This window comes from Nitrospirota bacterium (genome assembly GCA_016235245.1).
In the GTDB taxonomy this organism is placed as follows: domain Bacteria; phylum Nitrospirota; class Thermodesulfovibrionia; order Thermodesulfovibrionales; family UBA6898; genus UBA6898.
In genome coordinates this window covers 1-42,884 of sequence record JACRLO010000039.1, presented here as the reverse complement: position 1 = coordinate 42,884, position 42,884 = coordinate 1, and the positions used below count along the sequence as shown (strand labels likewise).

General features: G+C 47.1%; 48 protein-coding genes, 2 tRNA genes and 1 pseudogene. 26 read left to right on the top strand and 25 right to left on the bottom strand.

All coding sequences use genetic code 11. From position 1 onward, the window contains the following. Nucleotides 1-291: 291 nt before the first annotated feature. Both HZB31_15635 and murJ read right to left on the bottom strand, forming a co-directional pair. A complete protein-coding gene (locus HZB31_15635; protein MBI5849352.1) occupies nucleotides 292-915 on the bottom strand; it encodes an MBL fold metallo-hydrolase in 624 nt (207 codons plus the stop codon). Between the two features lie 2 nt (nucleotides 916-917). Beyond that, nucleotides 918-2,486 (bottom strand): murein biosynthesis integral membrane protein MurJ, encoded by a 1,569-nt coding sequence (murJ, locus tag HZB31_15630; protein ID MBI5849351.1) that lies wholly within the window; start codon nucleotides 2,484-2,486, stop codon nucleotides 918-920. A gap of 70 nt (nucleotides 2,487-2,556) precedes the next feature. On the opposite strand from murJ, the gene trpC reads away from it, so the two are divergent. The 3 genes from trpC (at nucleotide 2,557) to HZB31_15615 (ending at nucleotide 5,457) form a co-directional block, all read left to right on the top strand. Beyond that, the gene (gene trpC / locus HZB31_15625) at nucleotides 2,557-3,339 is read left to right on the top strand and encodes an indole-3-glycerol phosphate synthase TrpC (GenBank protein MBI5849350.1); all 783 of its coding nucleotides are present in this window, start codon (nucleotides 2,557-2,559) and stop codon (nucleotides 3,337-3,339) included. Between the two features lie 69 nt (nucleotides 3,340-3,408). Continuing rightward, nucleotides 3,409-4,761 carry a TrpB-like pyridoxal phosphate-dependent enzyme gene (locus HZB31_15620; GenBank protein MBI5849349.1) on the top strand — a complete coding sequence of 451 codons (1,353 nt, stop codon included), beginning with the start codon at nucleotides 3,409-3,411 and terminating at the stop codon, nucleotides 4,759-4,761. An 87-nt stretch (nucleotides 4,762-4,848) separates the two neighbouring features. Then, complete coding sequence (locus HZB31_15615) at nucleotides 4,849-5,457, top strand: phosphoribosylanthranilate isomerase (protein ID MBI5849348.1); 609 nt, start codon at nucleotides 4,849-4,851, stop codon at nucleotides 5,455-5,457. An 8-nt stretch (nucleotides 5,458-5,465) separates the two neighbouring features. Here the strand turns inward: HZB31_15615 and queF are convergent, their stop codons facing one another. Beyond that, nucleotides 5,466-5,843 (bottom strand): NADPH-dependent 7-cyano-7-deazaguanine reductase QueF, encoded by a 378-nt coding sequence (gene queF, locus HZB31_15610; GenBank protein MBI5849347.1) that lies wholly within the window; start codon nucleotides 5,841-5,843, stop codon nucleotides 5,466-5,468. Nucleotides 5,844-6,023: 180 nt separating this feature from the next. Between queF and rho the strand changes: the two genes are divergently transcribed. After that, nucleotides 6,024-7,274, top strand: coding sequence for a transcription termination factor Rho (gene rho / locus HZB31_15605; GenBank protein ID MBI5849346.1), 1,251 nt, complete (start codon nucleotides 6,024-6,026; stop codon nucleotides 7,272-7,274). A 153-nt stretch (nucleotides 7,275-7,427) separates the two neighbouring features. Here the strand turns inward: rho and HZB31_15600 are convergent, their stop codons facing one another. Together HZB31_15600 and HZB31_15595 are read right to left on the bottom strand one after the other, a co-directional pair. Beyond that, nucleotides 7,428-7,622 carry a ferredoxin family protein gene (locus HZB31_15600; GenBank protein MBI5849345.1) on the bottom strand — a complete coding sequence of 65 codons (195 nt, stop codon included), beginning with the start codon at nucleotides 7,620-7,622 and terminating at the stop codon, nucleotides 7,428-7,430. Nucleotides 7,623-7,837: 215 nt separating this feature from the next. Next, the gene (locus HZB31_15595; protein ID MBI5849344.1) at nucleotides 7,838-8,308 is read right to left on the bottom strand and encodes an OsmC family protein; all 471 of its coding nucleotides are present in this window, start codon (nucleotides 8,306-8,308) and stop codon (nucleotides 7,838-7,840) included. Nucleotides 8,309-8,491: 183 nt separating this feature from the next. Here HZB31_15595 and HZB31_15590 point away from each other — a divergent pair, with 183 nt between their 5' ends. From HZB31_15590 to HZB31_15560, 7 genes are read left to right on the top strand one after another with little or no spacing between them, the layout of a single operon-like run. Further along, nucleotides 8,492-9,754, top strand: a complete 1,263-nt coding sequence (locus HZB31_15590) for a magnesium transporter (GenBank protein ID MBI5849343.1) — start codon at nucleotides 8,492-8,494, stop codon at nucleotides 9,752-9,754. A 35-nt stretch (nucleotides 9,755-9,789) separates the two neighbouring features. After that, nucleotides 9,790-10,986, top strand: coding sequence for an Nramp family divalent metal transporter (locus HZB31_15585; protein ID MBI5849342.1), 1,197 nt, complete (start codon nucleotides 9,790-9,792; stop codon nucleotides 10,984-10,986). A 54-nt stretch (nucleotides 10,987-11,040) separates the two neighbouring features. Beyond that, the gene (gene mtnA / locus HZB31_15580; GenBank protein MBI5849341.1) at nucleotides 11,041-12,105 is read left to right on the top strand and encodes an S-methyl-5-thioribose-1-phosphate isomerase; all 1,065 of its coding nucleotides are present in this window, start codon (nucleotides 11,041-11,043) and stop codon (nucleotides 12,103-12,105) included. Nucleotides 12,106-12,123: 18 nt separating this feature from the next. Next, nucleotides 12,124-13,125, top strand: a complete 1,002-nt coding sequence (locus HZB31_15575) for a polyprenyl synthetase family protein (protein MBI5849340.1) — start codon at nucleotides 12,124-12,126, stop codon at nucleotides 13,123-13,125. After that, nucleotides 13,125-13,631, top strand: a complete 507-nt coding sequence (gene amrA, locus HZB31_15570) for an AmmeMemoRadiSam system protein A (protein MBI5849339.1) — start codon at nucleotides 13,125-13,127, stop codon at nucleotides 13,629-13,631. The genes HZB31_15575 and amrA overlap by 1 nt, the downstream gene beginning before the upstream one ends. A 6-nt stretch (nucleotides 13,632-13,637) precedes the next feature. Beyond that, on the top strand, nucleotides 13,638-13,895 hold the full coding sequence (locus HZB31_15565; GenBank protein ID MBI5849338.1) for a hypothetical protein: 258 nt from the start codon (nucleotides 13,638-13,640) through the stop codon (nucleotides 13,893-13,895). Continuing rightward, on the top strand, nucleotides 13,873-15,342 hold the full coding sequence (locus HZB31_15560; GenBank protein ID MBI5849337.1) for a tetratricopeptide repeat protein: 1,470 nt from the start codon (nucleotides 13,873-13,875) through the stop codon (nucleotides 15,340-15,342). Before HZB31_15565 ends, HZB31_15560 begins: the two co-directional genes overlap by 23 nt. Nucleotides 15,343-15,374: 32 nt before the next feature. Here HZB31_15560 and HZB31_15555 read toward each other — a convergent pair whose 3' ends face one another. The 7 genes from HZB31_15555 to tolQ all read right to left on the bottom strand — a co-directional run bounded on the left by HZB31_15555 (nucleotide 15,375) and on the right by tolQ (nucleotide 20,618). After that, nucleotides 15,375-16,070, bottom strand: coding sequence for a hypothetical protein (locus HZB31_15555; protein MBI5849336.1), 696 nt, complete (start codon nucleotides 16,068-16,070; stop codon nucleotides 15,375-15,377). 36 nt (nucleotides 16,071-16,106) lie between these two features. Continuing rightward, nucleotides 16,107-16,997 (bottom strand): tol-pal system protein YbgF, encoded by an 891-nt coding sequence (gene ybgF, locus HZB31_15550; GenBank protein MBI5849335.1) that lies wholly within the window; start codon nucleotides 16,995-16,997, stop codon nucleotides 16,107-16,109. Between the two features lie 2 nt (nucleotides 16,998-16,999). Beyond that, nucleotides 17,000-17,452, bottom strand: a complete 453-nt coding sequence (gene pal / locus HZB31_15545; GenBank protein MBI5849334.1) for a peptidoglycan-associated lipoprotein Pal — start codon at nucleotides 17,450-17,452, stop codon at nucleotides 17,000-17,002. Between the two features lie 148 nt (nucleotides 17,453-17,600). Continuing rightward, complete coding sequence (gene tolB, locus HZB31_15540; GenBank protein MBI5849333.1) at nucleotides 17,601-18,911, bottom strand: Tol-Pal system beta propeller repeat protein TolB; 1,311 nt, start codon at nucleotides 18,909-18,911, stop codon at nucleotides 17,601-17,603. Beyond that, nucleotides 18,908-19,594, bottom strand: a complete 687-nt coding sequence (locus HZB31_15535; protein ID MBI5849332.1) for a cell envelope integrity protein TolA — start codon at nucleotides 19,592-19,594, stop codon at nucleotides 18,908-18,910. Before HZB31_15535 ends, tolB begins: the two co-directional genes overlap by 4 nt. Next, nucleotides 19,591-19,992, bottom strand: coding sequence for an ExbD/TolR family protein (locus HZB31_15530; GenBank protein MBI5849331.1), 402 nt, complete (start codon nucleotides 19,990-19,992; stop codon nucleotides 19,591-19,593). The genes HZB31_15535 and HZB31_15530 overlap by 4 nt, the downstream gene beginning before the upstream one ends. Beyond that, nucleotides 19,989-20,618, bottom strand: coding sequence for a protein TolQ (gene tolQ, locus HZB31_15525; protein MBI5849330.1), 630 nt, complete (start codon nucleotides 20,616-20,618; stop codon nucleotides 19,989-19,991). Before tolQ ends, HZB31_15530 begins: the two co-directional genes overlap by 4 nt. Before the next feature lie 207 nt (nucleotides 20,619-20,825). On the opposite strand from tolQ, the gene HZB31_15520 reads away from it, so the two are divergent. The 4 genes from HZB31_15520 (at nucleotide 20,826) to HZB31_15505 (ending at nucleotide 22,453) form a co-directional block, all read left to right on the top strand. Then, nucleotides 20,826-21,083 (top strand): GIY-YIG nuclease family protein, encoded by a 258-nt coding sequence (locus tag HZB31_15520; protein MBI5849329.1) that lies wholly within the window; start codon nucleotides 20,826-20,828, stop codon nucleotides 21,081-21,083. After that, nucleotides 21,062-21,151, top strand: a tRNA-Ser gene (locus HZB31_15515). The genes HZB31_15520 and HZB31_15515 overlap by 22 nt, the downstream gene beginning before the upstream one ends. 313 nt (nucleotides 21,152-21,464) lie before the next feature. After that, nucleotides 21,465-21,803, top strand: coding sequence for a pyrimidine dimer DNA glycosylase (locus HZB31_15510; protein ID MBI5849328.1), 339 nt, complete (start codon nucleotides 21,465-21,467; stop codon nucleotides 21,801-21,803). Nucleotides 21,804-21,907: 104 nt separating this feature from the next. After that, nucleotides 21,908-22,453: a GNAT family N-acetyltransferase gene (locus HZB31_15505; GenBank protein ID MBI5849327.1), complete on the top strand. Its 546-nt coding sequence runs from the start codon at nucleotides 21,908-21,910 to the stop codon at nucleotides 22,451-22,453. Nucleotides 22,454-22,466: 13 nt separating this feature from the next. Here the strand turns inward: HZB31_15505 and rsmA are convergent, their stop codons facing one another. From rsmA to HZB31_15490, 3 genes are all read right to left on the bottom strand, one after another. Next, entirely contained in the window at nucleotides 22,467-23,237 is a 771-nt protein-coding gene (gene rsmA, locus HZB31_15500) for a ribosomal RNA small subunit methyltransferase A (GenBank protein MBI5849326.1), read from the bottom strand. Further along, a complete protein-coding gene (gene pdxA / locus HZB31_15495) occupies nucleotides 23,237-24,214 on the bottom strand; it encodes a 4-hydroxythreonine-4-phosphate dehydrogenase PdxA (GenBank protein ID MBI5849325.1) in 978 nt (325 codons plus the stop codon). Before pdxA ends, rsmA begins: the two co-directional genes overlap by 1 nt. Before the next feature lie 162 nt (nucleotides 24,215-24,376). Further along, nucleotides 24,377-24,793: a YjbQ family protein gene (locus HZB31_15490; GenBank protein ID MBI5849324.1), complete on the bottom strand. Its 417-nt coding sequence runs from the start codon at nucleotides 24,791-24,793 to the stop codon at nucleotides 24,377-24,379. Nucleotides 24,794-25,003: 210 nt separating this feature from the next. Here HZB31_15490 and HZB31_15485 point away from each other — a divergent pair, with 210 nt between their 5' ends. The 4 genes from HZB31_15485 (at nucleotide 25,004) to glgP (ending at nucleotide 31,651) form a co-directional block, all read left to right on the top strand. After that, the gene (locus HZB31_15485; protein ID MBI5849323.1) at nucleotides 25,004-25,954 is read left to right on the top strand and encodes a response regulator; all 951 of its coding nucleotides are present in this window, start codon (nucleotides 25,004-25,006) and stop codon (nucleotides 25,952-25,954) included. Then, nucleotides 25,947-29,330, top strand: a complete 3,384-nt coding sequence (locus HZB31_15480) for a diguanylate cyclase (GenBank protein ID MBI5849322.1) — start codon at nucleotides 25,947-25,949, stop codon at nucleotides 29,328-29,330. Before HZB31_15485 ends, HZB31_15480 begins: the two co-directional genes overlap by 8 nt. After that, complete coding sequence (locus HZB31_15475) at nucleotides 29,305-29,802, top strand: methylated-DNA--[protein]-cysteine S-methyltransferase (GenBank protein MBI5849321.1); 498 nt, start codon at nucleotides 29,305-29,307, stop codon at nucleotides 29,800-29,802. Before HZB31_15480 ends, HZB31_15475 begins: the two co-directional genes overlap by 26 nt. 124 nt (nucleotides 29,803-29,926) lie before the next feature. Continuing rightward, nucleotides 29,927-31,651 (top strand): alpha-glucan family phosphorylase, encoded by a 1,725-nt coding sequence (gene glgP, locus HZB31_15470; GenBank protein ID MBI5849320.1) that lies wholly within the window; start codon nucleotides 29,927-29,929, stop codon nucleotides 31,649-31,651. 9 nt (nucleotides 31,652-31,660) lie between these two features. Here the strand turns inward: glgP and HZB31_15465 are convergent, their stop codons facing one another. The 3 genes from HZB31_15465 to HZB31_15455 all read right to left on the bottom strand — a co-directional run bounded on the left by HZB31_15465 (nucleotide 31,661) and on the right by HZB31_15455 (nucleotide 32,618). Continuing rightward, nucleotides 31,661-31,981 (bottom strand): hypothetical protein, encoded by a 321-nt coding sequence (locus HZB31_15465; protein MBI5849319.1) that lies wholly within the window; start codon nucleotides 31,979-31,981, stop codon nucleotides 31,661-31,663. A 36-nt stretch (nucleotides 31,982-32,017) separates the two neighbouring features. Then, entirely contained in the window at nucleotides 32,018-32,224 is a 207-nt protein-coding gene (locus HZB31_15460; GenBank protein ID MBI5849318.1) for a hypothetical protein, read from the bottom strand. 118 nt (nucleotides 32,225-32,342) lie between these two features. Then, nucleotides 32,343-32,618: an HU family DNA-binding protein gene (locus HZB31_15455; GenBank protein MBI5849317.1), complete on the bottom strand. Its 276-nt coding sequence runs from the start codon at nucleotides 32,616-32,618 to the stop codon at nucleotides 32,343-32,345. Nucleotides 32,619-33,408: 790 nt separating this feature from the next. Here HZB31_15455 and HZB31_15450 point away from each other — a divergent pair. Then, nucleotides 33,409-33,993: a hypothetical protein gene (locus tag HZB31_15450; GenBank protein ID MBI5849316.1), complete on the top strand. Its 585-nt coding sequence runs from the start codon at nucleotides 33,409-33,411 to the stop codon at nucleotides 33,991-33,993. Between the two features lie 278 nt (nucleotides 33,994-34,271). Here HZB31_15450 and HZB31_15445 read toward each other — a convergent pair whose 3' ends face one another. Genes HZB31_15445 through HZB31_15435 form a run of 3 tightly spaced genes read right to left on the bottom strand, consistent with a single transcriptional unit; the run spans nucleotide 34,272 to nucleotide 35,441 of the window. Further along, nucleotides 34,272-34,685 (bottom strand): hypothetical protein, encoded by a 414-nt coding sequence (locus tag HZB31_15445; protein ID MBI5849315.1) that lies wholly within the window; start codon nucleotides 34,683-34,685, stop codon nucleotides 34,272-34,274. Further along, on the bottom strand, nucleotides 34,685-35,182 hold the full coding sequence (locus HZB31_15440; protein ID MBI5849314.1) for a type II toxin-antitoxin system HicB family antitoxin: 498 nt from the start codon (nucleotides 35,180-35,182) through the stop codon (nucleotides 34,685-34,687). Before HZB31_15440 ends, HZB31_15445 begins: the two co-directional genes overlap by 1 nt. 1 nt (nucleotide 35,183) lies before the next feature. Further along, on the bottom strand, nucleotides 35,184-35,441 hold the full coding sequence (locus HZB31_15435; GenBank protein MBI5849313.1) for a type II toxin-antitoxin system HicA family toxin: 258 nt from the start codon (nucleotides 35,439-35,441) through the stop codon (nucleotides 35,184-35,186). 184 nt (nucleotides 35,442-35,625) lie between these two features. Here HZB31_15435 and HZB31_15430 point away from each other — a divergent pair, with 184 nt between their 5' ends. The 3 genes and pseudogenes from HZB31_15430 to HZB31_15420 all read left to right on the top strand — a co-directional run bounded on the left by HZB31_15430 (nucleotide 35,626) and on the right by HZB31_15420 (nucleotide 37,079). After that, a complete protein-coding gene (locus HZB31_15430) occupies nucleotides 35,626-35,922 on the top strand; it encodes a hypothetical protein (GenBank protein ID MBI5849312.1) in 297 nt (98 codons plus the stop codon). Nucleotides 35,923-35,926: 4 nt separating this feature from the next. Next, nucleotides 35,927-36,094, top strand: a complete 168-nt coding sequence (locus HZB31_15425) for a helix-turn-helix domain-containing protein (protein ID MBI5849311.1) — start codon at nucleotides 35,927-35,929, stop codon at nucleotides 36,092-36,094. A 1-nt stretch (nucleotide 36,095) separates the two neighbouring features. Further along, nucleotides 36,096-37,079, top strand: a pseudogene (locus tag HZB31_15420) (site-specific integrase). 110 nt (nucleotides 37,080-37,189) lie between these two features. Here HZB31_15420 and HZB31_15415 read toward each other — a convergent pair. Then, a tRNA-Arg gene (locus HZB31_15415) sits at nucleotides 37,190-37,266 on the bottom strand. Between the two features lie 165 nt (nucleotides 37,267-37,431). On the opposite strand from HZB31_15415, the gene HZB31_15410 reads away from it, so the two are divergent. Next, nucleotides 37,432-38,160: a hypothetical protein gene (locus HZB31_15410; protein ID MBI5849310.1), complete on the top strand. Its 729-nt coding sequence runs from the start codon at nucleotides 37,432-37,434 to the stop codon at nucleotides 38,158-38,160. A gap of 163 nt (nucleotides 38,161-38,323) precedes the next feature. On the opposite strand, the gene HZB31_15405 is transcribed toward HZB31_15410, so the two are convergent. Further along, entirely contained in the window at nucleotides 38,324-38,473 is a 150-nt protein-coding gene (locus HZB31_15405) for a NifU family protein (GenBank protein ID MBI5849309.1), read from the bottom strand. A 52-nt stretch (nucleotides 38,474-38,525) separates the two neighbouring features. Here HZB31_15405 and HZB31_15400 point away from each other — a divergent pair, with 52 nt between their 5' ends. Continuing rightward, a complete protein-coding gene (locus HZB31_15400) occupies nucleotides 38,526-39,029 on the top strand; it encodes a nitroreductase (GenBank protein MBI5849308.1) in 504 nt (167 codons plus the stop codon). Here HZB31_15400 and HZB31_15395 read toward each other — a convergent pair. After that, a complete protein-coding gene (locus HZB31_15395; GenBank protein MBI5849307.1) occupies nucleotides 39,026-39,961 on the bottom strand; it encodes a TIGR01212 family radical SAM protein in 936 nt (311 codons plus the stop codon). The genes HZB31_15400 and HZB31_15395 overlap by 4 nt on opposite strands. 106 nt (nucleotides 39,962-40,067) lie before the next feature. Further along, on the bottom strand, nucleotides 40,068-41,474 hold the full coding sequence (locus HZB31_15390) for an NAD-dependent malic enzyme (GenBank protein MBI5849306.1): 1,407 nt from the start codon (nucleotides 41,472-41,474) through the stop codon (nucleotides 40,068-40,070). A 293-nt stretch (nucleotides 41,475-41,767) separates the two neighbouring features. Between HZB31_15390 and HZB31_15385 the strand changes: the two genes are divergently transcribed. Beyond that, nucleotides 41,768-42,884 (top strand): ABC transporter substrate-binding protein (locus HZB31_15385; GenBank protein MBI5849305.1); only part of this gene is annotated, 1,117 nt, incomplete at its 3' end.

Here is a 42,884-nt window from a genome sequence, read left to right as displayed (position 1 = left end):
GGATCAAACTCTCATTTGATACTGGTTTCTCTTAAACTCAAACTTAACGTGACCTGCTCTATAGTTTTCAAAGAACACGAAGCCCGGAATACCTGTTTACTGATTTAAAAGGTACTCTGGACAACTGCAGAAGCCATATTAATTCAATATGGCTTAACTGACGAACCCTGATTATAAATATATTGAATTAACTTTGCAAGCAAAATATTACAGTTTTTAAAAAAAAGAGGAAATGCCTTGAAAAATCAAGAAAAACTATAGGGCACCGATACGGTTTATTGCTTCATTTGACTATAGTTCATGAACAAAGAAGTTCTGCTGCCATTCATCCTCAACTGTAGTCCAGTTCCCATGACCCGGCAATAATTTTGTTTCCGGCGGCAGAGAAAGGACCTTTTTGAAAGACTCCTTCAACGCCTCAATACTGCCACCGTAGAAATCGGTTCTGCCTATAGACCCCGCAAACACAGTATCTCCCGTAAAAACTATCCCGTCGGCAACAAGACATATCCCTCCGGGGCTATGGCCAGGGGTGTGCATAACTTTCAACGTGACTCCCCCCGCAACGATCTCCTCTCCATCCCGGACAAACAGGTCAGGATGGGGCGGCTGAACAACATGAAATCCCCAGATCGCGCCTTGGGACTCAACTCTCAAATAGACCTCGAGGTCGTCTACATGGAGCATTACTTTTGCCCCGGTTTTTTCCCTCAGGGCGGCAATGGCACCCGTGTGATCAAAATGGGCATGCGTGCAGATAATGCGTGAGACAGTCAGGTTTTTGCTCCTGATAAATCTCAGTATTTTGTCAGGCTCATCGCCAGCATCGATGACAAGGGCGTCAAGGCTATTTTCATCATAAGCAACATAGCAATTCACCTGAAGCGGTCCCACAACAATCGTCTCTATATTCATAATCACCCCTTACCCATTTTTTTCATGATTATTTCTCGGACATACCGCAGTTCTTCATTTCTTAAGAGACTATTCACCGCAGCATAAATAAAAATGCATACGACCATTGCCCCTGAAAGATAGACAGCCTTGACTGCAGACAACCCGCTTTTTGTCCAGAGTTCTCCCCGCACCAATAACCACCCGACCAATCCCATGATAGCAGAGGAGAAAACGATCTGGGCGAATGATTTAACGATCTTTCTCGCGTCAATATGATGGAGTTTATGTTTCAGGAAATAAAATAGAATGAGGAAGTTGATCCCCGAAGCAAGCGAATTCGCAAGTGCCAGCCCGGAATGCTTGAGCGGACCCATGAGCACAATGCTGAGCAGGAGATTTGACGCAACGCCAAATGCCGCGATCTTTACCGGGGTTTTCGTATCCTGCATGGAATAGAAGGTTGCGGTTATGACCCTGACACCTACAATGGACCAAATACCGATTGAATAGAAAAGTAGGGCTTCTGCGGTCCCCCGGGTTGCAGCATAATCGAATTGCCCCCTCTGGAAGAGAAGATTTACGATCGGCTCCCTCAGCGCTATAAGCCCTGCCATGGAGGGTACTGCAATAAAAAAAAGCAGCCGAATCGCAAAAGAAAAGTCCTCGCGAAGCCGATCAAAATCGCCCTTCACCGCATGTTCTGATAATGCAGGAAGCACTGCCATGCCCATGGCCACACCGAAGATACCAACAGGAAACTGTATAAGCCTCATGGAATAATAGAGATAGGTAATACTTCCCTCCGGCAGGTAAGATGCAAGGATATTGCTCACGATTATGTTTATCTGGTTTACGGCAAGCGCCATTGTTGCCGGGAGAATAAGAATGGCCATTTTTTTTAGCCCAGGATGGCGAAACCCCGGATCAAGGCCGAGCGAATAGCCGTTTCTGAAAAAAGCGGGCAGTTGAAATGCAAACTGCACAAATCCCCCCAGTGCAATCCCGACCGCAACAACAAGAATCGGCTGCTTTGCTATGGGGGCAAAGGCGATTACAACAACAATTGTCGTGACATTCAGCATTGCAGGTGCCAATGCAGGAACAAAAAAGACCTTCTTTGTATTGAGCGCTCCCATGACCAGAGATGCAAGGCTGATAAACAACAGAAAGGGAAACATGATCCTTGTAAGAAGCACAGTCATTGAAAATTTTTCCGGTGAACTGAGAAATCCCGGAGCAATTGCCGCGACAATCGCAGGGGAAAAAACAACACCTGCAATACAGACAAGGCCGACCACAATAATAATAAAGGTGAACGTTATACGGACAAGGCGGGATGCTTCTTCGTCTCCCTGCTTCTGTCGGTATTCGGTAAGAACAGGTATAAAGGCAGAAGACATTGATCCTTCCGCAAAAAGCTCCCTCAATAGATTTGGTATTCTGAAGGCCGCGAAGAAGGTGTCTGAAAGGCCGGTAGCGCCGAAAAAAACAGCAAGGATCATATCCTTTACAAAGCCAAGGACCCGGCTGATAAATGTCGCGACAGACATGATACCTGCTGCCTTTGCTATTTTACCTCTGCCGTCCATATCAGGGCTCATTATAGCAAATGAGCCCTGATATATTGCTAAAACAAGCAAAATCCCTTTAAAATTTCGGATGTCAATATTAAACACAATCATAGCCAGAAAAAAAGAACGTCTTTCTCACGCAAAAGCGGCTGCCTCAATGGCTCATCTCAAGACTTCCCTTAAAGATATCCCTCTGCCTTTTGACTTCGAACGGGCAATAAAAAGAACAGCCGGGCAAATACATCTTATTGCCGAAGTCAAGAAAGCGTCTCCATCGAAGGGACTTATCAGACAGGACTTTAATCATAAGACGATTGCGGCTGTGTATAAAGAGAAGAAAGTGAATGCAATATCCGTCCTCACCGAAGAGGATTTTTTTCAGGGTCGACTTGAATTTCTTGATGAGGTAAAAAACATTTCCCTGCTTCCTGTTCTTAGAAAAGATTTTATTTTCGACGAATACCAGATTTATGAGGCGAGGGCAAACCAGGCGGATGCGATCCTTCTCATCGCAGCGATCCTTGGTGAAAAACAGGCAGAAGAATATCTTCATGTCTCCAGAGAACTGGGAATGGCTGTTCTCTTTGAAGTCCATGATCATCAGGAGCTTGAAATGGCGTTGAGGATTAATGTCCCCATTATCGGCATTAACAACCGGAATCTTAAGACTCTCCAGATAGACATGAATACAACCCTTGAGCTGAAGAAAGAGATCCCAGCAGACAAAATTATCGTAAGTGAAAGCGGCATAAAGACGCGGGATGATGTCCTGAAGCTTGAACAGGCAGGCATCGATGCGATGCTGATAGGCACATCTTTTATGGAATCTGCAGACATTGGCAGAAAGATTGGGGAATTGAGGGGCACGTAAGAACAGGAGCCCTTGTGGTAAAATAGGTCCTACCAAGTCTTCAGGCAGCTAAATAAACGGAGGTAACACATGCAGGAAACAAAAGTAGTGCTCCCGGACAGAGAGATCCCCAGGCAGTGGTACAATATTATGGCCGATATGCCGAATCTGCCAAAGCCGCCGTTACACCCTGGAACGAAGCAGCCGGTAGGTCCGCAGGATCTGAGTGCGATTTTCCCCATGGCGCTTATCGAGCAGGAAGTTTCAACTCAGCGGTGGATTGATATACCCGAGGAAGTGCTGAATATATATAGTCTCTGGAGACCGTCACCTCTTTACAGGGCACACAGGCTTGAGGCAGCACTAGGCACTCCCGCAAAGATCTATTATAAATATGAAGGCGTAAGCCCTGCTGGCAGTCACAAACCAAATACCGCCATCCCTCAGGCATATTACAACAAGCAGGCAGGCATCAGAAGAATCGCAACAGAAACCGGTGCCGGGCAATGGGGATCCTCCATGGCACTTGCAGGAACAATGTTCGGCCTTGATGTTACAGTCTATATGGTTAAGGTGAGCTACAGCCAAAAGCCCTACAGAAGGATCGCAATGGAGACATGGGGGGCAACAGTGCATCCCAGCCCTTCCAACTTAACAAATTCCGGCAGGAAGATTCTTGAAATTGACCCTGATAGCCCCGGCAGCCTCGGTATCGCCATATCAGAGGCTGTTGAAGACGCTGCAACGCATAACGATACAAACTATGCCCTCGGGTCAGTCCTGAATCATGTTGTGCTTCACCAGTCCGTAATCGGGCTCGAGGCGAAGAAACAGTTCGAGATGGTTGGCGACTATCCTGACGTTGTCATCGGCTGTTGCGGAGGGGGAAGCAATCTTGGCGGGGTGGCATTTCCTTTTCTCCAGGACAAAATAGGCGGCAGGCAGTTACGAGTTGTCGCGGTGGAGCCTTCTTCCTGCCCAACGCTTACCAAGGGAGAGTTCCGATATGACTTTGGGGATACGGCCGGCTTGACGCCGCTGATGATGATGTATACGTTGGGGCATGACTTCATGCCTCCAGGCATCCATGCCGGCGGCCTGAGATACCATGCAGACTCGCCTCTTGTCTGCCAACTGTATCACGACAAGCTGATAGAGGCAGTGGCTTACGGTCAAAACGCATGTTTTGAGGCAGCGATCAAATTTTCAAAGACGGAAGGCATCATCCCTGCACCGGAAAGTTCTCATGCAATCAAGGCAGCAATTGATGAGGCGCTGAAAGCAAAGGAAGAGGGCAAGCAGAAAACGATCTTTTTCAATCTGAGCGGCCATGGCTATCTTGATCTTGCAGCCTATGCAGACTATGCGGCAGGCAAACTGGAAGACTATGAATACCCGGAAGAAAAGATTCGGGAGGCCCTGAAAAATCTTCCGGTAATTTAACCAGAGAGACTAAATCTTGCAAACGCATTGTATGGGGGCAAAAGGACTAATCCTTTTGCCCTTGTTTTTCCCGGAGAGGTATTTGTTATGGTAAGAGTCAAGATCTGCGGAATAACAAATCACGAAGATGCTGCAGCTGCGATCGATTTCGGTGCAGATGCCCTGGGGTTTATTTTCTTTAAGGGAAGTCCCCGTTGCGTTAGCCTGCAACAGGCTGAAGCGATCATCAGTAAAATTCCCCCATTCGTTACTACGGTAGGCGTGTTTGTCGATGAGACCCCGGAAATGATTCGCTTCTCTATTGATGCAGGCATCGATGTCATTCAACTCCATGGAAATGAAAGACCTGAGGCCTGCCATCACTCCCGGAGAAGTGTTAAGGCAATCAGGATAAAATCAATCGACAGTCTTGAGCCCCTGAAAACATTTAAAGGCATTGTCTCTGCGTTGCTGCTCGATGCATATTCCGCTGATGAGCTGGGCGGCACGGGCCAGAAATTCAACTGGGACATTGCTGTCGAGGCAAAGCAGTTCGGCAGGATCATCCTTGCCGGAGGGCTGACGCCCGAGAATGTTGCTGACGCTGTAAGACATGTGAGGCCATATGGTGTTGATGTATGCAGCGGGGTAGAGCGGGAAAAGGGCAAAAAGGATCATCAGAAAATAAAGCTCTTTATAGAACGGGCAAAGACTTAACTTGGCCTTTAGCTGATTTGGAGATTGCCTGAGCTTACTTTAATAAATGTCTTCACATTCCCGCGGGGATTAAAATCGCCGACCACTTCAAGAAATCTGGGCTTCAGCTTTTTTTCGAGTTCGCCAAAGACCTTATTGGTGATCTCCTCGTGCGAGATATGGGCACTTCTAAAGGCATTCAGATAAAGCTTTAGTGATTTCAGTTCAATAATTTTCTTGTCAGGGATATAGCGCAGATTGATTGTTGCGAAATCGGGGTATCCGGAGCGCGGGCAGAGGCAGGTGAACTCCGGATAACTGATATTGATCTCATAATCACGTTCAGGGTTCGGGTTGTCCCAGACCTCAAGCTTCGCCTTTTGTATAGATTTTTCCCCGTATTTCATGGGAAAATCTACCATGTGCAGCAGGAAATTGTAAAGTGCTCTCTTGACAAAGATAAATCGGTTTTTGTAAGTTACTAAAGTATTTCTGCAAGTAAAAAGCAACCCCGCGTGATAGGCATAACCTTCCGCGAATAAAAAACCTGACGTCTAAACCCGGATGAGGAGTAATTTATGGGAAACATCTCAATTTCTGAACTCAAGGACAAAACCATTGATGAACTTACTACTGTCGCCAAGGAACTGAAGGTCGAAGGAGCTTCAGGCCTCAGGAAGCAGGATCTGATATTCGCTATCCTCCAGGCACAGACAGAAAAGACCGGCAATGTCTTCTCTGCCGGAGTCCTTGAAATACTCCCTGACGGATTCGGATTCCTCAGGTCGCCTGACTACAGTTACCTTCCGGGACCTGATGATATCTATGTTTCTCCTTCCCAGATCCGCAGATTCAATCTCAGGACCGGAGACCTGATCTCAGGACAGATCAGGCCGCCAAAAGAATCTGAGAGGTATTTTGCTCTCCTCAAGGTCGAGGCGATCAACCACGAATCTCCAGAGGAAAACGTAAATCGTCCTCTCTTTGACAACCTCATCCCCTACTATCCGACCGAGAGAATACGCCTTGAATATGATTCTACAGACTACTCAACACGCGTAATGGATCTGGTTACGCCCATCGGCATGGGGCAAAGAGGCATGATCGTTGCCGCACCCAGGACAGGAAAGACCGTTCTGCTGCAGTCCATTGCAAAGGCTATCAAGAAGAACCACAGGGATATTCATCTTATCATCCTGCTCATCGATGAGCGGCCCGAAGAAGTGACTGACTGGAAGCGGCAGGTCTCTACTGCAGAGATCATCAGTTCAACCTTTGACGAGCCGCCCCAAAGACATGTTCAGGTTTCGGAGATGGTAATAGAGCGGGCAAAGCGCCTTGTTGAAAGCAAGAGGAATGTCGTGATTCTGCTTGACAGCATTACCAGGCTTGCGAGGGCGTATAATGCGATCATGCCGACAAGCGGCAAAGTCCTTTCAGGCGGCCTTGACTCCAATGCGCTCCAGAGACCAAAACGATTTTTTGGTGCAGCAAGGAATATCGAGACCGGCGGCAGCCTCACGATCCTTGCGACTGCGCTTATTGATACCGGCAGCAGGATGGATGATGTTATCTTCGAAGAGTTCAAGGGAACAGGTAACATGGAGCTGCATCTCGACCGGAAGCTCGTTGAAAAGAGAATCTTCCCGACCATTGATATCAATGCGTCAGGCACAAGAAAAGAAGAACTGCTGGTAGAAAAAGACCTGCTGAACAGGATCTGGATCGTCAGAAAGGTGCTGAACTCGCTGAGTACCGTTGAGAGCATGGAGTTTCTGCTTGGCAAACTGTCCGGCACAAAGGCCAATAAAGACTTCTTTGATATGATGAACAAGTAACAATTGGAGGCAGCCGGAAGAGGCTTTAAAACTCCTTCCGGCCGCCTCAGTTATTCACAGTGCTCGGCGTTCCGCAGGCAATGACTAAGCCATTCACGGAGGCGTCCGCAGCAAGAGGCAGTCGCTTCTATCCGCAGATTCAAGAAAATTCGTTTAGCCGCCCCAGCCGATGCTGATAATTATGGCATCAGCGGAACAGACCTCTTTGCAAGTGCCGCAGTCAATGCAATAGGACGACCGATAAGGCAAGCTTTTGCCGTCTGACATCTCAAAACATTTGACCGGACAGGCGTTTATACAATCCCCGCACCCGGTGCATTTGTCCCAATCCACTATAGCTATAAACACCCGCGTTCACCTCTCCGATAAGATTTGCATACCCCAAGAACTTCTGATAGGTTTTCAAAACTTCATTTTACTCCAGCAGGGCAGATGGCGATATGACATAAATCATATCGCATAGATAGGGGGCACTTCATGCGAAGCCGCTACTTGTTATGTGATATTTTTGTTCGTAGGCAGCGCTTCAGGGTTGTTTTTCTATTGCATCGGGACTTCCGCATTTAGGCTTCCTCTATCTCATAGTTCACATTCACCTGCAGGTCTTTTCTGAGGGAGTGATATACCGAGCAGTATTTCTCCTGCGAAAGTGAGATTGCCCTGTCGAGCTTTTTGGGTGTAATGTTTTCACCGGATATATGAAGCACCATATCGATCTTCGTGTAGTACTGGGGCGGAGTCGGGTTCCTTTCCCCGGAAATATCTATTTTGAACTTCGCGATCTTTGCCTTCATCTTTGTTACAAAGGAAACGACATCTATCGCAAGACAGCCCGCGACACTGAGAAGCAGGCTTTCGGTAGGAATACAGCCCCACTGTGCCTCAGCATCGAAATCAAGCTCAAACCCCCGAGGCGTTCTGCCGAGGAAGATGAGATCCTTGTCCCATGTCAATGATGCCGTATTAACCGGCCTTATCTTGCCCTTATATCCTTCCAGATTCTCTTCAAGTTCATTTTTTTCTTCTGAGCTCATAACCATCCTCCAATGTAAATATCATAAATAATAGCCAGAAAGATTATAGCAAACCTGCAACAGGAGCATCAAAAAGTTGAAAAGCACCATGACGATCCATCTTTTCTGTTGCCCTGAAAAGGCTTATAAGTCTATACTGTAAGTCAAATCCTGCATTTTTGCGCAAATTCCGGGGAGTTTCGTATGCCTTTTTTCGTTGAAGTTTTTTCAAGCGAGATTATCAAAAAGACAGTCCTTGACCCCAAGGGAGAGGACCTCGGACGGGTGCGTGACCTCGTTGTTATAAAGGGCGATCCGCTGCCAAAGATCTCCGCACTTATTATCGAGAGGAAAAAGAAGTCATATTACCTTCCCTGGCATGATCTTAATATCTTTAATAAGAAAATAATATCCTCCAAAGTGTATGCCGAGACACTGAAATCATACGAAATGATGGCTGATGACCTCCTCATTCTCAGAGATATCCTTGATAAGCAGATCGTTGATGCAAACGGAGCAAAGGTAGTTCGGGTGAACGATATCAAGCTCGAAGGATATAATAATGAGGCGGTGCTTATTGCCGTTGATGTGGGCATGAGGGGTATCCTGAGAAGACTCGGCATGGAAAGGGGCGGTGAAGACCTTGCGAGACTCTTTAAGAAGAGTCTTCCTTTTACACTCATCAGCTGGGACTACCTTCAACCCCTTGAGCCCAAACTCACCGAAATATCACTGACCATACCGAGGCAGATGCTCTCAGACCTTCATCCTGCAGATATTGCCGATATCATCAGCAGCGTGTCTCAGAAAGATGGAGCCACCTTTTTTAATAATCTCGATATCGAAACTGCGGCAGAGGCCCTGTCCGAACTTAAACCTGAGATGCAGGCTGACATCATCAGTGCCATGGACACCGAAAAAGCTGCCGACATCATTGAAGAAATGCCGCCAGACGAAGCAGCTGACGTTCTGAGCGATCTGACTACAGAGCGCGCAAAGGAGATTCTCGAGCATATCGAAAAAGAGGAAGCTGAGGACATCCAGGAACTTCTCGGCCATGAAGAAGATACGGCTGGCGGTCTTATGACAACAGACTTTATTGCCTATCCTCCTGATATAACGGTACAGGAGGCAACCGAAAAGTTCAAAATCGAAGCGCGGGAAGCTGAAAACGTCTATTATCTCTATATCGTTGACAAGGAAGAAAAACTCCGAGGAGTTGCCTCTCTGAGGGAGATGCTCCTTGCGGAGAATGACTGCTATCTTGCTGACATTATGGAAACGAATATCAAGTCCGTTGCTCCTGGCGAGGACGAGATGGTTGTTGCCGGCATTATTTCAAAATATAACCTTCTTGCACTCCCGGTTGTTGATGAGAACGGCTATATGCACGGCATTATCACGGTCGACGACATCATCGACCTGCTGCTGCCTCCTGCTGCAAAAAAGAAACGGAGGAGGGTGTGAAGCTCTGGAAGAACATACTCTTTTTCCTCAGCGTCATGGGCCCGGGCATCATCACGGCAAATATCGACAATGATGCCAGCGGAATAACGACCTATTCTGTGGCTGGTGCGCGCTTTGGGTATGGTCTGCTCTGGACCCTGCTTCCAACAACGGTAGCGCTTGTGGTTATCCAGGAGACGATCGCCCGCATGGGCGTTATCACAGGGAAAGGGCTTTCTGATCTCATCCGGGAAAATTTCGGCGTCAAGACAGCCTTTTTTATGATGTTGGGTCTCTTTGTGGCTAATTTCGGCAATACGGTTGCGAATCTTGCAGGATGGGCAGCGAGCATGGAGATCCTCGGTTTCAGCAAGTTTGTGATGGTACCGGTTGGGGCAATTTCGATATGGATCCTTGTTACAAAGGGAAGCTACCGGTTTGTTGAAAAGATCCTCCTGTTCGCATGTCTTCTCTATTTCGGATATGTCATTTCAGGCTTTATGGCAAAACCTGAATGGGGACCTGTTCTGAAAAGCGCAGTTATTCCCCAGATGAGGTGGAATGCAGAATATGTTGTGCTGAGCATCGCAATCATTGGGACTACGATTACGCCCTGGATGCAGTTCTACCTCCAGTCCTCGATCGCAGAGAAGGGCATCAAGAAAGAGCAGTATAAGGCCTCGCGCCTTGACGTAATTATCGGGTGCTTTATAACCGATATCGTCAGTTTTTTCATCATCGTTACCTGTGGAGCACTGCTCTTCCCTCATGGCATCCGCATTAATGAGGCTTCAGAAGCAGCGCTTGCCTTAAAACCCCTTGCCGGGGAATATGCATATCTGGTCTTCTCCATATGTCTTGCCAACGCCTCTTTGCTTGGTGCCATCATCGTTCCGCTTGCAACTGCATATTATGTCTGCGAGGCAATGGGATGGGAGGCAGGCATCAACAAGACATTCAAGGAAGCTCCCCAGTTTATGTGGATCTATACCATGACCATCGCTCTTGCATCGCTCGTTATCCTGATCCCGGGAGCACCACTGGTCTTCCTGATGGTCCTTTCTGCTGTTATTAACGGGCTTCTGCTTCCCTTTGTCCTGGTCTTCGCCCTGCTTCTGGTGAATAACAGGAAGCTTATGGGCGAATATACGAATTCCCGAACGTACAATTACATTTCATGGGCAACGATCATAACGATTATTATTTTGACATCATTTCTTGTCATAACAACCTTTATCCCGCTTAACGGCTGACAAACTCGGCATCTGAGGGCTTTTTTGGTTATAATACGTCCGCCTGGAGATACAATGGTAAAGACAATAGAATGGAAAGACAATAAAGTAATAATGCTCGATCAGAGCAGGCTGCCGATCGACGTTGCCTATATTGAATGCAAAGACTACCTGATGGTGGCAGAGGGCATCAAGAAGCTCTGGATACGCGGCGCTCCTGCTATCGGCATTGCAACGGCAATGGGAATCGCACTCGCTGCGCAGGAGATTGCAGCGCGGGATTATGAGGGCTTTCTGAAAGGCTTGCAGCCTGTGTTCGAAACACTCATGGCAACCCGCCCCACAGCAGTCAATATACAGTGGGCGGTCGAGAGGATCAGAAAATTTCTCGCTGCGATAAAGGATGAGCCGGTTGAGAGGCTCAAGGCACTGCTCATAGATGAAGCTCAGAAGATCCTTGCTGAAGACATTAAAATAAATATGACAATAGGCAGATGGGGCGCACAGTTTATTCATGACGGCGATACGGTTCTGACCCACTGCAATGCCGGCTCCCTTGCAACCGGAGGCTACGGCACAGCAACTGCTCCGATGCTGATCGCAAAAGAGCAGGGCAAGAACTTTCAGGTCATTGCCGATGAGACTCGGCCTGTATTGCAGGGAGCGCGGCTCACGTCATGGGAACTTATGCAGGCAGGGATCCCGGTCACACTGATAACAGACAATACAGCCGGTGCGTTAATGCAGAAAGGCGAAATTAACCTTGCGATCGTGGGCACAGACAGGACCGTCAGTAACGGGGATGTTGCAAATAAGATAGGCACCTACACGGTTGCAGTGCTTTGCAAAGAGCATGGCATCCCCTTCTATGTCGCTGCCCCGATGAGCAGTATTGACTTCTCAATACCCACGGGTGATCTTATCCCCATTGAAGAACGGGCAGCCGAAGAGGTAACACATATTTTCGGCACCTGCAGGATTGCCCCTGAGGGCGTAAACGTGAGAAACATTGCTTTTGATGTGACCCCTGCAAAGTATGTAACTGCAATCATAACCGAGAAGGGTGCATTCAAACCTGATGATCTGAAAAAGCTTTCAAGGGCTGACGCTGACCTTGATAAGATCAGGATCAGGGCCTGAAGCCAAAGGATATCTGACTTGACACCAAAAGATATGCCCTATCACCAGAAGATGGATCTGCAGGAAGTGTTTGATTCCTATGAGGAAAGACTTCGTCTTGTCGAACACCAGATAAAAGAACTTTTCAGGAATAAGGTGCCCTTTATTCCCCTGATCGGCGATTATATTATTTCAAGCGGTGGCAAGCGGCTGCGGCCTCTTTTTCATCTCATAAGCGCTGACCTTGCGGGCTATGACGGCTTTGCCTGTATTGAGATCGCAAGCATTATTGAATCTATCCATACGGCATCCCTTCTTCACGATGACGTGGTCGATACGGCAGAAGTAAGACGCGGTAAGCCATCAGCAAACGCTCTCTGGGGAAACCAGATCGTGGTGCTGGTTGGCGACTTTCTCTATTCTAACGCGCTTCGGGCCGCTGTCATGCAGAAAAACCAGAAGATCATGGAGGCACTTTCCGGAGCAACCACACGAATGACCGAAGGAGAACTGCTTCAGCTTAACAGAGTGGGAGACCCTGATATAACTGAGACGGAATACCTCGACATTATTTCCGCAAAGACAGGAGCACTCATTTCTGCGGCCTGCAGGGTCGGTGCAATTCTTGGCGGTCTTTCTGAGGAAAAAGAACTCGCTCTTGCGAACTTTGGCATGAAGATCGGCATGGTATTCCAGATGGCAGATGACATACTTGACTATATGGCTGAGGAGAAAGATCTGGGGAAAAAACTCTGCAAAGACCTTGAGGAAGGAAAGATAACGCTTCCCCTGCTTCTGCTTCTTTCCGCTGCAGAAGAGAAGGACAAGGTTGAAATAAAAAAAATCATCAAGGACTTTTCTGCCGCAGGCCTTGAAAAAATCACCAGCCTGCTGAAACAGTACCGGTCCATTGAGGCATCCCTGAGCAAGGCCCAAACTCTTGTCGATGAGGCCCGAAAGGAGCTCTCTCTCTTTTCTGACTGCAGGGCAAAAGAGTCACTTCTCGCTATTGCTGACTATTCATTGCACCGGGAGAAATGATGCATAGAATCGTAGAACTCGCCAGGCAGACCATTGAGGGATATGTGAGGACCGGAAAGGCAGTATCGCCGCCCAAAGACCTTTCTCCTGAGTTGGCGGCCCGTGCAGGCGTCTTCGTAAGCCTCAAGAAAATGGGGAATCTCAGAGGCTGCATAGGTACGTTTGAACCAATCACAGATACTGTTGCTCAGGAGGTTATCAGAAACGCTATTGCGGCTGCAACTCAGGATCCACGATTTCAGGCAGTGCAGGAGGATGAACTCACAGAGATCGAATATTCCGTAGATGTTCTTTCTCCCCCGCAAAAGATAAGGAGCGTACAGGATCTTGACCCGAAAGAATACGGCATTATCGTCGTTCAGGGAGGCAAACGGGGACTGCTCCTTCCCGATCTCGAGGGTGTTGATACCGTTGAGGAACAACTGAGAATAACAAAGATGAAGGCAGGGATCTGGACAGATGAAAATCTGGAGATTTTCCGGTTTACCGTAACACGATATAGGTGACGTTGCATGGAAGTTGTCCAGGGAAAGCCTGTTGTTACTGCAGTGCGCTATCTTATCGTTGCTGCCTTGCTCGCAGCTTTATGCTTTGAGGGGTACTATATCTTTATGTTGAGGGCTACAATTAAAAAACAGACCGAAGATCTCAGGGATATTTCAGTGCAGCTTCAGCTCCTTAAGAGCGAACGGGAAACCCTGAGTGAAGAGATATCTTCAGCAAGGAAACAGGCAGGAGAGATAGAAAATGGAAAAACTACCCAAAGGTAATATCAGGGACACAAGTCTTGTAAAGATCCTGGTGCAGCTGAACAGGAACCGGCGAACTGGCACACTTTCCCTCGCCACGGCTTCATTTACAAAAAAAATATACTTGAGCGAGGGAGATGTCATTTTTGCATCGTCAACCTATGAGGATGACCGGTTGGGCGAGATGCTTCTGAAGGCAGGAAAGATTACGGTTGAGCAGTATGACAAGTCAGTCGAGATTCTGAAGTCTACCAGGAACAAGCGGCAAGGCGCAATTCTTGTTGAACTTGGATATCTGACGCCAAAAGACCTCTTCTGGGGAGTCAAATACCAGGTACATGAGATCATTCACAGCATGTTCATTGTAGAGGAGGGTGATTACGAGTTCCACGAAGGAGAGCTTCCTACGCAGGAGGTGATCACTTTGAGGATGAGTATCGGCAACCTGATCTATACCGGCGTGAACAAAATCGTAAACTGGACAAGGATCAGAAACGAAATGCCGCACACTGACTCAGTACTGAAACTGGGCGAAGATCCACTGAGCCTTTTTCAGGAAATTGAGCTGTCACAGCAGGACAAAAAGATTCTCTCATTAGTTGATGGCAAGAGGACGATAAAGGAAATCATTGACAGTTCCTGGATGGGATCTTTTGAGGCCTTGAAGGTGCTCTATGTGCTCTGGTCTATCGGAATGGTTGAAGACCAGTTATCGGCAGATGTAGAATCTTCCGGACTGGAAGACGAGAACAAGGTCGAAGACAAAGTCACGCTGAATGATATTCTCACCCCGCTTTCTGAAGAAGATGAGATACTGCTCAGAAAAGTTGACGAAATCTATTCGCAGCTGGGCAGTTTAACCATGACTGAACTCCTTGAAATCGAAGGAAAGGCTGATAGTGAGACGATTAAGAGAAATTATTACCGTCTTGCAAAAGAGTTTCATCCTGACCGGTATTTTAGTTCAACGGACCCGTCCGTCAAGATTAAACTGACTACCATCTTTGATGCCATCACCAAGGCATATAATGTCCTTAAGGATGACCGGAGCCGCAACGAGTATTTGGCGTCACTACTAGGACCAAAACAGGAGGAGGGTGTTCTTGATACTGGTATGCGTGCGGCTGAACAGTTCAAAGAAGGAGTGGCTGACTTCAAGAAAGGTGACTTTTGGGGTGCAATAGATAAGTTTAAATGGGCAACAAAGATGGAGCCGAAGAACGTCAACTACTGGAGCTACCTCTCCCTTGCCTGTTCAAAAGTCCCGGGACGTGTCAAGGAGGCTGAGGAGGCTCTGCTCACCGCCCTGAAGCTTGATCCGTTCAATGCTGAACTCCACTCCCATCTTGGACTTGTCTATATGAAGGCTGGGATCAAAAAGCGGGCACATGCGGCCTTTCAGAAGGCCCTGAAAATAGACCCGAAGAATGAAAAGGCAAGAAAAGGACTAGATAGCACAAAGGATTAAAAACAGTCCTGTTGTCCGCAAGGATCAAGTGATCAATCTGCATCTATAAACCAGATTTTTTTCTTTTCGTAATTGTCTTTCAGCAGTCTGGACAAAGCTTCACGGGTATTGTTCATATGCATAAGATTGAGATATTCTTTTTTTGTATGGGCATGGTGATATCCAATACTCAGATTCACGCCACATCGGTTCACTGCGGAGCAGATAATGCTGATGTCAGAAAATGTTCCTTTATTCCTAGAAAATCCAAACGTTTCAACATAATCAACAAACTCGGGCGGTTCTGCATTGTAAAAGACACATTCACGATCGCCTCTCCTGTCAAGTTCAACAAGAAAAGTTGCCATTGAGAGTTTGTCTGCAAAGAGGTGAACCGCCTCTTTTGCCCCATGCCCCCCGCATTCCTCAAGGTCTGTAAAGAGAATAATCGGCCTTAAGGGCTCCGGCGTTGAGTTGAACAGCGTCAGCGCCGTCCAGACTCCGGCCCGGTCGTCAGCGCCGAGGCCTTGAGGGCTCCAAAGGGTCCTGGCTGATTCATTGATAATGACCTCACGGGCATGCTCATCGTCATGCACCGTGTCTATATGAGCAACAAGAGCAACTTTGTTCTGGAGATTTTCCGGCAGAAAAAGCCAGGAGAGCTCACCATGTGAAGTTGCTTCCCTGCTGAGAAGTTCCCGCAGTTCCTGTTTCTTTATCTGCAGCGTTTCAATCAGGCCTAATTCCATTAGTCAATGCCCAGGGAAAACGGGCGGCTGATGAAATCATTTCTTTTTTTGTGGCTTCTTGTTCAGTTCTGCAATCTTCTTTTTTGCCGCATCAGCGTCCTTTGTGCCAGGATATTTTTCGATAAGCTTATTAAGGATGATCTTGCCTGTCTTGGCATCACCAATTTCAGCAAATGCATATCCCTGCTTGAGCAGGCCGCCGCTGATTTTGTCGCTGTCAGGGTATTTCTTGAGCAATGTTTCATAAGAAAGAATTGCGCTTTCAAAGTCCTTCTCATTGTAATATGATTCGGCGATCCAGAACTGTGCGTTGTCCGTAAGGTCAGTCTTCGGATACTCCCTCATAAAGACCTCGAACCTCTCCCTTGACTCTTTGTACTTCTTCTCCTTAAAAAGCAGGTAAGCAGCGTCATACGCCTTTGCCTTCGTGTCAGCAATGGGTTCGGCTGGAGTCTCGATTTCGGTTTTCACGGTATTGTTCGATTTCAGCGATGGTTCGGCAGCGTCTACGGCAGGTTCTTTCAGCCTGCCCTGGTTTTCAAGGGCAGAGAGCTTTTCTTTTACCGTCTTTATCTGCGTCTCCAGTCCGGCAATCTGTGCCTTAAGAAGGTCCTTTTCAGAGGTGAATTCCTTCAGGGATTTCTCCGTAAAATATCTGCTTTCGTCCAACCGGCCTCTCAGTTCCTGAAGCCCGCTTGACGTCGCATTCACCTTGGAAAAGAGGTCCGCCTGGCTTTCCTTCATCGCAGTGAAAGAATCTTCCCTGACAACACCTGTCGTCTTTTCCTTCAGAGAGTCTATCTCCTTACGTGTCTCATAGGTGCTACGCTGCAGTTCATGGAGATCGCTTCTTACCCGGTCAAAGTCATTGCCAGAGACACAGGCAGATAGAAAAAAAAGCATAAAAAAAACAGATGCGTTTTTCACGGCTATTTGCCCGCCTTTATGAGAACCGTAAAATGAGCTCGCCTGTTTTTCGCCCAGCAGTCTTCGGTCTGTTCTTTGCAGGCAGGCTTCTCTTCGCCATAGCTGATCACATCGACCCTGCCCGATGCGACGCCAAGACTGACCAGATAATCTTTTACGGCCTTGGCTCTGCGGTCCCCGAGTGCAAGGTTATATTCATTGGTGCCGCGCTCGTCGCAGTGGCCCTCAATCGATAATCGGGCAGTCGTATTTTTTGCCATCCACGCCGATACTGCCTGAAGCGCCTGTTTGTATGAATCCTTCACATCATATTTGTCGTAATCAAAGAGGAGGTCAGAAAACAGATTTTCCCTGCTCTCCGTATACTGGTCACCCTTACTCTTTGCATCAACAGAATCGACCTTGCCGTCAAGCTGTTTCTCCGTTATCTTTTCCTGGCCTTTCTGCTGCGTCATATCTTTCTGCTGTCCCTGCTGGCCTGAATCAGGCTGCGTAACTACCCTCTTTTGGCAGGCAGAAAGTCCGAATACAAAGACGATAGATACGGTAATCATAACCATTACACTTCTTAAATTCATCTGCTTCCTCCGTAGATCCTCGTTATTAGTTTGGAGACCATTTGGGGGCATTGGAACGGAGCCCCTGAGGGCTGATCTTTTTCTGAACCTCTCCATTTGCCCTCATGATATATATTCCCTTAGTCCCATCCCTGTCAGAAGAGAACGTTATGTGCCTGCCCTCAGGTGAAAAAGATGGGTCCTCGTTGTTGCCGCTTTCTGTCAGCTGCTGAAGTGCTGATCCGTCAGGTTTCACGATACAGATCTGGTTCTTTCCCCGCCGGCAGGAAAATACGATCCTGTCACCTGTTGGAGACCAGCCAGGAGATGTATTATATGAACCTTCAAACGTAACTCTTCTGATATCGCTGCCATCAGCACGCATCAGGTAAATCTGCGGGCTCCCGCCGCGGTCAGATACAAACGCAATGAGGCTGCCGTCAGGGGACACCGCAGGAGAAACCTCAATACCCTGCGTAAAAGTCAGCTTTTTCACTGACTCATCCTTAAGAGATAACATATAAATATCAGGAGTTCCGTCTTTTGTTGAAGAGAAGGTTATTGCATCACCCTTTGGGAGAAAGTCGCCGGCCATATTGGTGCCCTTTGACGCAAAGATCTTTCTTTCGGTCATCTTTCCAAAATCTAACAGATAGATACCCCATTGTCTGCCGCGCTCCGAAGAATAAATAATTCTCGTTCCATCAGCTGACCAGTGCGGCGCGAGGACCAGCGATCCTTTCAATCCGAGTTTTTTTGCCCTGTATCCATCCCAGTCCATGACATAAATGCCTTTTTCCCCATCGTCTTCTGCGACAAAGGCTATCTTTGTTCTGAACATACCTGTCAGACCGGTAAAGGCATAGTAGATATCATTCGAAATATTATGTGCAAGCTGTCGGATAAGTGCCTTATCTGCTTGATACTGTTTGCTGAAGATCTCTTTGCCTTCAAACACATCATAGACCGAGATATCGACGGAAAGGGTCTGAGCTGATGTTATTGCACCCTTCACAACAGCCTCTATCCCAAGAGGTTTCCAGTTCTGCTGATTGAACCTCTGGGATATGGGCTCAATATACGATGCCTTGTCGATGCAGCTGAAAAGACCGGTAACGGTGAGATCGTCCCTGATGATGTCAGAGATCTCCCTGCCTTGCGTTCCTTGCAGATCATAGATCGCTATGGGAAGCTTCTTTGCAGATGGGGCATGGACATCAATATATATCTTTGCCTCTGAATAAGAAGGAAGGAGTAAGCAGCAGGCGGCAAGCAAAATAAAAAATAACAGGGTTTCCGGCAAAAGGGAATAGCAGGACCGGGAAAGAATCTCGTTCCTACCAGAAGTAGTATTCATTTCCGTGTTCCATATGGATACAATGTCAAGCCTACTTCCATCTCCGAAGGAGGGGGCGGCACCGGATTTGCTTTTTCGATTGCTCTGAGTGCAGCCCTGTCAAAAAGCGCATTGCCTGATCTCTTTTCGATGCCCTGAATAATAATTTCTCCGTCCTTCCGGATTTTCACCAGCACAATTGTTGCAAGCTGTGATTCACCTGTTTCCGGAAATACGATCTCCTGCCCGATACGTGATGCAATCAGATCTTCATAGGTTCCACCGCCGGGGCGTCCTGATCCGACAACGGATCCCGCCCGCTGCGAAAGCTTTTTGGGTGAAGATACTGTCTGACTTCCTACGGTGATCATTCTCCTGATTTTCCCGATTCGCTCGATTTTCTTCTTCGCCTCGATCTCTGACAGAGCGTTGGCCTTTCTTTCTATGTCAGCTTTCTTATCCTGGATCGTCCTGTCGGCCTCTTTTTCGTGCTCCGAGCTCCTTGCAGCCTGCTCGTTCTTCTTAGAGGTTTCTTCTTGAGCTTCTCCCCGAGTGGAACTTGCCGGACCGACAAGATTTACTTCATATGGAGACGGCATGATGGTATTTCGGGAATGTCTGAGGATAAGCGCAGCTACAAGAAAAAAAGTGAGATGCAGCGCCGTGGAGATTAGCGTTGCTACCTGCAGACTCGGGCCCCTCATTTCAGTTCAGTTTTCGGTTCTGTTATCATTCCCAGTTTCTCTATTCCGGCATCCTTGATCTCGCTCATTACTTCAACCACCAGACCATAGGGGACATCCTTATCTGCCTTGAGAAAAACATTTGGATTCAGCTTGCTTATCGCTTCGAGCTTCCGCTTCATCTCTGCGACTGAAACCGGAGTGTCATTCATATATACGGTCCGATCCCGCTTTATGACCAGAGAAATCCTTTCGTCTGGCGGAAGTTCCTTCCCTTTTGCCTTGGGCAAATTCACATCAACCCCCTGCTGCATTAGCGGAGCCGTCACCATAAAGATGACGAGAAGCACCAGCATGACGTCAACAAAAGGCGTCACATTGATCTCAGAAAGTACGTTTCTGTTCCTGTTCGTCTTCATTCAGCGACTTTTGAAAAAAGTTCAAGGAGGTCTTCTGAAAAGTCCTCCATCTCCAATATCATTTTTCTGGACATGCTGAGATAGTAGTTATAGGCAATAACCGCAGGGATAGCGGCCGCAAGGCCAACTGCCGTTGCGATAAGCGCCTCGGCAATACCCGGAGCAACAACCGCCAGGGATGCTGAGCCTGCGGAACCGATGCCGTGAAATGCATTCATGATTCCCCAAACTGTCCCGAACAGCCCTATGAACGGCGCGGTTGAACCTGTTGTTGCAAGAAAGTTAAGATATTTTTCGAGCTTTACCGACTCGAGGGTCTCGTATCTCCTGAGAAGACGCTTTATCTCATTTTTGTCCTTTTTTGCTTCGTCAGCATAAACCGCCTTGAAAACGTTTGCAATAGGACTGAGCGTAAGGCTTCTCGTTGCCTGAAAAAGGGATTTGGGGTCACGGTTAGAGCGGTATATACGCTGGAACTGGTCAGACTCCCTGTTTGCCCTTAAGAAATACTTCTGTTTAAAGAAGATGATAGCCCAGGAGATTACGGAAAATAACATAAGGATCAGCAGAACAGCTTTTACAATATAGCCAGCATTGAGAATAAGCTGTATGACAGAATTATTCATGTACACCCCTTACCATTTTAAAGAATTTAATGAATTCATTGCCAAAAGTCAAATTAAGAAATATTAACTTTTTTTCTGAAATTAAACCATCATAAAAAAGGATATTTTCTGTTATACTATTTTCCCCGGAGAGGTGGCCGAGCGGTTGCTCGCCTCTGCGAGTCCGCCGGGGCGGAAAGGCGACGGTCTTGTCCGAAATGGCAATTGGTGAATAAGGCTTATATATACATTCTCAGGTGTTGTGATCAGAGGTTGTATACGGGGTCCACACGGGATCTGCAGAAAAGACTGAAAGCCCATAACGCAGGAAACGTAAAAACTACAAAGAATAGAAGACCATTTGAGTTAGTATATACGGAAGAATTTGACAGCTACTCTGAGGCCCGCAAGCGTGAGCTTTATCTGAAAAGCGGCACGGGCAGAGAGTGGCTGAAAAAGCAGTCGGAGAGGTGGCCGAGCGGTTGAAGGCGACGGTCTTGAAAATCGTTGTAGGGGCGACTCTACCGTGAGTTCGAATCTCACCCTCTCCGCCATTTCTTTTATATTTGTCGCTGAGCAAGATTTTAGAAAAGAACCGTCAACGATTCTACCCTGCAATCTGACTTAATCACCGTCTTGAACTCCTCCGATACAATCACTTTTTCATGGTTGCCCCCATGGAGGCGATTTGAGTTAATTCTGAGGGTATTAAACGGAACAATGCGGTAGAATGCTATATGGCATCTAGCGCTCTCCAAGCTGAAACATCTGGAGACCTTTAAGCCGTATCTCAAGGTATTGCAGATGCACTCAGGATGAATGACCGGAGATTTGTGCCGGAACCAACGGGACGAAAGAAAAAGAAATATGAGAATATGGGATATTCCTCCTGACATACTATGTCGTAATCATCTTCTTGGTGAGCATAATGAACTTCATGCTATCTGGAATATTCTGACGCAGGGGAAGAAAGGGTACGCCAATCATCCGGAAACAGAAAGATGGAAGGGCAAGTTGATGGCATTATTCGCTGTTCATGAGAAGATTGTTCTGGAGATGCTTGCGAGGGGATACAATCACAATAGTCCTTTGGATAAGAGCCTTGCGAAAGGAAATAGTGTTCAGACCACTTTTGTTGACCCTGTAGAAAAACAGATTGAAATCCTGCGTCGGAAGGGATGTAACTGTGATTTGTCAGGTGCATGAAATGTCGATAATGCTTTGATTGAAAGCATGTGATTCGATTATTGTTTGTTGTGAGAGGCATCGTTTAGCGGTATAATCTGATCAGAGATTAAAGGGAGGGTGCCATGCCAGAAGAAGATGTCCTGAAATTTTTAGCAAAAAATGGAGAAATGATCACACTCAGACTCGCTGGCTGCCAGGACGCCGAAGAGATCATCGGCGTGATCAAGACAAATGCACCCGACAGGAGCTATGTGCTGATGGAACACTATGGCACAAAGTCGGATTCCGTAAAAAAATACATCTGCAGTATGGATTTCGAGAAGAATCTGCTCATCGTAGCGATTACGGACAAGGCGGTAGTAGGAGCTTTGTCCGGCATTCAGATGGATGGGGGCAAAAGACCTCAAACAGCGCATATTCTGAACATCGGGATACATCTTGTGCCTGCATATCGCGGCCTTGGGATCGGCTCGCAGATGCTGGACTATGCCATTGACTGGGCAAAAGACCGCAAATTCAAAAAGTTAGAAGCAAACATCTTTACCACGAATAAAAAGTCTCTCCATCTTTTCGAGCGGGCAGGGTTTATTGAAGAAGGTATGCGCCATAAAAGAATTCGCATTGGAAAACAATATATCGATGAAGTACTTATTGGCAAAGTCTTGTAGTGCTGTTTCTTTGCTACCGGTCTGCAGCTGAAAGCATATCTGACAGTACAGCAAACTCTGCGAGACTTAACGTCTCAGGCCTGCGCTGAGGATCGATCCCTGCCTGTACCAGTACATCCCTGATGTTGTTGAAGGCTTTCAGGGAATTCAACAGGGTCTTCCTCCGCTGTGAGAAGGCTGTTTTAACAACCTTTGTGAAAAGCACCTCGTCCTGCACTGACACTGCCGGCTCCTTCAGAAGTTTCATATGGATTACTGCCGAGTCAACCTTGGGGACCGGCCGGAAGGCTTCTTTGGGAATAATAAACGTAAGCTCAGGCTCAGCGCGAAACTGCACCATGATCGAAAGTACTCCATAAGCCTTTGTGCCTGGTCCTGCCACGATCCTCTCAGCCACCTCCTTCTGTATGGTAAGGGTCATGGACTCTACTGACTTGCGCGCCTCGATAAGTCTGAAGATTATCGGTGTTGTAATGTAATAGGGTATGTTTGCCACAACCTTGAAACGGTCAAGCCGTTCAAAGGGATACTTAAGCGCATCACCTAAAACCAGCTCGACATTGGCAAGGCCCTTCAGTTCTTCGGTAAGTTTATTGTACAGATAATGGTCAAGTTCGATCGCAATAACCTTGTTGACTCTTTCTGCAAGGAGCCTCGTAAGCCTTCCCGGCCCGGGACCGATCTCAAGCACTGTGTCAGCAGCTGAAAGATTCGCAGACCGTATTATGTTCAGAAGAATCGAAGGGTCGAAAAGAAAATTCTGGCCAAGATGCTTCTTGGCCATTAGAGTTTTAATCTCGCGGCAAGCCTGATCGCCTCAATCATGCTCGAAGGTCTGGCAATTCCCTGCCATGCAATATCATAGGCAGTGCCGTGATCAGGTGATGTCCTAATGATCGGCAGTCCGATCGTCACATTTACGCCGGTATCGAAGCAGACCATCTTCAGGGGGATGAGACCCTGGTCATGGTACATGCTGACGATAATGTCAACATCACCTTTATATGCCTTGTGGAATATGGTGTCAGGCGGGTAGGGGCCGGTAACCGGGAGTCCTTCTTTCTTCGCATCCTCGATTGCAGGAGAGATCGCTTCAATCTCCTCTCTGCCGAATATGCCGGCCTCCCCGGCATGGGGGTTCAGGCCGGCAACAGCAATTCTCGGACTGCTTATTCCCATCATGTCGCATGCCTTTTTCGCCAGCCGTATGGTTTTCAGAACAGCCTCTTTTGTAATGAGTTGCGGCACGTTTCTGAGTGCCGTATGTATGGTTACCAGGATGACCCGCAAGGGACCTCCGGCAAGCATCATGGCATAATCGGTTGTGTCCGTTAGTTCAGCAAGCATCTCTGTATGACCATGCCATTTCTGGCCTGCCATCTTCAGGGCCTCTTTTGATATAGGTGCGGTCACGATTGCATCAACCTGTCTGTCCCTCGCAAGCTCAACCGCCTTTATAATGTAACTGGTGCAGGCCCTGCCACCCTCTGCTGAGGGTCCGCCTTTTTGGAAGTTTTTCCGTTCAGCGGTATCAATAATTCTCACGGTCCCTGGAGATGGAAACGCATCAGAAGGGGAGCGCACAGGAATAAAATTAAAGGAGGCATTACAAATCTGCATGGCTTCCTGCATTACAGATTGATCTCCAATCACAATCGGATGGCAAATGGTCTGGATCTCAGGATTTCGAAGAGCATTGACAATGACTTCAGGCCCTATGCCTGCAGGGTCTCCCATAGTTATTGCAATTGTTTTCATCATAGTGACTGATCCTCTCCATGACCGGCAAGACAAAAGCCTTCCTGCCATATGTTATAAATAGTATACTTTGTAGTCTCTCTTAGAAGAGCCTAATTCTGACTACCACAGTTCCCAATTGCTGTCATTCTGGCTTGTCCGGAATCTTTCCGAAGGGTATTCACCTTACTCGCCGATTATCTTAACCAATACACGTTTTTTTCTTCTGCCATCGAATTCTCCGTAGAAGATCTGCTCCCAGGGTCCAAAATCGAGTTTGCCCTCCGTGATCGCTGCAACAATCTCTCTTCCCATGATCTGGCGCTTCAGATGGCCGTCTGCGTTGTCCTCGCCAGAATTATGGCGATATTGTGAAACGGGCTCATGTGGCGCAAGCTTTTCGAGCCATCGGTCAAAATCATGATGAAGCCCCGACTCATCGTCATTGATAAATACGGATGCGGTAATATGCATGGCATTCACCAGTACAAGCCCTTCTTTTACACCACTTTCTCTCAGGCATTCTTCAACCTTTTGGGTGATATTTATAAAGGCCCTCCTGGCTGGCACATCAAACCAGAGTTCTTTTCTGAAGCTCTTCATCTGTTACATCATAGCAACTCCTCATGGTTACTACAAGCCAGCCTTGCCATTTCTTCACCTCCTATTTCTTTAAGAAGAATGTGAAGTTATCTTTCTAACACATTAAACTTAAAGAACAATATTGACTTTTTCTGCGACCAGTGGTTTAATTCCTCTATGCAGTCCCCCTTCAGCCGCTTACGAGAAGAGAGGAGACCTTCAGTTCTGGTTGTGGATGATGTCCAGCCAAACCTGGAACTGATGGAGGCTGTTTTCGAAAAAGCAGGACTTCTGGTGTACTCAGCGCTGGGTGCTGATGAGGCCCTCACTATCTATGCAAACGAGCGTATCGATATAGCCGTGCTCGATGTCATGATGCCCGGCATGAACGGGTTTGAGCTCTGCAGAAGGCTCAAGCATTTTTCGGAAAAAGAATTTATTCCGGTTGTCCTTGTAACAGCGCTCAATGAAAAGAAAAACAGGATTACTGGCCTTGAGGCAGGTGCTGACGATTTTATCACGAAGCCCTTTGACACCCAGGAACTGTTAGCCAAGATACGCTCGCTTCTGAAGTTAAAGGAGCTTCATGAGCAGCTCGACCATTCAGAAAATATCATCTTCAGCCTTGTCCTGACCCTGGAGGCAAGGGACCATTATACAAAAGGCCACTCAACCCGGGTTGGAGATCTTTCTTCAGAGTTTGGGGCTTTCCTCGGTTTTCCATCCAGGGATCAGGCCGTATTAAAAAAGGCCGGGGCCCTTCATGACATCGGCAAGATGGCGCTGAGCGAAGCAATACTTAAAAAACCTTCCGGTCTGACAAGCGAAGAGGCTGAGGAGATCAGGAGGCATCCGACTCTTGGAGAGGATATCTGCAAACCTCTTAAATCCCTGCGCGAAATACTGCCCGGCATCAGGCACCATCATGAACGCTGGGACGGTTCAGGGTTCCCTGATAATCTTCATGGCAACACGATTCCGCTTATGGCAAGAATATTGTCGATCATCGATACGTTCGATGCCATGGTCTCGATCCGTCCGTATCGCGGCAAAAGGTCAATGGATGACGTTATTGCAATTATGGAAAACGAGAGGCTGTCCGGCCAGTGGGACCCTGAACTGACAGGCATATTCATCCGCATGATGCGGGTTATGGCAAAGGGCAATTACAGCTATGCTTAGGATAGCGATAGCAGGCGGCGGCATAGGAGGCAGTGCGCTCATATCCCTTCTGCGGGCTGACATGAACTCCCAGCTGGTCGGCGTTTTTGAAAAAAAGGCTGAGTCTCCGGGCATTGTGCTGGCCAGGAAATGGGGTATCCCGGTCTTTTTACAGCTTGAAGATCTTGTGAAGGCAAATCCCGAACTCGTGATAAATGTGATGGGAGACGCTGAAAGCAGCAACCAGATCAGAGAGGCTTTTGGCCAGAAAATAGAGGTAGTGGAGGGAGTCGGGGCACGTTTTCTCTGGGAGATCATCGAGAAACAAAAACGGGCAAAGATAGAAACGATCAAGACAACGGCTGACCAGAAGATCCTGCATAATCTTGCGATGAAACTCGGCTCGGCAGATTCGCTCAAGGGATTCCTTGATCTGGTCCTTGCAAAGGCCCTGGACATTGCCGATGCACCTGTTGGCTGCATCGCTCTGCAGAGAAGCCGCCAGATGAAGATAATGGCTTCGAAGGGACTGAGCAGAAAGTTTCTTGAGAGCAGATCCTGGAGCGCCTTGCCTGAAAGTGCTATGGAGGGGCTTTTTCATAAAAAGGAATTCTGCGAGATCCCTGACGTATCAAAGGCCCCTGACCTGACTAACCCTGCGCTGATTGCTGAAAAAATTAAATCAGTCCTGGTCTGTCCCATGATACTGAGGGGTGAGATTGCCGGGGCAATTTATATTTATGATTTCAAACCAAGGCAGTATTCTGAAAGGCAGAAAAACTCACTCGCGCTGGCCACAGGCATTGTCAGTCTCACGGTCGACCGTTTTGCCCTGATGAAAGGCGTCGAAGAATACAAGATGAAGTATGCAGGCCTTATCAGAGCATCCCTTGACGCTCTATTGATTGCAGATTCTAACGGACTCATCATCTCATGTAATGACGCAACTGCAGCAATGGTCGGATATACAAAAGATGAACTGGCCGGGAAAACCATACGATCGCTCATCAAAAGCCCCAAACTGGATACGCTGCTGAAAAAAGCAGCTGACCGGCAACTCAGTCTTAACGGACAGGAGATAACAATCACCGATGCTCATGGCAGAGATTTCGAGGTTCGGCTCAATGCCGCTGTTCTGAAGGACAAGACTCAGCTTACCCTTGGAACAATCTATGTGCTCAGGAGCATGAAGGAAGAGATTTCTCTTAAAACGGCAATTGAGAACCAGAGTCTTGAACTGGAAGAACTCAGCCAGAACCTTGAGAGAAAGGTCCTTGAAAGAACTGAGGAACTCGAAAAATCAAACCGCGAGCTTGAGCGGCTGAACCAGATCAAGGGCAGATTTATCGCCAACACCAGTCATGAACTGAGAACACCGCTCAACTCAATCCTCGGCTTTTCTGATGTGCTCCTCGAAAAAACATTCGGTCAGCTAAACGACAGCCAGGAACGGTACGTAAAGAATATCCATACGGCGGGCAGGCACCTGCTTGAACTGATCAATAATGTCCTTGACATAGCAAAGATCGATGCCGGCAAATATGAGATCATGTATGAGTCATTTCGCATTAAGGACTTTATCAACGAAGTGATCTCGATCATGAAGCCCCTTGCAGAAAAGAAATTTATCGAGATATCTGAACTGATCAATAGTGATGTGGATTTCATTACTGCAGACAGAGTGAAGATAAAACAGATCCTCTACAACCTCCTTTCAAATGCGATCAAGTTCACTCCCGAAGGAGGCAAGGTCGGCGTGAGGGTTGCCTATGACGATCGCCCCGTTGATCCCTCTGCGCTGACATTTCCTGACAGCGATGTGCTGAAATTCTCTGTCTGGGACACAGGCGTCGGCATAGGGCCGGGAGACACGGAAAGGATCTTCGACGAATTCGAACAGGCAGATACCACACTCTCACGGGAATTTGGCGGTGCAGGTCTTGGACTGGCACTCTCAAAAAAGCTTGTTGAACTTCACGGGGGAACGATTTCTGTAGAGAGCAGCCTCGGCAGGGGAAGCACCTTTATCTTCACCGTGCCGGTCACCTCTGTTGCTGAACCAACCGTGGCTGAAGAGCCCGAGGCCATAGGCCTCACCTTCCCCTGGGTAAAAGATGAAGCCCCTCTGCTGCTTGTGGTGGAGGATGACGCTGCTACCGCAGAGCTCCTGACGCTCCATCTTTCACAGGCAGGATATAAGGTTGCCCATGCCTACAACGGCGAAGAGGCCATAGAAAAGGCCAGGAGCATGGCCCCGTTTGCCATTACCCTTGACGTCATGCTCCCCAAAAAAGACGGATGGGAGGTGCTGCAGACGCTCAAGAGCGATCCGCTGACAGCAGACATTCCGATCATTATCCATTCCATTGTTGACAACAAGGAGCTTGCCTTCGCGCTGGGCGCAACCGACTATCTTATGAAGCCCCTTGATAAAGAAGCTCTTCTTTCAAAACTTGGCGAAATCAATATGGCCCTGGGCAAGGTTATTCTTCCGTCGTCCATACTGATCATAGAGGAAGAGGAAAGCGTCACCGATTATTTCAAGGAGATCTTTGAGCCGCAGGGATATCTTATCTATACCGCTGCCGAAGGCAGGAGGGGAATAGACCTTGCAATTACGCTTCGGCCAAGTATCATTTTCATGGATTTCAGCCTCTCCGATATGCTCAGTTTTGATGCCATTCAGGAACTGAAAGAGAACCCATATACCAAAAACGTGCCGATTTTTATTCTTACAGAACGCGATATCTCGGTCGAAGACAGAATGTCTCTCATGGGCAAGATCGAGCGCATTGTAAGGAAGCATGCCTTTGACACAAAAGAGATGATCGATCATATCAAGGAACTTGAGATCCTCTATCCCAAGCGGGCAGGGTTGATCGATGAGCTTACGGGAGTATTCAGCCACCGCTATTTCCAGATCCGGCTTGCGCAGGAAGTGGAGCGGGCAACTCGGTATAAGTTGCCGCTGAACCTCGTACTCCTTGACATCGACTACTTCGGCAACTATGTTGAAAAAAGCGGCGAATATCATGGCAATATCGTCTTAAAGAAGGTCTCTGAACTCCTGCGGAAAAACATCCGCGGCTCAGATGTTGTGGTACGCTACGGAGGCGATTCTTTTGCGGTGATTCTTCCCAATACGATAATATCAGCCGGCCTGTCGCTCAGCAACAGGTTTAACGCTATCATCAAGAACTATCCCTTTGTCCATGAGGAAGGACAGCCCAAGGGGAAAATAACGGCTAGTGTCGGCATCGTCTTCCTTGATGGACAGACAACAGAGGAGCTTATCCTCTGCGCTGAAAAGGCGCTTGCAAGTGCGATCAGAAAAGGCGGCGACAGGGTAGAGGTCTATTCCCATGAGCAGCATGAAATCGAACAGGTCAGCCCTTAACGATTATTATGATAGCCTCCAAACCCCGATCGGAACGCTTTATCTTGCGTTCAGAGCTTCCTCGCTGATCAGCTTATCCTTCGACAGACCTCATGCCGTTGCACCGAAACAGACAAAGATTTCTGCGGTGGTCAGAAAAGAACTGTCAGAATATTTTGAGCAGGGCAGAAGGGACTTCACATTCAAAACAGCCTTTTTGGAAGGAACTGGGTTCGAGCAAGAAGTATGGAATTCCTTGAAGGAAATTCCCTATGGTGAGACTCGGACTTACAAATGGATAGCTGACAGGATCGGAAAACCTCTCGCGTCACGGGCGGTGGGAAACGCCCTCGGCAAAAACCCCATACCTATTGTTTTCCCGTGCCACAGGGTCGTAGAGTCTGACGGCTCTATCGGCGGATATACACCGGGAGTCGATATTAAGCGACGGCTTCTGGAGATCGAATATTATGTAAAGCTCTCAAAGACATAAATAAAGAGAATTTGCGACAAAAGGGACGCAAACTTAAAAAAATAGTTGTAGTTCTTTTTTTGAAAAATACCTGCCTTCTTCAAATGATTGTTTCTCTCCGGGAAATAGCTTAGAATAGACAGCTATGACTGAGGCGCAGGAACTTATCCAGGAACTTACCCGGGAACCAAAGATCGCCTATTTTTCTATGGAAATAGGCGTGCATAACGACATCCCTACCTATAGCGGCGGACTTGGTGTTCTTGCAGGCGATACGATTCGCTCGGGCGCTGACCTAAAGCTGCCGATGGTTGCAGTTACGCTGATGAGCAGAAAAGGCTACTTCACCCAGGAGATAGACGCCTCAGGCAAGCAGATCGAGCACCCTGCAGTTTGGGACCCTGCTGACTATATGCGGCTCCTTCCCTATAGAGTTGCGGTCCAGATAGAAGGTAAAGATGTTCAGGTGCAGGCCTGGCTCTACAATGTCAAGAGCCTGACCGGCGGCAGCATCCCTGTCTTTTTTCTTGATACGAATCTTCCTGCCAATACAACGGAAAACAGGGAGATCACTGCACATCTGTACGGCGGCGACAAAGCATATAGGCTGAAGCAGGAGATTGTTCTGGGCCTGGGTGGTGTGCGCATGCTCCATGAGATGGAGTTCGATATCAAGAAATATCATATGAACGAAGGCCACGCGAGCTTCCTTCTCCTGGAACTTCTCAACAGATACAAAAAGCCGATCGAAGATGTCTGGGATGAAAAACTGGTCTGGGATAAGCGAAGCGTAAAAAACCTGTGTGTCTTTACAACTCATACGCCTGTTGAGGCAGGCCATGATAAATTCCCCTATGATCTGGTAATGAAAACGATGGGAGAGATCGTACCACTTTCGCTTCTCCATGAATTGGCTGGCAGGGATGGACTTAATATGACACTGCTTGCCCTGAATCTCAGTCGTTACATTAATGGTGTAGCCAAGAAGCATGGCGAAGTATCCAAAAGCATGTTCCCCGGATATGAGATCCATGCAATCACAAACGGCGTGCACTCTTTTACCTGGACCTGCGACAGTTTCAAAAAACTTTATGACGAATATCTGCCGGGATGGGCGAATGAACCTGAGCTGTTTGTGAGAATCGGTCGCATACCGGACGAGAAGTTGTGGAAAGCCCATGCTGAGGCGAAGCAGCATCTTATCACCTATGTCAGGGAGCAGACGGACGTTGAGCTTTCTCCTGATATTCTGACGCTTGGTTTTGCACGGAGGGCAACCGCATACAAAAGAGCAGACCTTCTTTTCAGGGATCTGGAACGCTTTGAACGGATAGCCTCGGGCAAGCTCCAGATTGTCTATGCCGGCAAGGCACATCCTCATGATACGCCCGGCAAACAGCTCATACAGAACATTTTTAATTACAAAGAAAAACTGAAGGATAAAATAAAGATCGTGTACCTGCAGAACTATAATATGGAGACCGCCCTTAAAATAGTCTCAGGTGTTGACGTATGGCTGAACACACCGTTGAGACCTCTTGAGGCATCAGGGACAAGCGGCATGAAGGCGACCCATAATGGGGTGATGAACTTCAGCGTACTGGACGGATGGTGGATAGAGGGTCACATCGAGGGCTTTACCGGATGGTCAATCGGTCCTGCGCCCCAGGAACTGACCCCGGGGGCGGATGCGGATGCGCGCGATGCTGAAGATCTCTATCACAAGCTTGAGCATATGCTCATACCGCTTTATCATAACGAGCGTCATACCTGGATCCGCATGATGCAGAATGCGATCGGAAAAAACGCATACTACTTTAACTCACACCGCATGATGAGAAGGTATGTAACCGAGGCATACATCCGCTAATATTCCGCGTTATCTTTTCCTGCTGCAGGCCGGACAGTTCTCCTGCCCGGACACAAAGCTTCCGCATGAGCTGCACTGAACCAATTCAATCGGCTTCTGCCAGCCGCAGTGGCTGCATCTGTCTTCATGTTTGCGTAGGGGATGTGAACAGTTGGGACATCGCCTTCCGGCCGTGTCAGCCTTTAAAGACGGCAGGATAAAAATAATAATGGTGAGCAAAGGCAGGATAAGGCAGACCATAAACCAAAAGGGAATACTCCTTCCCTTATTGGCGGCCATAAAGCCCCCGGCAATGCCGGCGAGCAGTTGAAGAATATAGAGTCTTGCCATTGCAGTCTTATCTTATTACGGAATCCTTGTCGCCTCTTACCAGGCAAGAGAGAGCAGGCACTGAAGATCTGCCTGGAGGACATTGAACTTGCAGTTGATCACCATACACTGCTTTGAGCGGTAGCAGTGTCCTCCTTTGATAACAACATGCACGGAGATGCCAGTCTTGTCCCGATGCGGACAGAGGATATGAAGTTTGCCCGTTGCTTCAGAATAGTGGCTGTCTTTGTGGCTATATCTCATTACCTTATTATAACGTTCAGAGACTCAAGGAAGCATGTTATGCCACATTAAGATTTCCATCACAAAAAAAGCCCCGGATGATTTCTCCTCCAGGGCTTCTCTGTTATTCCTGATCTGACTACTTGTTTACTGCATCCTTGAATGCCTTGCCTGCGCTGAACTTGGGGAGCTTCTTCGCTGCAATCTTGATGGCCTTGCCCGTCTGAGGATTTCTTCCTGTCCTTGCTTTCCTCTTTGACTGCGAGAAGGTGCCGAAGCCTACAAGGGAAACCTTGTCGCCCTTCTTGACCGACTTGATGATTGCCTCGATAGCGCCGTCAAGTGCCTTGCCTGCGCAAGCCTTGGTGCAGTCTGATGCCTCTGCCATCTTTTCGATGAGTTCTGCCTTTGTCATAACCTAAACCTCCTATTGGGATTATTAACTGAATCTCTGCCGTTAATCATATTTAAAGAGGGTTCACCCTGTCAATGGAATTTGGGAAGTCGAACAAATTTATGAAAGAATTAGGTGGTGCCCCCTGCATGATTCGAACATGCGGCCCCAGGTTTAGGAAAAAGCTTAAGTAGCATTCCGTCCATATCCCCAAATACTTCTGATTAATTAACCAGTTGTAATCAAAAGATAGTTCATTTGTCCATTGTTTGTCTTTGTTGATCTTCATTTATAAGAATCAGCGGATATTGACCGGCGATGGACACCTGTATGGACACGGTTTTATGACTGGCTGATTAAGCAGAAAGGGCATGCTGGAACATGCCCCTCTTGAAAAAAGAAATTGAATCACTCAACAGGAAGTATAGGCGATTGCCTATCTCCGGTCAAGAAATGCAAAGTTTATCGTATCAACAAAAGATGTTTGTCTTCTAAGGACAGAATCGAAGAAACGTCTGATGTCCCACATTCACTCTGCAGCATTGAGCCATTTTTAAGAATAGAACAATACCATCGAGACTTGAAGATAAGATTCATCTCTGGTCATCCGAGTACCAAAAAAGAAAAGACAAACCCTCGTGGAAAGATTAATCATTTCTCAAAGCTATCGGCAAAGCGGTGCAAATTTGCCCTTGGGAACTCCATACACCTTACCAGAGCCATTATCTGCCTTACCTATCCTGCTGATTACCCTGAAGACGGGAGAGAGTTTAAGAGGCACTTAGACACCTTTGGAAAGAGATTAAAGAGGATGGGTTTCCTGTGGTTCTCTGTTATGGAGTTTCAAGAACGTGGTGCGCCTCATTTCCATATTTTAGTAACGGGCATTATTGATCGACAAGAATTATCTCGTATGTGGTTCGATGTTGTCGGTTCAGGTGATCCTCGACACTTGCAGGCCGGAACGTCCATACAGTTCATTGTCGATGATAGTGATTATAGGCTTGAACCTGACAGAGTGCGTTATCGTGAAATGCTGCGTAAAGGGCATAGGAACGTCAAGCGAATGTTTATCAGTCAAGCCGAGGCAGAGAGTTATATGATTGGCTATTTCAAGAAAAATGATCAAAAGGTTATTCCTGAGCACATAAAGAACGCCGGCCGGTTCTGGATGCACTCGCGGGGACTTGTTGAGAAAGTTAAAAGCGTTGTTTTGTATGGAGATGAACGCTCTCTGAAAAGACAGGCACGTTTGCTTCGCAGATGGTATATAGCAAGGCTTCGTTCGTGGGGCATCCGCTACAAGGGGCAATTCCTTCCTGAGATCATCTGGGGCGGCATGTCGTTTGTTCGAAGCCTTATGAGGTATAAGGCCTTAACACTGAGCGATGCCTGACGCCCACCAAAAGACCTAACCCGAAGCAGCCCCTCCTATTAGAAGAAAGTCCAGCCACGTCTAAAATCTCGTTTTACGTTACTCGGGCATAGCGGAGTAATGCTTTTATGCCCATTCTCTGCTACGTTTCAATGTTTTTGTAGGCTGTTCTGCCCGGAGGCGGCGCCGCCAGCTATCGCTGGAGAGCCAGAGCCGGGCAGGGGTTTATTATTAGTAACCATATCTCACTGGAAAGAATATATTGTCATACTCGAAACTGAAACAAGCAGGGAAACAAATTATTTCTTCTTGGTAGCTGATTGATCTACTAAGGAAATAACAAGCGGCGTTTCACTTGCGGTTGTCCATAAATTCTCTTTTAACACCTGCACTTTAAAAAAGTACGTGCCAGCTGCTTGCACCGGATAGCCGTTCAGCACGATATTAGTACGATGGTTACCAGCCTTTAGAACTTGTTCGGTTTCTAGTAAAGTTTTTTCATCTTTATTCGGGGATATTAATATTATTCTGAATTTTAGAGGTTCCTCATCAACAGAATCTTTGAACCACAAAACTCCTAATGCGATATATGGGATCGCAGCGGGAAAAGTCCCAGTGTTAACACCTTCTAATGCTGTAAGGTAGCTCGTTTGATTAGTTTGCTGATCGGTAATAATTTTTTCGCATAAAATTGTCCAGACATGTTTAATCATTAATTATAATTTCCTCCTATAATTGGGAATGAGTTCTCCGCCAGGGAGGGGCGTATCAGTTCTTGGTTTGCTGAAATTAAATATGTAGTGTCCGCCTTTACTTGTGTTATTAAAGCGTGATGCCTATATATATTTTGAAGTAATTCTTTGACGAGATTATTTGCTTCCTTTTCACCGTTACGTTCAGATAATAAGGTAACAATATAAGTATTTAATGAGACGTTATCAATTTCAGCTGATCTAGAGAGTTTGGCATGAAGCCACTTGGGCATTCTTAGCCTTAATTGTCCACTGTATCGAATAACTTTAGTTGGCTCTGGGAGTTGCTGTTCGGAATCGCGCAGAGATTCTATATATGCATCAGCGGCAATGTGAAGCTCAGCGACAGCTTCTTCTTGAGAATTACCAAAAGCACTGAGCCCGGGCAATTCTGGCACAAATGCAATGAATCCATTATCACTATCGCTCCATTGGATAGAAACAGAATATTTAAGCATATTAGTCCTCGATTCCTAGATTGTATTCATCAATAATGTCTATTATCTTTTCCACCTGATACCCTTTAGCTTTCCCATCATGAAGTTTTTGGATGGAGACGGGGAAAGGCAAAAATCCGCTTTTATATATGAAGTGCGAACCGTTTGTTCTGTCATGGTATAAACCTGCACATTCGCATAGTTTTTGTAGCTCTGAAAATCTGAGCCCATCTGGATTATTTCTCGCTTCATCAAGAAGTTTTAAACATCGTTTGTTCAATTAGCTGTTTCCTATTAACTATCAGTAATCAATTTGCCTATATTGATACCATATTTGGAACCACATGTCAAGAATATAATTGTAGAATACGATGGATATAATTAAAGCTAACGCTTGACAAGCTAATAAGTATGATATATGATTAGTGCTAATAGGAAGTAATATACAATGAAAGGCAGATATTATGAAAGAAAGAATGACCGTAACAATTGACAAAGAAATCTATGATTTATTGCAGGAGCTTCCGCGTAAAGTCTCCATTTCCGAGGTTCTGACCTTTTTAGTAAAAGCAGCGTTTAAAGAAATTAAAGAAGGCAGAGAATTAACTGACACTGAATTACAGCAATGGCTGGATAGCACGAAGGAAGGGGAAGACTTTCGAGAAAGACTCATAGAACATTGGGGGCCAACATTTAAAAAGATAGATGACTCGATAGAAAAAGCAAAAGGCTCAGTGAAGGGCAAGAAAAAAGAGAAATAGTAACATGTCAGTCAAAATGCTCACATATAAAGACCTTGCCGAAAGGTGGAAGCTTCCTGTCAATACTCTGCGCAACTGGGTTATGAAAAAAAAATTAAAACCTCTAAAGCTTGGGCGTCTTGTTAGGTTCCCGGAATCCTATATCATGGAACTTGAACAGAAGGGCATCTGAGATGGCAATCTTCAAGAAGTTCGACAAAACAAAGAATCGTGGAATCTATTACATAGATTATTACGACGAGCACGGAAAGCGTGTTCGTGAAAGCACCGGCTTACTTGACTTCCCCTTTGCAAAGGAGCTGCTGAGGGAAAGACAAAATGAAGCTGCTAAGAGAAAAAAATTACCGGATCGCTACATGCCCAAGGTCAAATTCTCTGAATTTGTTGATAAAGAATATCTGCCTATCCATGCAAAGGGCCTTAAGAGCGAATCGGATTTAAGGGGAATCTGTATCAAGCTGAAGACTTATTTTGGTGATAAGCAGCTGCATGAAATCAGTTCCCTCATGGTCGAGATATACAAGAAAGAGCGCATAGGCAAAGCTGCTGACAACACGATAAATAACGAGATCAACACTATAAGCGGTATCTTTTCAAAAGCGGTTGAATGGAGAAAGGCTCTGTTTAATCCTGTCCATAAGATCAAAAGGTTCAAGATCAATGGCAGAAAAAGAATTCTTGAAAGATGGGAACAGGATGCACTTATTAAGTCTGCAGGGAATGAAGAAAAGGCCCCTCATATTCTCCCCTTGATAATCTTTGACCTGAATACTGGATTGAGAAAAGCAGAGTTGCTTTCCATCAAATGGCTGGATATTGATTTTGAGAATAAGCAGCTCTTGGTCAGGGCCGAAATCGCGAAATATGACAAGTCTCGGTATTTAGACCTCAATAAGCATGCTCTTGATATTCTGAATTCACTGCCAAGACGTGGAGAATATATTTTCTGCGACAAACAGGGTCTAAGGTTCAAAGACTTTAAAAGGTCTTTTCAATCTGCGGCAAAAAGGGCCAAAATCGAGAATATTACTATCCATGATCTAAGAAGAACATTCGGTTCCAATTGCGTGATGGATGGGGTATCACTGGCAACAGTTCAGGCATGGATGGGCCATGCATCGATAGAGACAACCATAAAGCATTATGGTCACTTAACACAATCTTATAGAAAGGAGGAAATCAAGAAGATTGAGGGAAGAATGGACACCTGTGTGGACACCGAGAAAATTAAGAGGGATTATGAAGCCCGTAACTCCTTGAAAAATAATGGTGCCCCCTGCATGATTCGAACATGCGGCCCCAGGTTTAGGAAACCTGTGCTCTATCCGACTGAGCTAAGGGGGCATTTGCATCGCAACGCAGAAAAAAGTGCAACAACAGCAAAATATCTTATATCTGTTTATGGTTATGTGTCAACCGATTCAATCTTCAGCAGCCCCCTTCATATTCCTGCTTTACAATGCCTGGAGCCTGATAGCATAATACGTATTGATGTAAGGAGGTTTTATCATGCACAAAAGATATTCATGGTCTCTCCTGATCATTATTACTGCCCTTTTTCTGAATCAGGGGTGTGCTTCAACGTCCAACCAGGCGCTTCTTAACCAGGAGCAGACGGCACGAGGACCGATTAAAATGGTTCGTTTCGAAACTCCCGGGATTCTCAAATCCTCAGGCACAGAGACAGGGGTCATGGCGTTGGCTACTCTGGCGGTACCCGGCGGCTCGGCCCTTTTCGTGGTGGGCGATGCTTATGGCAAATCACGTGGAGCCACGACCCAGAGCCTTATCCCTGACTTCGGTTCCATAGTCATGGATAAGTTTCTCGAAAGCGTCCAGCAAACCAAACCGGACTGGCCCAAACTTTCAGCTGTCAGGGAACCGATTAAGGAAGAAACTAACGAAAATGAGAAAATAACGACAATCGAACTCGATGTTAAGCGTCTCGCTTACGGGAGCATCGACCTCACACGCGGTGGCATCATACTGGATCGGGGGATGGAAAAGGGAGTTTTTTGTGACGGATTTATGTCAAAGACTGTAGTAACCATGAAAGACCCTCAGGGCGAGGTTCTCTGGCAGAAGAGCTATATTTATCTGTCAGAAGATTATGACAGGGGCATGTCAGTCGAGGAACTCGAAGCAAATGATCTCAGCCTCCTGAAAGAGGAGATAATGTTTGCTGCTGAGAAGACCGTTCAGGACTTTGTCAATCATCTAAACGGAAAGCCCAATTAAGACGGGGGCCGGCCTTAAGGGTATTGTACAGTCGCATAATGAGAACTTCGAATTATTTTTGAGAGGCCACATCCTGAGGTGCGACAACAACCATCTTTACCCACGGTATCTCAGCCTTGATCCGTTCACCTATGGCCCTGACCAGGTCCATGCGGGTCATGTGTCAACGCCAGCAATATCCGGTAGGCCGTATCCTGACATCCTGATCTTTTATATCGACAAATTCGATATCGCCGCCAAGAGTCGTATATTGGGGCTTCAGCTCTTCTATGATCTGCTTGATTTTCTGTACATCTTTCTCTATATTTTCCATAAGTCTCCTTTTACTGAAAATGAGCTAATAATTGTAACAGATTGGAGTCACTTTGGACATGCTTGACCTTATAAAGAGCCGACGCAGCGTCAGAAAATTCAAGTCTGATCGGATTCCTGAAGAGCTGATAGAAAAAGTCCTTGAAGCCGGAAGATGGGCTCCATCAGGGCTGAACAACCAGGCCTGGCGCTTTGCGGTTGTGACTGATAAGGCAACGATTACCAGGATCTCCTCGCTGACTCATTACGCAAAAATCGTTCTTGCAGCGCAGGCGCTGATACCGGTATTCCTTGATACGGCAAAGAGCTATCATCGGGAGAAGGACATACAGTCTATCGGGGCCTGCCTGCAGAACATGCTGCTTGAGATTCATGCCCTTGGATTAGGCGCAGTCTGGCTCGGTGAGATTATCAGGAGCAATGAACAAATCAAGAAGATCCTTGGCCTGCCTGAGGAACTGGAGCTTATGGCTGTCATTGCTATGGGATATCCTGATGAAATGCCCAGGGCAACAAAAAGAAAAGAATTGAAAGGTCTGGTCGTATACCGCGATTAGCTCTTTGCAGCGACCGATTGAAGACTGAACTTTTTCCCCTGAGCGGTATCCCTTACCGCAAGGTTTTTTTCAATGTCACTGAGAATCTGGTGTCTGTTTTTCCCCCATGCAGGCGCAATGAGAATATCATCAGGTGCGGTGGCAAAAAGCCGCTGCAACACAATATGCGGCGCGGTTCTCTCCACAAAATCAACGACAAAATCGAGATATTCCTGATACCCAAACACCGGGAATGGATTGTCTTTGTACATTTTGGCCAAAGGTGTATCCTTAATGATCTGAAGTTGATGGATTTTTAGAAATTCGATCGGCAGCGATGACATCTCCTCAGCCATGGCGAGCGTCTCCTGACGGGTCTCTGTCGGGAATCCTGCGATAAGATGGGCTCCAATATGGATACCCCTGTTTTTAGTCATTTCTATTGCCCGGAGAAAGGAATGATAATCATGGCCCCGCTGTATGAACTCGAGGCTTTTGTCATGCATTGACTGCAGACCGTACTCGATGAGCACGAAGTATTTTGATGCAATAGACTCAAGCATCCTGATTTTCTCCGGATCAACCGCGTCCGGCCGTGTGCCGATCGCAAGACCTATTACATCAGGTCCAGAAGAGAGGGCCTCAGTATAAAGCTTTTCCAGTTGCTCAACAGGGGCATATGTGTTGGTATAGGCCTGAAAATAGACAAGGAACTTGGCCGCCTGAAAACGTTTTTTTGTATGGCTGATGCCGTTTCTGACCTGCTCGGGTATGGATACCGAAGGCTTGCAGGAACTTGGCCGGAAACTGTCGTTGTTGCAATAAATGCAGCCCGAAAAGCCGAGGGTGCCATCCCTGTTTGGGCAGGTAAATCCAGCATCAACATTGACTTTGTACACTGTTGTGCCGAAGGTCCGGCGCATATGCGCACCGAATGAATTATATCTCTGCATAGTCAATTATCATCCTTTACTAATTTCCTGTCAAACAGCGGGATGGACAGAAAAAGATCCCTGGCAGGACAGTGCTGTACTGCAGTTTATGGGAGTCGGCCGGTTGTCAGTGGCGTGCGAGCCCTGTTTTCCGCGCTGCCTCTGCAACGGCATGGGCAACAGATGATCCCACCTTCCGGTCAAAAATGCTCGGGATGATATAGTCCTCATGCAGCTCATCGTCTGTAATCACATGCGCGATAGCCTCAGCAGCAGCGAACTTGACCGCCTCATTAACGCCTTTTGCCTTAACATCAAGGAGGCCCCGGAATATGCCGGGAAAGCCTAACACATTATTTATCTGGTTTGGGTAGTCTGATCTGCCGGTAGCAAGTATCCGCGCCAAAGGCAGGGCATCTTCAGGCGATACCTCCGGTTCCGGATTTGCCAGGGCAAACACAACCGGGCCCTTCGCCATCTTCCTGATATCATCAGCAGCGATCACGTTGGGGCCTGACAGACCGATGAAGACATTGGCCCCTGTCAGGGCATCGAGGATGCTTCCCTTAATTTTCCGTGGATTGGTCTTCTTTGCAAGCAGCTTCTTGTATGGGTTCATATACTGCTTTCGACCGTGGTAGATAGCGCCGGTTCTGTCACAGACAATAATGTCTTTTATGCCGTAGGCAGAAAGCATGTTGGCATTGGCAATGCCGGCGGCCCCTGCCCCTGCAATGACAATGCGGAATTTCCGGATATCCTTTTTAAGCAGGCGTCCGACATTGATAAGCGCGGAAAGCACAACAACTGCGGTTCCGTGCTGATCATCATGGAACACCGGAATATCAAGCATCTCGCGCAGACGCATCTCTACCTCAAAACAGCGCGGGGCAGAGATGTCCTCAAGATTGATGCCGCCAAAAGGAACCGCGATGTTTTTCACCGTAGCAATGATCTCTTCCGTGTCCTTGGTGTTAAGCGCAATCGGAAAGGCATCAATGCCGCCGAATTCCTTGAAGAGCATATCCTTGCCTTCCATGACCGGCATCGCAGCCTCAGGCCCGATGTCGCCCAGTCCTAACACAGCGGTGCCGTCAGTAACAATAGCCACTGCATTCCCCTTGATTGTGTACCGGTACGCATGCTCTTTATGTTCATGGATGTCCATGCAGATCCTGGCAACACCGGGCGTATAGACTTTCGAAAGGTCAGACCGGTCCCTCACGGCGATCTTGTTATGGATCTCGATTTTCCCGCCCTGATGGACAGAAAAAGTCATGTCCATGACCCTGATGACTTTGACCCCGTCAATCTCTTTTATGGCATGAACAATGGCCTGCTCATGTTCTGCATCGCGGGCATTGACCGTAACATCCCTGATGATCTTGCCTTTTTCAACACGCACGATATCGACAGAACCAAGGTCGCCGCCTGCCTGACTCAGCACGGTAGCTATCTGTGCAAACTTGCCGATGCGGTTCTCTATCTCGAGACGCAGGGTGATGCTGTAGCTTGGGCTTGGCTGGTGAGACATGGTTACCTCCGAAGTTCAAAGATTATTTATTATCCATAGTTCGTCGTATAATGCGCAAGACTATTGTCAGGCCCGATATCAAAAGTATGTTCAGTCGGCATCTTGCAGCCTTTCCGCAGGGAAGCTTAGAGACGGTTATACGCATCTGCCTAATGACCAGGACAATACTTAAGGAAGGGCCCGTCAACTGCTTAACCTTTATCTCTTGCATTTCTAAAGCAGATTCTATAAAATTTTATTATACGATTATAACTCAGTCTGCAACGGCTGATATAAACCCCTTAGGAGGAGTTATGAAACGTCTGACCCTTAGCATTATGATCTCCTTTGTGCTGAGCCTCTTTGCATCGTCCCTTTTCGCAGCCGATACCTTTGACCTCGTTATCCCTCTGCCTCTGACCGGCAAACAGGCAAAGTTTGGTGAGATGATGAAGAAATCCTATGAGATCGCAGCAGAAGAGATCAATGCCAAAGGCGGCATAAAGAAAAAGAAACTCAACCTGTCCTTTGAAGATTCAGGCGCCAAGCCTGAGACAGCCCGCGCCATCGTCGAAAAGCTTATTGATACAAAGAAACAGCCGATCATTGTGGGAGAGTATACATCTGCCTGCGCAAAGGCTGTTGCCGCAGTCGCCGAGGAGCGAAAAACACCCTATCTCGTAGTTGCAAGCGCTGACGATGATATCACCCAGAAGAACTATAAGTATGTCTTCCGCCAGAACCCGGTCAATGCTCACTACAGTGACTCTGTTATCGACTTTATTAAAAAGGTGGTCAAACCGAAAACCATGGCCATTCTCTTTGAAAGCTCCGCATTCGGCACCTCAGGTGCTGACGGCATGGCGAGAGATGCGGAGAAGGCCGGCATTAAGGTGGTATTGAAAGAAAAGTATGAGGCTGGCTCTGTTGATTTTAAACCGCTCCTTTCAAAAGTTAAGGCAACCCAGCCTGATGTTCTTTTTATGGTTTCCTATGTTATGGATGCTTCGCTCCTTATGAAACAGATCAAGGAGCTGAGGATCGATGCAAAGCTTTTTGCAGGAGGGGCTGCAGGTTTCGCAATTCCGGAGTTCATAGACAATGCAAAGGACGCGGCAGAATATGTGATCACTGCAACGCTCTGGACAACACAGCTTAAATATCCAGGCTCAAAAGAATATGCAGAAAAGTATAAGAAAAAATATGGCGACTATCCTTCCTATCACGGCGCATCTGCCTATTCTGCCCTTTTCGTGTCAAAAGAGGCTCTCGAAAAGGCAAAGGACTGGACTCCTGAGGGCATACGTGCTGCCCTTAAAGCAACGAACATGTCAACAGCTTTCGGCCCTGTCAAATTCGAAGACAAGGAAGGATATCAGAACCAGAATTTCTCTGATACCTATGTGCTGCAGGTCATTAAAGGCGAGCATG

Coding starts and splice junctions, on each gene's coding strand:
- HZB31_15585 (MBI5849342.1), top strand. CDS start 9,790: ATGGGCCCGGGCATCATCACGGCAAATATCGACAATGATGCCAGCGGA.
- HZB31_15595 (MBI5849344.1), bottom strand. CDS start 8,308: ATGAGCTCAGAAGAAAAAAATGAACTTGAAGAGAATCTGGAAGGATAT.
- HZB31_15405 (MBI5849309.1), bottom strand. CDS start 38,473: ATGGAAAATATAGAGAAAGATGTACAGAAAATCAAGCAGATCATAGAA.
- HZB31_15535 (MBI5849332.1), bottom strand. CDS start 19,594: ATGAGGGGCCCGAGTCTGCAGGTAGCAACGCTAATCTCCACGGCGCTG.
- HZB31_15430 (MBI5849312.1), top strand. CDS start 35,626: ATGAAAGAAAGAATGACCGTAACAATTGACAAAGAAATCTATGATTTA.
- HZB31_15635 (MBI5849352.1), bottom strand. CDS start 915: ATGAATATAGAGACGATTGTTGTGGGACCGCTTCAGGTGAATTGCTAT.
- glgP (MBI5849320.1), top strand. CDS start 29,927: ATGACTGAGGCGCAGGAACTTATCCAGGAACTTACCCGGGAACCAAAG.
- HZB31_15475 (MBI5849321.1), top strand. CDS start 29,305: ATGAAATCGAACAGGTCAGCCCTTAACGATTATTATGATAGCCTCCAA.
- HZB31_15395 (MBI5849307.1), bottom strand. CDS start 39,961: ATGCAGAGATATAATTCATTCGGTGCGCATATGCGCCGGACCTTCGGC.
- HZB31_15465 (MBI5849319.1), bottom strand. CDS start 31,981: ATGGCAAGACTCTATATTCTTCAACTGCTCGCCGGCATTGCCGGGGGC.
- queF (MBI5849347.1), bottom strand. CDS start 5,843: ATGAAATACGGGGAAAAATCTATACAAAAGGCGAAGCTTGAGGTCTGG.
- trpC (MBI5849350.1), top strand. CDS start 2,557: ATGTCAATATTAAACACAATCATAGCCAGAAAAAAAGAACGTCTTTCT.
- HZB31_15615 (MBI5849348.1), top strand. CDS start 4,849: ATGGTAAGAGTCAAGATCTGCGGAATAACAAATCACGAAGATGCTGCA.
- HZB31_15530 (MBI5849331.1), bottom strand. CDS start 19,992: ATGAAGACGAACAGGAACAGAAACGTACTTTCTGAGATCAATGTGACG.
- HZB31_15620 (MBI5849349.1), top strand. CDS start 3,409: ATGCAGGAAACAAAAGTAGTGCTCCCGGACAGAGAGATCCCCAGGCAG.
- rsmA (MBI5849326.1), bottom strand. CDS start 23,237: ATGGCCAAGAAGCATCTTGGCCAGAATTTTCTTTTCGACCCTTCGATT.
- HZB31_15425 (MBI5849311.1), top strand. CDS start 35,927: ATGTCAGTCAAAATGCTCACATATAAAGACCTTGCCGAAAGGTGGAAG.
- HZB31_15440 (MBI5849314.1), bottom strand. CDS start 35,182: ATGCTTAAATATTCTGTTTCTATCCAATGGAGCGATAGTGATAATGGA.
- HZB31_15560 (MBI5849337.1), top strand. CDS start 13,873: ATGGAAAAACTACCCAAAGGTAATATCAGGGACACAAGTCTTGTAAAG.
- HZB31_15510 (MBI5849328.1), top strand. CDS start 21,465: ATGAGAATATGGGATATTCCTCCTGACATACTATGTCGTAATCATCTT.
- pdxA (MBI5849325.1), bottom strand. CDS start 24,214: ATGATGAAAACAATTGCAATAACTATGGGAGACCCTGCAGGCATAGGG.
- HZB31_15480 (MBI5849322.1), top strand. CDS start 25,947: ATGCTTAGGATAGCGATAGCAGGCGGCGGCATAGGAGGCAGTGCGCTC.
- HZB31_15445 (MBI5849315.1), bottom strand. CDS start 34,685: ATGATTAAACATGTCTGGACAATTTTATGCGAAAAAATTATTACCGAT.
- mtnA (MBI5849341.1), top strand. CDS start 11,041: ATGGTAAAGACAATAGAATGGAAAGACAATAAAGTAATAATGCTCGAT.
- amrA (MBI5849339.1), top strand. CDS start 13,125: ATGCATAGAATCGTAGAACTCGCCAGGCAGACCATTGAGGGATATGTG.
- murJ (MBI5849351.1), bottom strand. CDS start 2,486: ATGGACGGCAGAGGTAAAATAGCAAAGGCAGCAGGTATCATGTCTGTC.
- HZB31_15450 (MBI5849316.1), top strand. CDS start 33,409: ATGGGTTTCCTGTGGTTCTCTGTTATGGAGTTTCAAGAACGTGGTGCG.
- HZB31_15455 (MBI5849317.1), bottom strand. CDS start 32,618: ATGACAAAGGCAGAACTCATCGAAAAGATGGCAGAGGCATCAGACTGC.
- HZB31_15555 (MBI5849336.1), bottom strand. CDS start 16,070: ATGGAATTAGGCCTGATTGAAACGCTGCAGATAAAGAAACAGGAACTG.
- HZB31_15410 (MBI5849310.1), top strand. CDS start 37,432: ATGCACAAAAGATATTCATGGTCTCTCCTGATCATTATTACTGCCCTT.
- HZB31_15590 (MBI5849343.1), top strand. CDS start 8,492: ATGCCTTTTTTCGTTGAAGTTTTTTCAAGCGAGATTATCAAAAAGACA.
- HZB31_15505 (MBI5849327.1), top strand. CDS start 21,908: ATGCCAGAAGAAGATGTCCTGAAATTTTTAGCAAAAAATGGAGAAATG.
- pal (MBI5849334.1), bottom strand. CDS start 17,452: ATGACGCAGCAGAAAGGCCAGGAAAAGATAACGGAGAAACAGCTTGAC.
- tolQ (MBI5849330.1), bottom strand. CDS start 20,618: ATGAATAATTCTGTCATACAGCTTATTCTCAATGCTGGCTATATTGTA.
- HZB31_15490 (MBI5849324.1), bottom strand. CDS start 24,793: ATGAAGAGCTTCAGAAAAGAACTCTGGTTTGATGTGCCAGCCAGGAGG.
- tolB (MBI5849333.1), bottom strand. CDS start 18,911: ATGAATACTACTTCTGGTAGGAACGAGATTCTTTCCCGGTCCTGCTAT.
- HZB31_15565 (MBI5849338.1), top strand. CDS start 13,638: ATGGAAGTTGTCCAGGGAAAGCCTGTTGTTACTGCAGTGCGCTATCTT.
- HZB31_15460 (MBI5849318.1), bottom strand. CDS start 32,224: ATGAGATATAGCCACAAAGACAGCCACTATTCTGAAGCAACGGGCAAA.
- HZB31_15390 (MBI5849306.1), bottom strand. CDS start 41,474: ATGTCTCACCAGCCAAGCCCAAGCTACAGCATCACCCTGCGTCTCGAG.